General features: G+C 46.7%; 35 protein-coding genes, 1 tRNA gene and 1 pseudogene (1 of these 37 cut by a window edge). 17 read left to right on the forward strand and 20 right to left on the reverse strand.

Features of this window, described 5'->3' with window-relative positions; all coding sequences use genetic code 11:
- The first annotated feature begins 239 nt into the window (after window positions 1–239).
- Together QT973_RS15025 and QT973_RS15030 are read left to right on the forward strand one after the other, a co-directional pair.
- Entirely contained in the window at window positions 240–2,153 is a 1,914-nt protein-coding gene (locus QT973_RS15025; protein WP_333391620.1) for a heavy metal translocating P-type ATPase, read from the forward strand.
- Window positions 2,154–2,452: 299 nt separating this feature from the next.
- The gene (locus tag QT973_RS15030) at window positions 2,453–4,507 is read left to right on the forward strand and encodes an elongation factor G (protein ID WP_333232942.1); all 2,055 of its coding nucleotides are present in this window, start codon (window positions 2,453–2,455) and stop codon (window positions 4,505–4,507) included.
- A 276-nt stretch (window positions 4,508–4,783) separates the two neighbouring features.
- Here the strand turns inward: QT973_RS15030 and QT973_RS15035 are convergent, their stop codons facing one another.
- Window positions 4,784–5,878, reverse strand: coding sequence for a Get3/ArsA fold putative tail anchor-mediating ATPase NosAFP (locus QT973_RS15035; RefSeq protein ID WP_333054279.1), 1,095 nt, complete (start codon window positions 5,876–5,878; stop codon window positions 4,784–4,786).
- Between the two features lie 208 nt (window positions 5,879–6,086).
- On the reverse strand, window positions 6,087–6,287 hold the full coding sequence (petP, locus tag QT973_RS15040) for a cytochrome b6f subunit PetP (RefSeq protein ID WP_333054278.1): 201 nt from the start codon (window positions 6,285–6,287) through the stop codon (window positions 6,087–6,089).
- A gap of 99 nt (window positions 6,288–6,386) precedes the next feature.
- On the opposite strand from petP, the gene QT973_RS15045 reads away from it, so the two are divergent.
- The 3 genes from QT973_RS15045 (at window position 6,387) to QT973_RS15055 (ending at window position 10,389) form a co-directional block, all read left to right on the forward strand.
- Entirely contained in the window at window positions 6,387–6,707 is a 321-nt protein-coding gene (locus QT973_RS15045) for a hypothetical protein (protein ID WP_333054277.1), read from the forward strand.
- A gap of 248 nt (window positions 6,708–6,955) precedes the next feature.
- Window positions 6,956–8,062, forward strand: coding sequence for a FecR domain-containing protein (locus tag QT973_RS15050; RefSeq protein WP_333054276.1), 1,107 nt, complete (start codon window positions 6,956–6,958; stop codon window positions 8,060–8,062).
- 512 nt (window positions 8,063–8,574) lie between these two features.
- A complete protein-coding gene (locus QT973_RS15055) occupies window positions 8,575–10,389 on the forward strand; it encodes an adenylate/guanylate cyclase domain-containing protein (protein ID WP_333391622.1) in 1,815 nt (604 codons plus the stop codon).
- A 220-nt stretch (window positions 10,390–10,609) separates the two neighbouring features.
- On the opposite strand, the gene glsA is transcribed toward QT973_RS15055, so the two are convergent.
- Entirely contained in the window at window positions 10,610–11,536 is a 927-nt protein-coding gene (gene glsA / locus QT973_RS15060) for a glutaminase A (RefSeq protein WP_333054274.1), read from the reverse strand.
- A 172-nt stretch (window positions 11,537–11,708) separates the two neighbouring features.
- Window positions 11,709–13,025 carry a transposase gene (locus tag QT973_RS15065; RefSeq protein ID WP_333054273.1) on the reverse strand — a complete coding sequence of 439 codons (1,317 nt, stop codon included), beginning with the start codon at window positions 13,023–13,025 and terminating at the stop codon, window positions 11,709–11,711.
- Window positions 13,026–13,524: 499 nt separating this feature from the next.
- On the opposite strand from QT973_RS15065, the gene QT973_RS15070 reads away from it, so the two are divergent.
- Window positions 13,525–13,869, forward strand: a complete 345-nt coding sequence (locus QT973_RS15070; protein WP_333054272.1) for a hypothetical protein — start codon at window positions 13,525–13,527, stop codon at window positions 13,867–13,869.
- Here the strand turns inward: QT973_RS15070 and QT973_RS15075 are convergent.
- Complete coding sequence (locus QT973_RS15075) at window positions 13,866–14,858, reverse strand: YdcF family protein (protein ID WP_333054271.1); 993 nt, start codon at window positions 14,856–14,858, stop codon at window positions 13,866–13,868. The genes QT973_RS15070 and QT973_RS15075 overlap by 4 nt on opposite strands.
- A 354-nt stretch (window positions 14,859–15,212) precedes the next feature.
- Window positions 15,213–16,700 (reverse strand): polyphosphate:AMP phosphotransferase, encoded by a 1,488-nt coding sequence (gene pap / locus QT973_RS15080; RefSeq protein ID WP_333054270.1) that lies wholly within the window; start codon window positions 16,698–16,700, stop codon window positions 15,213–15,215.
- A gap of 749 nt (window positions 16,701–17,449) precedes the next feature.
- Between pap and QT973_RS15085 the strand changes: the two genes are divergently transcribed.
- Together QT973_RS15085 and QT973_RS15090 are read left to right on the forward strand one after the other, a co-directional pair.
- Window positions 17,450–18,409, forward strand: a complete 960-nt coding sequence (locus tag QT973_RS15085) for a GNAT family N-acetyltransferase (protein WP_333054269.1) — start codon at window positions 17,450–17,452, stop codon at window positions 18,407–18,409.
- 186 nt (window positions 18,410–18,595) lie between these two features.
- Window positions 18,596–19,756 (forward strand): flagellar assembly protein H, encoded by a 1,161-nt coding sequence (locus QT973_RS15090; protein ID WP_333391623.1) that lies wholly within the window; start codon window positions 18,596–18,598, stop codon window positions 19,754–19,756.
- 71 nt (window positions 19,757–19,827) lie between these two features.
- On the opposite strand, the gene QT973_RS15095 is transcribed toward QT973_RS15090, so the two are convergent.
- The 9 genes from QT973_RS15095 to QT973_RS15135 form a co-directional block, all read right to left on the reverse strand.
- On the reverse strand, window positions 19,828–20,313 hold the full coding sequence (locus QT973_RS15095) for a hypothetical protein (RefSeq protein ID WP_333391625.1): 486 nt from the start codon (window positions 20,311–20,313) through the stop codon (window positions 19,828–19,830).
- 2 nt (window positions 20,314–20,315) lie between these two features.
- Window positions 20,316–25,370, reverse strand: coding sequence for a putative Ig domain-containing protein (locus QT973_RS15100; RefSeq protein ID WP_333391627.1), 5,055 nt, complete (start codon window positions 25,368–25,370; stop codon window positions 20,316–20,318).
- Window positions 25,371–25,600: 230 nt separating this feature from the next.
- Entirely contained in the window at window positions 25,601–25,819 is a 219-nt protein-coding gene (locus QT973_RS15105; RefSeq protein WP_333260752.1) for a sulfotransferase, read from the reverse strand.
- Window positions 25,820–26,396: 577 nt separating this feature from the next.
- Window positions 26,397–27,296: an ABC transporter ATP-binding protein gene (locus QT973_RS15110; protein WP_333391629.1), complete on the reverse strand. Its 900-nt coding sequence runs from the start codon at window positions 27,294–27,296 to the stop codon at window positions 26,397–26,399.
- Window positions 27,297–27,424: 128 nt separating this feature from the next.
- Window positions 27,425–28,198, reverse strand: coding sequence for an ABC transporter permease (locus tag QT973_RS15115; RefSeq protein ID WP_333055667.1), 774 nt, complete (start codon window positions 28,196–28,198; stop codon window positions 27,425–27,427).
- A gap of 583 nt (window positions 28,199–28,781) precedes the next feature.
- Window positions 28,782–29,825: a hypothetical protein gene (locus tag QT973_RS15120; protein WP_333207893.1), complete on the reverse strand. Its 1,044-nt coding sequence runs from the start codon at window positions 29,823–29,825 to the stop codon at window positions 28,782–28,784.
- Window positions 29,826–30,513: 688 nt separating this feature from the next.
- A complete protein-coding gene (locus QT973_RS15125; protein ID WP_333055665.1) occupies window positions 30,514–31,215 on the reverse strand; it encodes a hypothetical protein in 702 nt (233 codons plus the stop codon).
- A 309-nt stretch (window positions 31,216–31,524) separates the two neighbouring features.
- Entirely contained in the window at window positions 31,525–32,550 is a 1,026-nt protein-coding gene (locus QT973_RS15130) for an ABC transporter permease (protein WP_333391631.1), read from the reverse strand.
- A 223-nt stretch (window positions 32,551–32,773) separates the two neighbouring features.
- Window positions 32,774–33,118: a hypothetical protein gene (locus tag QT973_RS15135; protein WP_333055663.1), complete on the reverse strand. Its 345-nt coding sequence runs from the start codon at window positions 33,116–33,118 to the stop codon at window positions 32,774–32,776.
- Window positions 33,119–33,871: 753 nt separating this feature from the next.
- Here QT973_RS15135 and QT973_RS15140 point away from each other — a divergent pair.
- The gene (locus QT973_RS15140; protein WP_333207886.1) at window positions 33,872–37,285 is read left to right on the forward strand and encodes a PAS domain S-box protein; all 3,414 of its coding nucleotides are present in this window, start codon (window positions 33,872–33,874) and stop codon (window positions 37,283–37,285) included.
- Between the two features lie 160 nt (window positions 37,286–37,445).
- Here the strand turns inward: QT973_RS15140 and QT973_RS15145 are convergent, their stop codons facing one another.
- Window positions 37,446–38,723, reverse strand: coding sequence for a tetratricopeptide repeat protein (locus QT973_RS15145; protein WP_333055661.1), 1,278 nt, complete (start codon window positions 38,721–38,723; stop codon window positions 37,446–37,448).
- Window positions 38,724–38,805: 82 nt separating this feature from the next.
- Between QT973_RS15145 and QT973_RS15150 the strand changes: the two are divergent.
- A pseudogene (locus QT973_RS15150) lies at window positions 38,806–38,991 on the forward strand (ATP-binding protein); the annotation flags it as partial.
- 592 nt (window positions 38,992–39,583) lie between these two features.
- On the opposite strand, the gene QT973_RS15155 reads toward QT973_RS15150, so the two are convergent.
- The 3 genes from QT973_RS15155 to QT973_RS15165 form a co-directional block, all read right to left on the reverse strand.
- Complete coding sequence (locus QT973_RS15155; RefSeq protein WP_333055659.1) at window positions 39,584–40,651, reverse strand: ABC transporter permease; 1,068 nt, start codon at window positions 40,649–40,651, stop codon at window positions 39,584–39,586.
- A 162-nt stretch (window positions 40,652–40,813) separates the two neighbouring features.
- A complete protein-coding gene (locus tag QT973_RS15160) occupies window positions 40,814–41,947 on the reverse strand; it encodes an AI-2E family transporter (protein WP_333055658.1) in 1,134 nt (377 codons plus the stop codon).
- A 115-nt stretch (window positions 41,948–42,062) separates the two neighbouring features.
- Window positions 42,063–42,194 (reverse strand): hypothetical protein, encoded by a 132-nt coding sequence (locus QT973_RS15165; RefSeq protein ID WP_333260757.1) that lies wholly within the window; start codon window positions 42,192–42,194, stop codon window positions 42,063–42,065.
- Between the two features lie 172 nt (window positions 42,195–42,366).
- Here QT973_RS15165 and QT973_RS15170 point away from each other — a divergent pair, with 172 nt between their 5' ends.
- Window positions 42,367–44,154 carry an efflux RND transporter periplasmic adaptor subunit gene (locus QT973_RS15170; RefSeq protein ID WP_333231633.1) on the forward strand — a complete coding sequence of 596 codons (1,788 nt, stop codon included), beginning with the start codon at window positions 42,367–42,369 and terminating at the stop codon, window positions 44,152–44,154.
- 230 nt (window positions 44,155–44,384) lie between these two features.
- Here QT973_RS15170 and QT973_RS15175 read toward each other — a convergent pair whose 3' ends face one another.
- The gene (locus QT973_RS15175; protein ID WP_333391633.1) at window positions 44,385–48,131 is read right to left on the reverse strand and encodes a chemotaxis protein CheB; all 3,747 of its coding nucleotides are present in this window, start codon (window positions 48,129–48,131) and stop codon (window positions 44,385–44,387) included.
- Between the two features lie 1,066 nt (window positions 48,132–49,197).
- On the opposite strand from QT973_RS15175, the gene QT973_RS15180 reads away from it, so the two are divergent.
- From QT973_RS15180 to dpdE, 6 genes are all read left to right on the forward strand, one after another.
- Entirely contained in the window at window positions 49,198–49,416 is a 219-nt protein-coding gene (locus QT973_RS15180; protein ID WP_333231637.1) for a hypothetical protein, read from the forward strand.
- Between the two features lie 1,029 nt (window positions 49,417–50,445).
- Window positions 50,446–53,967: a calcium-binding protein gene (locus QT973_RS15185; protein ID WP_333055653.1), complete on the forward strand. Its 3,522-nt coding sequence runs from the start codon at window positions 50,446–50,448 to the stop codon at window positions 53,965–53,967.
- A gap of 382 nt (window positions 53,968–54,349) precedes the next feature.
- A tRNA-Gly gene (locus tag QT973_RS15190) sits at window positions 54,350–54,421 on the forward strand.
- A 54-nt stretch (window positions 54,422–54,475) separates the two neighbouring features.
- On the forward strand, window positions 54,476–55,423 hold the full coding sequence (trhO, locus tag QT973_RS15195; protein WP_333391635.1) for an oxygen-dependent tRNA uridine(34) hydroxylase TrhO: 948 nt from the start codon (window positions 54,476–54,478) through the stop codon (window positions 55,421–55,423).
- Between the two features lie 227 nt (window positions 55,424–55,650).
- A complete protein-coding gene (locus QT973_RS15200) occupies window positions 55,651–56,307 on the forward strand; it encodes a glutathione S-transferase (RefSeq protein WP_333055651.1) in 657 nt (218 codons plus the stop codon).
- A 394-nt stretch (window positions 56,308–56,701) separates the two neighbouring features.
- Window positions 56,702–57,671, forward strand: the beginning of a protein-coding gene (dpdE, locus tag QT973_RS15205) for a protein DpdE (RefSeq protein ID WP_333391636.1). It continues 2,435 nt past the right edge of the window; the window shows 970 of its 3,405 coding nt (coding positions 1–970); its start codon is at window positions 56,702–56,704; its stop codon lies beyond the right edge, outside the window.

Raw genomic sequence — 57,671 nt, forward strand, 5'->3', positions numbered from 1 at the left:
TCAATTCTCAGCCATCTTCAGTCCTCTTCCAGAGGACTTGCGCTGTGAGACAGGGATTTCAATCCCTGTCGAACTGTCGAACTGTCGAACTGTCGGACTGTCGGAATGTCGGACTGTCGGACTCTGGTACTCAACGAGAGGCGAGTTGATCCTGGATTTATTTTGGTTTCACTCTTGACATTGACACTAATGTCAAGGTTTAAGCTACAGGAGTCATTCTACCAAATCAAGCTTTACAAATGACTTCTAATTCTTTGTCAATTTCTCGCATCTCCCAGTTAGCAGAAGAACATCCCGACGCTTTAACAGCCGCCCTGTGCGGAATTTTAGTAATCTTGGGTTCCCTAGCCCTGCAACTCGGCTGGCTGGGTGTAGCCGTGTTAATCTTACCCGCAGCTTATGTTATCGGCGGCTATTCCAGTACCCGCGAAGGCTTAACTACCCTTTTTCAAGAACGCGAATTAGATGTAGATTTGTTAATGATTGTCGCTGCTTTGGGCGCGGCAGGTTTGGGGCTGTGGCGGCAAGAATATCATTTAATTGTTGACGGTGCGGTGTTGATTTTAATCTTTGCAATTAGCGGCGCCCTTGAAGGTTATGCTATGCAGCGGACTGAACGCAGCATCCGCAGTTTGATGAGTTTGACTGCGGATACTGCTAGAGTGGTAATGTACGGCGGGGAACGGTTCGTTGCGATCGACAAATTGGAAATTGGCGATCGCATTTTAGTCAAGCCCGGAGAAATCATCCCCACAGATGCGATAATTATTGAAGGCCACAGTGCGATCGACCAAGCCTCAATTACCGGCGAATCGATGCCCGTGGAAAAAACCAGCGGCGATGAAGTCTATGCAGGTACAATCAACGGTGTCGGCGCGCTGAAACTCGAAGTGCATAAAACTCCAGAAAGCAGCTTGATTCAGCGAGTGATTCGGCTGGTTCAAGAAGCGCAAACAGCAGCGCCACCTTCTCAAATGTTTGTGGAAAAATTCGAGCGCGGTTATGCTAAATTAATTGTCGGTTTAGGCTTGCTGCTGGCAACTTTGCCGCCCTTTGTTTTGGGCTGGAATTGGGAAGAGACAATCTATCGGGCGCTGATTTTCCTAGTAGTCGCGTCCCCCTGCGCGCTGATGGCTTCGATTATGCCCGCGCTGCTTTCAGGAATTGCTAACGGGGCGAGACAGGGAATTTTGTTTAAAAGTGGCGCGCAATTAGAGATGATTGGTAAAGTCAGGGCGATCGCCTTTGACAAAACCGGAACACTCACCACGGGAAAACCCGAAGTTATCCAAATTGTACCAGCAGCCGGATATACTGAAACAGAAGTTCTGCAATTAGCAGCAGCCCTAGAAGCTCATTCCGAACACGCGATCGCCCATGCAATTGTCAGCGCCGCCCAGCAGCAACAGTTACAATTGTCAACCGCTACCGACGTACAAGCAAAAATCGGTCAAGGAATTATCGGCAAAGTCAACAATCAAATCATAGCCATTGGTAAAGCCGAATTTCTCGAAGCAACCTCCGAATTGACTCAAATCAGCCTGCAGTTACAAGCCGAAGGTAAAACAGTTGTTTGGGTGGCAAAAGGCGAGCAACTTTTAGGAATCATTGCAGTAGCAGATACCATCCGCCCCGAAGCAGCAGCAACAGTAAAACACTTGCAAAAATTAGGCGTAGAACATATAATTATGCTAAGCGGCGACAACGAGCAAACAGCTCAACACATCGCCCGCCAATTAGGCATCAAAGAAGTGTACGCCGAACTTTTGCCAGAAGACAAAGTGCAGGCAATAAAACAACTGCAAACCCAGTATCAAACTGTAGCAATGGTAGGAGACGGCATCAACGACGCCCCCGCCCTCGCTCAAGCTTCCGTGGGCATTGCGATGGGAATTTCCGGCAGCGACGTTGCTTTAGAAACTGCTGATATCGTATTAATGGCAGATAAATTAGAGCAACTAGCTAAAGCAATTAGTTTAGGCCGCCGCGCTCAAAAAATTGTCAAACAAAACATAGTTTTTGCACTCAGTTGCATTATACTGTTACTGGCTGCCAATTTTCTCGGAAACATCACCATGCCTTTAGGCGTAATCGGTCATGAAGGGTCTACAGTAATAGTCACATTAAGCGGTTTGCGACTGCTCAGAAATTAGACCAATCGAGACAGAGGAAGAGTGATATCAAACCCGCTCTTCATCGGAATTATTAGTCTCTCTCTTCTCTTCCTCTGCGTTCTCTGCGTTCTCTGCGGTTAAAAAATCCAAATATTAAGAAAAACTACAATTTGTGTTTGCGTCACTCAAAACACGCTACCGTCAAAAGTATAGAATCATACCAAAATCTAAAGTTGCTCGAAACTGCAATAAAAATTAACCTAGAAAAAGTCTAGAAAATGGTATAGAACTGATTGCACCAAGAGCAATAGAAAACAAGTTTTCTGTTGGAGGCTATTATGAACCACAAAGTCCTTGGGGCCACGCGAAACGTTGCAATTGTTGGCCCTTATTTAAGCGGTAAAACCGCACTGCTGGAAAGTTTGCTATCGGTGACAGGGACAATTACCCGCAAAGGAAATGTCAAAGATGGCAACACAATAGGTGATAGTTCGCCGGAAGCGCGCGATCGCAAAATGAGCGTAGAAGTAAACGCCGCCACCGCTGAATATCAAGGCGTCCGCTTCACATTTCTCGACTGTCCGGGCTCGGTAGAATTTGTCCAAGAAACTTACAATGCACTCATCGGTGTGGATGCGGCAATAATTGTTTGCGAACCCGTTGCCGATCGCACTTTAACCCTCGCACCCCTGTTTAAATTTCTCGACGATTGGGAAATTCCCCACCTAGTTTTCATCAACAAGATCGATCGAGCTTACACAGACGAAACTACTTGTGGCACCAACTTCACCGAGGTGATCGACGCGCTCAAATCCGTTTCCAGTAGACCGATCGTACCTCACCAATATCCGATCGGCAAAAACGAACAAATCATCGGTTTTATCGACTTAGTAACCGAACAAGCTTACCACTACCATCCGGGCGCCGCCGCAGATCCCGTCCCGCTTCCAGAACACCTCAAAGCACAAGAAAGCGCAGCGCGGCAGCAAATGCTCGAAGAATTGGCGAATTTTGACGACCATTTACTCGAAGAATTGCTCGAAGAAATCAATCCCGACGCCGAAGAAATTACCCGCGATTTAAAGATGGAATTAGGCGCAGATTTAATTGTGCCAGTATTCATCGGCATCGCCGAACAAGATTTCGGCGTGCGGCCTCTGCTGGAAGCTTTGCTGAGGGAAGCGCCGACACCGGAAACAACAGCCGATCGCCGCGGCATTATACAAAGTGAAAACAAAGTTCTCGCTCAAATCCTCAAAACCTATTACACGCCGCAGGGAGGCAAACTATCGTTAGTGAGAATGTGGCGGGGGACGCTGACAGATGGAGCAAATTTGAACGGCGTTCGAGTTAACGGTTTGTACCGCTTGACCGGCCAGCAAACGCAAAGTTTGCAGTCTGTCAGCGCCGGGGAAATTGTGGCTGTGGGAAGGCTAGAAGGCTTGAAAACAGGCGATACGCTGGGTTCGGAGGAATTATTGCCAAAAGCCGAAATTATCTCCCCTGTCTACGCACTGGCGATCGTCCCAGAAAAGCGCAACGATGAAGTTAAGCTGAGCTCCGCTTTAGCTAAATTACTAGAAGAAGACCCATCTTTAGTCTGGGAACAGCACGGCGACACTCACGAAATTATACTTTGGGGTCAAGGCGAAATCCACCTGAAAGTAGCCCTAGACAGGTTGCGCCGTAAGTATAACTTGCCGATGGTAACTCACTTACCGCAAGTGCCGTACAAAGAAACCATCCGCAAACCAGCATCTTCCATCCACGGGCGCTACAAACACCAAAGCGGCGGGCACGGACAATTCGGCGACGTGTACCTCGACATTCAACCGCAGCCTCGCGGAGAAGGTTTCACCTTTAGCGACAAAATAGTCGGCGGAGTCGTCCCAAAACAGTACATTCCCGGCGTTGAAGTCGGAGTGCGCGAGTATTTGGATCGCGGCCCGCTGGGTTTCCCCGTGGTAGACGTAGCGGTGACGCTGACGAACGGTTCCTACCATACCGTTGACAGTTCCGAACAAGCTTTCAAGCAAGCAGCGCGTTTGGCGATGCAGGAGGGAATGGCCAAGTGCGAACCGGCCTTGCTGGAGCCGATTGCCAAAGTTGAAATTTGCGCTCCGAACGAGTGTACATCAAAGGTGTTGCAGTTGGTCAGCGGACACCGGGGCCAAATTCTCGGCTACGAAGGTAAAAAAGACTGGAAGGGATGGGATGCAGTTTCTGCTTATTTGCCGATCGCCGAAATGCAGAATTTGATCGTAGAATTGCGATCGCAGACAATGGGAGTAGGATTTTTTAATTGGGAGTTCGATCGACTGCAAGAAGTGCCGGAACCTTTAGCTAAGCGGGTTTTGCAAACGACTGGCGGCAATGGAAACGGTAAAAGTTAAGCTGTAGGGGCGGGTTTCACCAACCATATCGGGAAGAATTGAAAGGATAAATAAACCCGCCCCCGCCCCACGGTCAATCTGAATGTACATTTCGATTTATCGTGGGGAGAGGGCGGGTTTTCGAGATTGTTTGTTTGGGGCGATTATGGTTGGTGGAACCCGCCCCTACCACATCGCAAATTATACGATCGCGAATCAACGAGACATGATATTAGAAAACTCGATAATTCATCCGTGTATCCGTGTCAAAATCCGTGTCGTGCCTTCTTCCTTACCCTAAAAAGAAATAATCAAGTAACCATTCAGGAACTTAGCACCAGTAACAGACTTTCCAGTTAGCGCCGGAGGCAGCAAAATATTGCGCCGCTGATCGCCCGCTTCGATCGTCACTTCCGGCCCCGATTGAATCAATTTAATTTCTTTCTTGTCAAACCCAGGCAAAAACAAACTAACTTGACGCTGTGCAATGTTGATGTTAATCGGTTTAGGAGCTTTTGCGGCCTCCGAAAAATCTGGCAAAGCATCAATTAGCGACTGCCAATTATTGTCACTGTGCGCCGGAACCGAAACAGCCGTCAAAGGATCAAACTCGGCAGTAATAGCTTCTGTAACCGGTGCTTGATTAACAATGACACCGCCCACAGTCAAACTAACTTGTTGAGAACTTCCCCAAAGATAGCGGGCAGTTGCGATCGCGCTTGCATCCCCAGTCGTCACCAAAAAAGCCGCCGTGCGGTTCGGATCTGCCAGCGCTTCCTTACCCTTATCCAAAAGATTATCGACTTGCTTAGTAGATTGAAAAGCATTGTCTCCCGACATATCCACCGTCAACACGGTACTCACAACCGGTTGAATAAAAGGTGAAAGCGCTTTACCCAAATCCGAATCTACCAAAGCTTGACGGAACCTGCGGATGTACCAACTCAGAATTTCCGGCATTCCCAGCATCCGTAGCGTATCCATGCCACCATTGCCGTCATAAACAATTACATCGTATTGTTTGCTGTCGTCGTATTCCCGAAGTTCGTTCAACGCCAGCGCGCTGTCCATTCCCGGTAAAACTCCTAATTCTTGACCGTAAATCTGCTTGAAAAACGGAGTGCGGACATATTGAGCTTCTAGTTGTTTAATTTCGTCCCACCTGCGTTCTAGCAGTGGCGCGCTTTGCACCTGAACTGCTTTGAGGTTGGGGGCGATTTCCTGGGGGTTGAGAGTCAGGGGAGTCCCTAGCAGAATACCCAATGCAGGGCCCGGATCTTGGCCGAGCAGCAGAACTCGCTTGCCTTGAGCCGCGTATTTTTTAGCTGTTGCGATCGCGATCGTACTGCGGCCAGTGCCGCCTTTGCCCAAAAATGTCAAAATCAAAGCCATTTTCTGTTCTCACTGCCAAAGCTTACTCTTTAACATTTAAGCGCAACCTTCAGCCAGAGTGGGGGAGGGGGAGAGTGAAGGAAGAGGAGAGTCGGCGAGTGGGAGAGTGGGAGAGGGGGAGAGTAGGAGACGAAAGGAAACACAGTTAAATTCAATCCGTGTATCCGTGTCCGAATCCGTGTCGTGCCCCCTCTTCCTTCTACATCTGTTAAACGGGTTCTAGCTCATCTTCAAAAAACCAAGTCGCAAAACCGTCAAACTTGACAACCACACCTACTCCGCTACCGTCAACCATTCTGAATCCGTCAACAGTGCCTACTGGATTCTCCTTTATCTTGCCCACCATATTTGCAGGTATCCGATCTCTGAGACGGCGCACCTTCACTCTCTGACCTACTTCTATTGCCACTGAAATTGTTCTCCTGCTCTATATAACCTATATACAACCGTTTATTTTACAGTTTGGCGTCTACTTCTCAACAGCAACGCCAGCAGGCGATCGCTCCCGATGATTTTCCATCGAAATTTCCACCAACTTTCCCTAAAAGACGGTATTCTAGTCGGAGTTGGTCGATCGTCTACCCTGATTCGCTTGGGTTTGCTTCATAATGTTCCACAGCGGCAAGCTCCACTGTCAGAGGCTGTTCACCACTTAGATAATTATTTTTTATCGCTTCGCAAAAACCATCTTTTTATTAATTGCCACAACTACAGAATTTATCCCCAATTAGTCATCCTTCCGGCAGAAGCCAAAAGGCATTCACAAGCAGTAATTAATTTTATCTTTGCTATATATAAATCTCCCCTCTCTCACGTTGAAAACGGCTAAAGTAGATGCTGCCAAGCACTTTGACTAGGGTTTGCTAATTTTCCCTAAGCTCATATTTTAGTAAAGTGCCATGTTGTAACAGTTTACTAAAATATGAACATAAAAAAAGTTTTAATGCTAAACTTTCAGGCTGATAAAGTTTATTTTTACTGCTGTGTTACGGCATAAAAAATGGAACGATTTCCGGATGTATGCCGTCTGATAGAGGAAAGGAAGTCGAGGAACTTCAATATGACAAAATTGAAATTATGAATAAAATGTTTACGTGTGGGCGATCGACCAAAATTCCGCTCCTAAGTTTGTCCTTGGCTGTGCTGGCGAGTCTGTCGCCCTTTCGCGGGACGATCGCCAGTCCGCCCTCTCCATCCCCCAAACAGCCCTCGAACCCTACTAAAATTGTCTCAGTCGATCGACCGCCAGCATTGCCAACCGCCTCAAAATCTCCAACAAATCCGGCAACCGTGGCGGCGAATCCATCCCCAGCAGACACGATAAACGCCCAGGGAACAGCGGCCGCGCGATCGCTCGAAATAGAAGAAATCCGCGGTACAGTAAGCTTTAAAGGCCGGCCAGCGGTCGTGGGCGATCGGCTACTCGCCCCCGGAGACGAAATCATCACCGGCCCCAATTCCACAGCCCGTTTAGGCATCGACAACAACATCGGCACCGTGGAAGTTGCCGAAAAAACCACACTCAGAATATCCGATTTGTCAAGCCGTGCAGGCGGCGAAAAAAGCACAGCCATTTTTGTCAGCAGGGGGCGAGTCAGGTTGTCGATCGGCAAAACTGCTGCTGCAACTCCCGCAGCCACCACCTCAACAATTATCCCGCCGAACCAAATAGCCGCCCTCAATACCTTCAGCGGACTCGGCAAATCCAGTCAAATTGCCCAACAAACCCGTTCTGCCAGAACCGCCCCAATCAGGGTTGAAACCCCAGAAGGCGTTGCCGGAGTCCGCGGCACATCCTTTGGCGTCAGCGTCGGCGGTGGCAAAACCGCAGTCGAAACTATTGAAGGTGCCGTCGTAGTATCCGGCAGCGCCGACTCGGAAGTAATTGTCAACAGTGGCAACTCCACGACAATTTTCCCTCAAACCTCCCCCGTGGCGCCCTCAGCCAGCCCTCGCCTAGCTAAACTCAAAGTCCGCAGTTTATTGAGAGTCAGCGGCAATATCTATCGCCTCAGCGGTCAAATTAACCCGATCGACACAGTTTATGTCAACAACGAAGAAATTAAGATCGATCGAAAAGGCAACTTCAAGATCCAAGGAATTTTACCTCCAAGCCGCCGCCTCGAAATCGTAGTGCGAGGCCCGTCAGTCACAGAAAGGCATTACAGCTTCGCAGTTCGCTAAACAACCTATCGTCGCGAGTAATCTACGCGGGCCGTCTCTGAGGACTTGAATTATATCTAAGATGTTGCACCATTCTCAATAAGCCCTAGGGGCGGGTTCGCCAACAGCCTTAAAGCTTGCAAATAGGTTCTATAAACCCGCCCGACCCCACGAAAAAGCCTGTTCTTGACAATGGTGCAAGATGTGAGTTAGATCCTAAGTCGTATCAGGGTTGATTATTTTGTGTAGGTGCGAAGCATTTTGCCATGAATCTCGGTAGTCAAAATAAAGATATTTTGCCCCCACCCTTCGCCCTTACGTTATTGTAAAACTTCATGACAATTCCCGCATCCAGGATACCCGCCACGTGATTCATCCGTCCAAAAATAAAAAACCTGTATCCGATAAAGGAGCCCCCGAATTTATCTCGCGCAAGTCAATCTAAAATCTAAAATCTAAAATCTAAAATCGATTGACTCCCACTCCTCTCGAAATTGTGACTCGAATGTCAATGATTGCGTCAAATTAATTGCATGAAGTTCAAAAAATGGATCGATCATCTCAAACAAAATAAACTGCTCGGCCTGCAGCAACATATAACCACAAATCCTCCCTGGATCACAGGGGGATTAGTAGGTATACTGTCTGTAGCCATGCTGCAAGTGGGAATGTGGAAACCCCTTGAATATTTGGGGTACAAAACCCTATTTCAAATTCGAGAATCGGGAATTTTGCCAAATCCCGGATGGGATCAGAGAATTGCGGTAATTGCGATCGAACGGCATTCCTTGCAAGAATACGGTCAATTTCCTTGGCCTCGCAACCGCTACGCCCAACTGCTAGAAGCACTGAAAAAATCTCCCCCCACAGCCGTTGGTTTTGACATTCTTTTCCTCGATCCAAGTCCGAAAGATGATATTTTAGCCGCTGCAATCGCCACCAACGGCAAAGTTGTACTCGCTAAAACCACCAAAGAAGAACCCGTAGCATCTTTAAAAGCAGCCGCCGCAGGTGTCGGCCACATCGGCCAGGAACCCGATAGCGACGGTATTAGCCGCGAGTCAAAAATCTTTCTCAACGGGATTCCTAATTTCGGTTTAGCAATGACTCACAGGTACAATGCTGCTAATCCCCAAGATCCAGTATTGCTCCCACAGTCCAAAAATAAGCAGCCAAAAAAAGTCTGGGTTAACTGGCCAGGGAAAACAGAAAATCTACCTACCTATGCTTTTGTTGATGTCGTAGAAGGTAGAATTCCAGCAGATTCTCTGACTAATAAGTTAGTTTTAGTGGGCATAGTTGCTACCGGTTTCGATCCGATATCTTCACCTCTCAACAAGACTACGGCTGGGGTTTATTTATATGCAGCGTTGATTGACAATTTGCTCAATCAACGCTTGCTCCAGCGGCTGCCGGTACTCGTAGAAATTTTGTTATTGTTGGGTATTGGCCCGCTTACCGCTTTGGTTCTGGGCAACCGAGGTGTTAAAGAGAGAATTGCGATCGCTCTCGGTTTGCCTATAATTTGGATTGGGGCTGCCGCTTTGTTATTTGGCTTCTTTTTTTGGTGGGTTCCGATTGCCGCACCTATCGGCACTCTCATTTTATCTAGCACTGCTTTGCAACTTCGGGAACAGTACGAAAAGCAGCAGTTGATGAGGTTATTTGAAAAGCACGTCGATCCAGAGACTGCTCAGCTTATTTGGCAACGCAAAGCTGAGATATTTGAACAGGGAGAACTCGAACCTCAAGAACTTACAGCAACGGTGCTGTTTATGGATATTCGTAGTTTTACTTCAATTTCAGAAAAAATGCCACCGCGGGATTTGCTCACCTGGCTGAACAATTATTTGGAAGCGATGACTAACTGTATTATGGATCACGGTGGCGTTGTAGATAAATACATCGGTGATGCAATTATGGCAGTTTTTGGAGTGCCTTTTTGCCATAGCGAATATGCAGAAATTCAACAAGATGCTTTGAATGCAGTTGCGGCTTGTATTGCGATGCACGAACGGCTGCACCAACTGAATCAGCAGCTTAGAAGTGAACGCAAACCTTTAATTAAGTTTGGCATCGGTTTGCATACCGGACAGTTAGTTGCTGGTAGCGTGGGCGGTTCCCGGCGTTTGAATTATTCTGTGATCGGCGATGCTGTCAACATTGCTGCTAGATTGGAGGCGATGAATAAGGAAATTGTTTCTGACAGTCCTTTTAATTTGTTGGTGACGGCGAGGACTTTTGCTTATGTGCGCGATCGCTACGAAGGCAAAAAAGTAGGATCGATTCAATTGCGCGGCAAAAAAGAAGAGACTGTGGTTTATGCTATTTTGGGCGAAAAACATTAGTCAGTTGTCAGTTGTCAGTTGTCAGTTGTCAGTTGGGAAAATTACCTTTTTCCCAATTCCCCATTAGACATTCCCAATTCCCAATTCCCCGTTCCTAATGACTGCGGACTAAGCTGTCGCGCATTTAATTGGGATAGTTATGTTAGTAAAAATCTTGTGGGGTGGGCATCTTGCCTGCCCTAAAAGTGAAAATTAAATGTAGTATAGCTTACTGACCAATCTAATCAAATACGCTTAGCCGCAAAGTTTTAGCTATTTTTTCTAACAGAAATAAGCCACCGATAGAATTTCCGTCTTTATCCAGGGGCGGACTGTAAAAGCCGATCGCCCCCTGGCCCGGAATTACCGACACCAAAGCCCCGCTAACTCCCGACTTGGCCGGCAACCCCACCCGCAGCGCAAAACGGCCCGATGCTTCATACAAACCGCAAGTTGCCATCAGCGCTTTGACACTACGGCAGTTTTCCCCCATTGCTCGATCGCCGCTATTTACCAAAACCATCCCCAGCTTAGCTAAATCCTCCACAGTTCCCGACAAACAGCAGATGCGATTGTAGGTTTCTAAAGCAATTTCGGGATTTTGAATGTAACCCGATTCTACCATTTTCAAGGCGAGATTCCAATTGTTTTGATTCGGATTTTTCTTCACTGAATCGAGCATTAACTCGTCAACAAATAACTGACTGTTTGCCTGTTGATTCAGCCAAGTTCGCAAGTTTTGACAGCGGGACACAGCATTTTGACCGGGAATCAAAGACGCTAGGGCGATCGCCCCGCTATTAATCATCGGGTTTCTCGGCTTCCCTTGGTCTATTTCGAGTTGAGTTAAAGAATTGAAAGGCAGTTCCGAAGGCTCACACCCAACGCAGTCAAAAACCGTTTTTTCGCCCAATTCGCACAGCAAATAAAGCAGCACAAAAGGCTTGACTACACTCATCAGCGGGAATGTGTGAGCAATGCTACCCCAGCTCACAATTTGCGCGTCAATTGCCCGAATTTGCACGGCAAACCCTTGTCTGTCGGCTTGCGCTATGAGAGGTATGTACGCAGGGATTTGACCCGATTTACTGCGATTAATTGCCTCTTTTGCCCAAACTGCCAGTTGTTCCGGTTCCAAGGAAGATAGTTGGCTGGTGGATATTTTCACTCTCGATTATTTCGATCATTTTAAATTTTAGATTGCCATTCCTGGCGCGATATTGAGCCAGAAACCCCGTTTATTAACCGAATTGCGTCACTTGGGGCCGCTCCGGGAAGAAACTGGGTTTCTTCGGGGATCTCAACCAAGCTCGAACTTCAGGCTAGTCAACTACCCAGCATCAAGCGGAGTACCGCCGGAGATGTGGGCTTGTATCTGAACTCCACCGCAATTCCGAGAACCTTTGCAGAATCTCAGCTTTAGTTTCACCGCCCGACACATTAGGGGATGCTGACAAGCTCCCCGTACTCGTCCAGTCCTGCCGAACGAGCAACGTTCTCATGGCAATATTTCGCGCACCCACCAAATCAGCATGAAGCTCATGCCCGCAACACTCGCAACGAAACAATAGTCCTTTTTTAGGTCTATTGCCGGCCGAAGTGTGTCCACATTTTGGACAGCTTTGCGAGGTATAATTAGCTGGAACTTTAGTAGCTAAAGAGCCGTTCAAATTAGCTTTGTAGTCAATATAGCCGTGCAGTTCGGCAAACGACCATTTAGCTTTGTTTCGATTAGCTTTTCGCTGTTTTTTGCTAACCTTTTTACCAGACTTGGACTTGGTTCTATCCCGAATTCCGGTTAGGTTTTCCAGTCCAATTAAAGTATTAGGCTTTGCAATATCCTTGCTGATTTGGTGGTTCACGTCAGCGATAAACCGTCTTTCTCTTCCCGACAAAGCAATTAGTCTGCGCTTTGCCGAACGAGTGTCTTTACGCTGAAGAGTTTGTCTAGCTTTATGATAGCGGTTGGCTTTATGTCTAGCTTCTGAACCTGAGTAGAAATTAGACTTGTTTTGTAAGTCTGTTTCTACGGCTAAGTAGCGCATCCCCACGTCAACGCCAGAAACTCTAGTTATTTTCAGTGGGTCGAGTTCAGGGGTTTCTACCTCAATACTTACCATCAAATAGTAAACCTTAGAGGAACGCTGATAGACAATTTTAGCTGCTCCAACTTTGGAACCATTCGCAATGAAATCCAGATGCTTGTTGTAGCCATCATACGAGACTACTATTCGACCAGTCAGGGTAATAATACTCACCTTCTGCTCGGATTTAAACGAGTAGTCACGCTGATAATTCAAGGTACAGGTTCGAGAGATATACTTAGGGGGTTGGTCTAGTCCTTTGTACCGTTTCTTGGTGTACCCTTTAGCGATAGCATCGTTAGATTGTTTTACCTTAGTCCAGAGAGTTTTATACGTTGCCGAAACTTGTCTCGGTACATTGCAAGCCATCTGAGCGCCAAGTCCAAATCGAACTCGCAATTCATTGTAGACAGCCTTTTGTAACTTAGCACCATTGCTGGTTTTGTTCGCATCAAAAGCAACTTGTGAAGTATGATTCAAGGCATCGCGATAAGCCAAGGTAGTCTGAGATACCAAAGCTTTTTGCTCGGCATTCAGGTTTAGTTTTAGCTTGGCGGTGATTATTTGAGGCATTACTTTCACGAACTATGACAAAATTCAATCTCGTGAACATACAAAAAGCAAGTGGTGTAGCAAAATAATTTGTTCGCTCATCGACCGCCCCTCGCCTTCCAACACCTAAAGTCGTTGGTTTAGTTCGGGGCGGTTCTCTTCACTCACGCAAATTCCTCCCGACGCTCACCTGGGTACAGGTAGAGCGCGGGACTCCTTTTGATTTAGTTGACGTTTCTGTCCGCCGGGAGCAAATAAATTTTTCATAAAAAACCTGTACTTTGCATAAAAATCTCCCTTTCACCCGGATATATAAGTAGCAGCTTCAAGGCAAGGCTGCTATCTAAAACAAACCAGCACTAGCTGGAAATGCCTTCAGATTCTTATGTTTAAGCCCCAGCAAGGGGCGGGGTGCATATTTAACTTAATTCTTTCAGAGTTCGCGAAATCCTGTCCGGAAAACCCCCGAACCTTTAAGAATGTACTATCCAACCGGATTCACCAAAACCAGGATAAAAAAATGGCAGACGAACCGAAAGCTGAAGCACCAAAGCCCGCTCCCATGATTTTTAAGGGTGTGTGCAAGGAGGGAGTTCTCAAAGGCAAAGAAATTGAAGGCAAACTAGATATCAAAGTCAACGTCGAATCTGTAACAACCCCAGAAGCACCGCCCAAAAAATCCGAGTGGGAGCCAGTTATCTTTTGGGTATTGTTTGCATTCATGGCAAACTTGATTGTCGGCGATCCCGCCGGAATGAGAAAAAAATACAGCTCCCCACAAAGGTCTCATTCTCATCAGATGTTAAACCAATCTGGGGAGCAGTCGCTGTTGCCTAAGAAAAACACCAGCAACTTGCCACTTTAGGCCCTGGGAGCCTGCCAGCCACGCAAATAGTAATAGAAAGACCCGAAATATTCATCGAATACTCGTGTCGTAGTTACCAAAGCTTCTGCACTAGGCAGAAAATCTCCCGCGTCTAAGCGGAGTCTGGATTTCCCTCCTGCCGTGGGTTGAAAAGTGTAGAAGTCGGTAGCCCTAGGAATCACCTGGATTCCCATATTCGCAAAAGCGAGGCTGGCACGGCGCATCTGAATCGCAGATGTTACCAGGATTACTTTGCGCGGGGCGCCACGGCTGTCGAGTATCTTTCTCACTTCTTCGGCGCTGGTGCGTATGTTGCTGCCGTTATCGTCGAGAACGATACTGCTGCGCGGCACGCCCATGTTGTTTGCCAGCAAAGTCTCGATATCCTTCGCTTCCCCAACATAACCCTCCAACTCTGGTCTGGGGCCAGCGGTAACGATGACCATCGGTGCCACTTTTTGGCGGTACAAAACGGCAGCATAGGGCAGGCGATTACCTGTATCTGTCAGTTGAATCGCTACTCGGTTGGGGATGTGAGGCTGAGTGGTTCCCTTGCCTAGGAGAACTATCGCCGCTGCAGTTTCATCGCAGCAAGCTGTGCGGACGGCAGCAGCGGCGTCCCGTTCTGCTTGGTCGGCGAACCAGTAAGCGACAACTGGCATACTCGAAAGGATCAAAACTAGCAGGGCTGCCAGGATCATTCTCGGCGCCGGGTTGCGGATGCCCCCGTTCGTGATCAGCGCCGACGCAATCACCAGCAGAGTGATGGAAAAACCCAACGGCTTAAAGAAGAAGGCTATGAGCCCGAAAATCGCTGCTCCAACTGGTGTGTCTGGCGCAAAAAAAGCCAGGAACAAAAGGCTGATCAGCAGCAAAACGCGCAGTCGGTCTAATAACGGATTGTCTTTACCTCCTGATTGATCCCACCACGATTTGATCAGTGAGAACAGGAGGAATAGAAATAGAATGCGAGCTAACAGTTCTGGCATCTTGCAATATTCTGTGTCTTCATAAATTAGTACGGAAGTGTGGAAACGAGCGCGAATTTAGCTGCGGGAGGAAATACGGGCATCGGTGGGTTTTTAACTTTCGCGAATAACGCAGTCCGATCGCATTTATCCTGATGCTCGATTCCGGTCAGCTATCAACTATTGGTTGCAGGGTGTAAGCCCGCTACTTCCAGTCACAGATTGCTGACAGTTAATTGGTAATTGATAACTGGTAATGGTTGATTGGTAATTGGTAATGGATCGAACACGCCCCAGGTGGAATTGACAATTCAAGCCTGCTTTGTTCTGCCTACTTTTTTCCCCATTACCTGTTACCGATTCACCAATCCCAATTTATCGGCGCTTCAGTTGATTCCGAATTGCCTGCGTTACCGTTTGAATTACTTTAACACGAGCATAATACTTGTTATTGGCCGCAATTAGCGTCCAGGGAGCAGCCGGCGTGCTGGTGCGCTGAATCATTTGATTCACCGCTACTTCATAATAATTCCACTTTTCCCGATTCCGCCAATCTTCTTCGGTGAGTTTGTATTGTTTAAATGGATTGTTTTGCCGCTCTGTAAACCGCTTTAGTTGCTCGTCAGGACTGATGTGCAGCCAGAATTTAACTAAGACACAACCGAAACTGGTGAGTTGCTCCTCAAATTCGTTGATTTCCTGATAAGCTCTGCGCCATTCGGGTTCGGTGGCAAATCCTTCGACTCGCTCGACCAGCACTCTACCATACCAACTACGATCGCAAATGCCGATCTTACCAGCCGTTGGCAGCCGCTGCCAGAACCGCCAGAGGTAGTGATGCGCTTTTTCTTCGTCTGTCGGCACCCCAAAGGCATTAGCGATGTAACTGCGGGGGTCTAGGATGTCCGTCAAGCGTTTGATGGCTCCTCCTTTGCCGGCGGCGTCCCAACCTTCAAACAACACTAATACGGGGATTTCCTCTTCGTAGATGCTTTGTTGCAGTTTGCCAAAACGGGTTTGTTCCTCGCGCAGTTGCTGTTTGTATTCGTCGGGCGACAGCGATTGAGTTAAATCTACTTGGGCCAGCAAGTCGGGTTCGGTGGGTTGCAAGCTTTCTTGAGGTGGCAATTTCACGGGTGCAGATTGCATCGGCAGTCTGTCCAATGCTTCTGTAATTGTCGCTGCCATTTGCGTTAAAACTTTGACTCTCGCCCACCGTTGACAATCGCCTTCTACTAGCGTCCAAGGTGAGGGGCCCGTGCCGGTTTGGGCTACCATTTCTTCGGCAAAAGTTGTGTATTCTTCGTATTTTTTGGCTTGTTTCCAATCTTCGGGTCGCACTCGCCAAGCTTGTAATGCGTCATCTTCTAGTTTTTTGAGCCGATGCTTGAGTTCTTTTTTGCTCAGGTGAATCCAAAATTTGGCAATTGCGGCGCCGTCATCAACCATCTGCCGCTCGAAGGCGTTGATTTGCCTGATGGCTGTCGGTACTTCTGCGTCGGAGACTCGATCGAACAACCGGTCTTCTAAAACATGAGTGTACCAACTGTGGTAGAAAAAACCAATTTTGCCGCGGGCAGGAAGTTTCTGCCAAAACCGCCATAGGAAAGGATAGCCCCTTTCTGCATCTGACGGCGGCCAAATCGGGTGGACGGCAAACCCGCGCGGGTCCATGTACCCCACCATTTTTTTGACCAGCGCGCCTTTACCGGCGGCGGCCCAACCTTCGAGGACGATGATTGCGGGCAATTTTTTTTCTCTGCAGGCCAGTTGGAGCGATCGCAACTGCTGCATTAAAATTTCTATCTTGGCATCATAGGTTTCTTTATCCAGGGAAATATCTAAATCGAGGTTGTCGAGCATATTTACCTCCTATTAATCTGTAAAAAACAGTTTAACGTTAGTTTAACGTTTGGATAAAATTAAATCCTCAATTCAGGGGAAAACGTTATAAAAATTACAGTTACGGCTGGTTAAAAGCCGATCGCTCCTGCAATCAAATGCCAGCCTCGTTAATACTAGCAAGATTCCCTCGATTTCCAACTTGCAAAAAAAAACAGCTCAGGTTATAGTTGAAATAGGGAACTTTTAAATAAGTTCAACTTCTCCCCTCCCCCGATCGGGCGACGTAACAGGAGGAGCCCAAAATCCCTGAAAAAGGATTTATTGTAAAACAGAGCAAAAGTAAAAATCAACGACCCAGTGGGGGTGACAACTTCTTTACTTAGCTGTAGAAACTTTATTCAAACAATAGTAGTTACTTAAGCACCAAGCTTGGTAACGAAAGAGAGCGCGACTCATCGACATCCGACCATAAACTCACATACAAAACTAGCCCAAAAAGGCAAACCAATTTTTATGATTGCGCTATAAGATAAAACCTGAAAGCCTGGGTGATATAAACAGGTTTCTGAGTTTTATCGACACCATTCTCAAATACTAAAAACAGTTGAGTTGCGGGTTCGCGAACCCGCCCCACAAGAACATTTATTTCTTGTGGAACAGGCCGGAGTGCCTGTTACTGACATTTGTCCAAAATGTCGGAATTACTGTACTTGTTTGCCAATACCAACTAAGAGGAACAGTCCGAAATTACGGATTGCAAGTTTTTTATGAATATCCTGACAACACGCTCCTACAAGGACGAAACTGACTGGTGCGCGATCGCAAATTTGATCGATGCTTGCGAAGCAGTGGATAGACTCGGCGAAGAAGTCTCTGCAACTGAACTCAAGCTAATACTTGATGCCCCCAAACTCGACCAAGCCCGTGACGTGCAGTTGTGGGAAGATGGTAATTACAAACTGATCGGTTTGTCACTCCTAGATATGCCCGATTCCCCGAATGAAATAGACGCTTCTCTCTGGTTTTACGTGCATCCAAATGTCCGTAGCGAAGGTTTAGAAAAAGACATAATTAAGTGGGGAGAAAAGCGGCTGGGCGAAGTAGGAAAAGAACGCAATTTGCCGGCAAAATTGCGTACCTACAGCCGGGAGGACAAAACCGATGAGATGCGGCTATTAGAGAAACAGGGCTTTGAGGTCGATCGCTATTTTTGGACAATGGCCCGATCCCTCGCCGAACCCATACCCACACCCGAATTTCCCGCAGATTTTGCACTGACACACGTATCAGGAGAACAAGACATCCAACCTTGGGTAGAGATGTTCAACCAATCATTTATCGATCACTGGAATCACCACGATTTAAGTGCGGAAACCGTGCGTTATTGGATGCAAGACGCCAATTATCAGCCGGAATTAGACTTGATTGCTGTTTCGGGCGAGCGCAAATTTGCAGCTTTCTGCGACTGTCAAATCAAACCCCAAAAAAACCCCCGCAGCGGCACAAAAGACGGTTGGATTGAATTGTTGGGTACGCGGCGCGAGTTTCGGAAAATGGGTTTAGGAAAAGCGATGCTGTTAGCTGGTTTGCATAAGTTGAAAGCAGCGGGTGCAAACACAGCTAAACTCAGCGTTGATGCTGACAGTTTGACGGGGGCGACAAAGCTTTACAAATCAGTCGGTTTCCGCCCGATGGAAACTTGGATAGAGTGGGCTAAGACAGTGTAAATTCGTTAGGGTGGTCAGAAACCGGGTTTTTGCGAAAATACTGCGTTAGAGCCTGTAGATTCGGTAAAAAACCCGGTTTCTTGGGTTTTGATGCGATCGCCCTTTTGGATCGAACGGGCGATCGTACTTTTATTATGTCGCGCACATTATGCTAGGATTAACAGATCAAAAATCATCCTAATTTCTATGACGCGATTCATTCACGATCGCTTTGCTAAAGAATACCTAGAAGAACTGCTTTCACCCATCGGAACAGTTAAGGTCGGTCGCGATGTGACTTCGGAAGTCCGAGAAATCGATGTTTATTTCACTCCAGGTACCGCAATTCCCGAATACTCATCAAGCCTGGGATTGTTGGGAAAAATGGCTGACACAACTGCAATTTTTGAACCGTTTCGCAATCCGGTAACTGTCAGCGAAGTCTTGAGCTGCATGAGTAAGTTATGGGATTTGCGAGGTGAATTGGAGCGGCAGGCGAGAAGAGAAAATACTCGCTATGATGAGGATCTGTTGCCCCGAATGTGGATTTTGACACCCACAGCATCGAAAGCGCTGGTGGAGGGTTTTGGTGGGATACCAAACCCTGAGAATTGGATCGAGGGAATCTATTTTTTCCCGGAGCACTGGCGAGCAGCAATTGTGGCGATTCACCAGTTGCCAGAAATCCCAGAAACCCTGTGGTTGAGGATTTTGGGGAAAGGGAAAGTACAGCAAAGGGCGATCGGGCAATTGAGTGCTTTAGCAACGGACGATCCGTTACGGATTATTGCGCTAGAATTATTGTATCGTCTACAGTCACATTTAGTAGTCGAAACCCAACAGGAACCTGAGCCAGAAGAGCGGGAGTTAATTATGGCGATTGCACCACTTTTTCAACAACAAATACAAGCAGCACAGCAACAAGCTAGAGAAGAAGGACTAGAACGAGGACTAGAACGAGGACTAGAACGAGGACTAGAACGAGGACTAGAACAAGGACTAGAACGAGGCAGACAAGAACAGCAACGCTTAATCTTAGAAAATTTTCTGCGAGTTAGATTTGGAGAATTAAGCCAGAGAATGACAGTATTTTTATCTCCAATATCCAAGTTGCCTGCTGCGGAATTTACAGTGTTGTTGCTGGCAATATCGATGCTAACAATTGATGAAGAAGGGCGGGAACAAGCTGTAAGATTATTGGCCGAAAATGTCTTGAGAATGTACCAAAATGAATTGGGTGATATTCTGCCTACAGCCCTTACCAATTTACTAGCATTGCCTGTGGCAGAATTGACATTGTTGGTAGAACAACTGCCGCAGTTATCGGCTGATGGATTGAGGGAAAGGTTAGGGAAAATTCCTGAATAAACCTGTTTGAGTAGCTATAGAGTGCGATCGCCCTTTTGGATCGAATGGGCGATCGTACTTTTCTTGATTTCCTAAATCAACCGGAAATTAGCCGATGTAATCGCATTGGCACTCACTCCAATCATCACACCTAACTCCTCTCCTGTCAAGACATTTTTGATGAGAGTTCCCTGAGTATTTTGAGTGATTGCTAACTGACCAAAACTCAAACCTCCGCTTAATCCAATCAAGTCTTGACCGATGGTAAAATCAGCGATGATATCAAATCCTTGACCCGCTTTTAAGGCAAAGATATCGTTGCCGCTACCGCCAATCAAACTATCATTGCCCATGCCTCCATCAAGCAAATCGGAGCCTTTGCCCCCAGTGAGAGTATCGTTATCTAGGCCTCCGTAAATAGTATCATTTCCTTCGCATCCTCCCAGGATATCTGCTTCTTGGTTGCCGCTGATGAAATCATTACCTACACCGCCGCAGCTCGGCTCAGAAACTAACAGCCAAACAGGGAGGCGAAAGCCTCCCTGTGATGAATTAGCGTATAGTGTCTTCGCCAGCAATCTTACAAGAAAGAGCTACTATTAAGAGCCGTTGGATTCAGATTATAAAGCACTCCCAAGTAGTTATTACCCGATTTAATCAGCGTTGATGCTACAGCATTTGTACCATCTAAGATGACATTAACTGACTCAAAAGTTAGTTGACTGAAAGTGGCACCAATCAACTTGATTTTATCGTCCGAAGTGAAGTCAGTAATCACATCAGCTTGAGAAGGGTTAGTAGCAGTATGTTGTAATACAAAGGTATCCTTTCCTGCACCACCGGTTAGTACATCGAAACCTCGATCGCCCCACAATGCATCATCCCCATTTCCACCAATCAAGACATCATTGTCCTTACCACCGCGTAAGAGATCATTCCCCTCGCCACCAGTGAGAGTATCATTGCCATTATTTGCACTCAAGAAGTCATTCCCATTACCACCAGACAATTGATCAGATTTTTTCCCCCCAAACAAGTTATCGTTACCATTACCGCCATCAATGGTATCAGCGCCTTCGTTACCATAGATGGTGTCATTATCGCCACTTCCCGTCAAGTTATCATTACCTGATAACCCGAATATAGGTTGACCAAAGGCTGATTGTGGGATACTGGTGTCATCATTATCAGTCAGTAGATATTGGTTATCTACCACTTGATTTTGTGGGAAATTAGTTGGTTCGCCGCGATCAATATTATTGAATGGTGGTGTGTTAATTACGATCGCCGTGGGTGTCGGTGTTGGTGTTACTGATGGTGTTGGTGTTGGTGTTACTGATGGTGTTGGTGTTGGTGTTACTGATGGTGTTGGTGTTGGTGTTACTGATGGTATTACCGTTGGTGCTGGTATTACCCTTGGTGTTCCCGATGAAGTCGGTGTTGCCGATGAAGTCGGTGTTGCCGATGAAGTCGGTGTTGCCGATGAAGTCGGTGTTGCCGATGAAGTCGGTGTTACCGATGAAGTCGGTGTTACCGTTGGTGCGGGTGTATTGACATTAACTTGGAAGACATCACTGATTGAGGCTTTCCCATCAGAAGCACTGACTTTTACCTTCAAATTCCCCAGATCCGCCGTTGCAGGTGTGCCACCAAAGATGCCTGTTGCGGGGTCAAATGTTAACCAAGTCGGTAAAGCGGTTCCGTCTTCCTTTGTTGCTGTGTAAGTTAACGGATCTTTTTCAGCATCGGTAAATGTACCCGCTGGTACTGTATAATTGAATGCTGTGTTCACCGTAACTGATCGATCGGTAATTGCACTAGCTACGACAGGAGCAGTATTCGGTTTATCGGATACCGATAACAGGAAGGTATTGCTGATAGCAGCTTTCCCATCAGAAGCACTGACTTTTACCTTCAAATTCCCCAGATCCGCCGTTGCAGGTGTGCCACCAAAGATGCCTGTTGCGGCATTAAATGTTAACCAAGCCGGTAAAGCGGTTCCGTCTTCCTTTGTTGCGGTGTAAGTTAAAGGATCTTTTTCAGCATCGGTAAATGTACCCGTTGGTACTGTGTAATTGAATGCTGTGTTCACCGTAACTGATTGATCGGTAATTGCACTAGCTACGACAGGAGCAGTATTCGGTTTATCAGCAATCGTCAAGAGGAAGGTATTGCTAGTAGCAGCTTTCCCATCAGAAGCACTGACTTTTACCTTCAAATTCCCCAGATCCGCCGTTGCAGGTGTGCCACCAAAGATGCCTGTTGCGGCATTAAATGTTAACCAAGTCGGTAAAGCGGTTCCGTCTTCCTTTGTTGCTGTGTAAGTTAAAGTATCTTTTTCAGCATCGGTAAATGTACCCGCTGGTACTGTATAACTAAATGCTGTGTTCACCGTAACTGATCGATCGGTAATTGCACTAGCTACGACAGGAGCAGTATTCGGTTTATCGGTAATCGTCAAGATGAAGGTATTGCTAGTAGCAGCTTTCCCATCAGAAGCACTGACTTTTACCTTCAAATTCCCCAGATCCGCCGTTGCAGGTGTGCCACCAAAGATGCCTGTTGCGGCATTAAATGTTAACCAAGCCGGTAAAGCGGTTCCATCTTCTTTCGTTGCTGTGTAAGTTAAAGGATCTTTTTCAGCATCGGTAAATGTACCCGTTGGTACTGTATAACTAAATGCTGTGTTCACCGTAACTGATCGATCGGTAATTGCACTAGCTACGACAGGAGCAGTATTCGGTTTATCGGATACCGATAACAGGAAGGTATTGCTGATAGCAGCTTTCCCATCAGAAGCACTGACTTTTACCTTCAAATTCCCCAGATCCGCCGTTGCAGGTGTGCCACCAAAGATGCCTGTTGCGGGGTCAAATGTTAACCAAGTCGGTAAAGCGGTTCCGTCTTCCTTTGTTGCTGTGTAAGTTAAAGTATCTTTTTCAGCATCGGTAAATGTACCCGTTGGTACTGTGTAATTGAATGCTGTGTTCACCGTAACTGATTGATCGGTAATTGCACTAGCTACGACAGGAGCAGTATTCGGTTTATCGGTAATCGTCAAGATGAAGGTATTGCTAGTAGCAGCTTTCCCATCAGAAGCACTGACTTTTACCTTCAAATTCCCCAGATCCGCCGTTGCAGGTGTGCCACCAAAGATGCCTGTTGCGGCATTAAATGTTAACCAAGCCGGTAAAGCGGTTCCATCTTCTTTCGTTGCTGTGTAAGTTAAAGGATCTTTTTCAGCATCGGTAAATGTACCCGTTGGTACTGTATAACTAAATGCTGTGTTCACCGTAACTGATCGATCGGTAATTGCACTAGCTACAACTGGAGCGGTATTTTTAGTGAAGGTAACTTGGTTATCTGTACTGGTACTGGCTGCTATGTTAGGATTCCCAGCTATATCCGTAACCGCATTGGCATTAATACTAGCAATCGCAGTACCCGCTTGGGTCATACCACTAATTGCCACATTGTAAGTTGTACCACCTCCTGTCACCTCGGTGGTAGTGGCTCCGGCGGTACCACTGAGAGTAACTTTCGTCTTATCAAACCCCGTCACCGGTTCACTAAATTCAACGGTGTAGTTAATCAGGGTATTTGCCGTCGGGTCGGCTTGACTACCTCCTTGGTTAATCGTGACAGTGGGGGCGATACCATCAATAACTAAGGCTTTACTCCCTCCCAGGGATAGGGCTGAACCCAAGGTGGGGAGGGTTAATATAGCATTAAGTCCCCCAATATCTTGAATCGTACCGCCGTTGAGGGTGAGGGCATTTACGGTCAGAGATTCTAGGTCAAGGGACTCGTCTCCCGCTTGGACAATATAGTTAAAAGTGAGGGTTTTACCGCCGGTACCACTGCTGTAGGTAGCATATTGGTCGGTAGTTCCGGTTTCCAGTTGCAGTTGAGGTTTGCCCACGACAGTAACAGGGACATCAAATTCCGCGGTAATGCTAATGGTTTGGCCAATACCATAGAGACCATCTAGGGTAGTGGAGGTGACACGGGTGATGGTTGGAGAGCGATCGCGCAGGAAAATGTCACGAGAGCTGTTAGTGTCCCCTGTCACCAGGTTGGAGGCATCAGACTCAAACACCACATAACGCCCATCGGCTGAGATACTGGGATTAAAGGAGTTGCTATTTCCCTCAGCAGCAGCGGAGTCAAGGGAGAGGCGGGTGGTGATGTTCGTCTGTGTATCTCGCAGGAAAATGTCAGCCCTGCTGTTAGTGTCCCCTGTCACCAGGTTGGAGGCAAAAGAGTAAAACACCACATAACGCCCATCGGGTGAGATACTGGGCTGATCGGAGCCGCCATTTCCCTCAGCAGCAGCGGAGTCAAGGGAGAGGCGGGTGGTGATGTTCGTCTGTGTATCTCGCAGGAAAATGTCATTCGTAAAGTTAGTGTCCCCTGCCACCAGGTTGGAGGCAAAAGACTGAAACACCACATAACGCCCATCGGGTGAGATACTGGGATTAGTGGAGTCGCTATTTCCCTGAGCAGCAGCGGAGTCAAGGGAGAGGCGGGTGGTGATGTTCGTCTGTGTATCTCGCAGGAAAATGTCAGTATAAAAGTTAGTGTCCCCTGCCACCAGGTTGGAGGCATTAGACTCAAACACCACATAACGCCCATTGGCTGACATACTGGGATTAAAGGAGGTGTTATTTCCCTGAGCAGCAGCGGAGTCAAGGGAGAGGCGGGTGGTGATGTTCGTCTGTGTATCTCGCAGGAAAATGTCAGCCCTGTTGTTAGTGTCCCCTGTCACCAGGTTGGAGGCATCAGAGGAAAACACCACATAACGCCCATCGGCTGAGATACTGGGATTACCGGAGCCGTTATTTCCCTCAGCAGCAGCGGAGTCAAGGGAGAGGCGGGTGGTGATGTTCGTCTGTGTATCTCGCAGGAAAATGTCACCATTATTGTTAGTGTCCCCTGTCACCAGGTTGGAGGCAAAAGACCGAAACACCACATAACGCCCATCGGGTGAGATACTGGGATTACTGGAGTCGCTATTTCCCTGAGCAGCAGCGGAGTCAAGGGAGAGGCGGGTGGTGGTATTCGTCTGTGTATCTCGCAGGAAAATGTCAGCCCCGTTGTTAGTGTCCCCTGTCACCAGGTTGGAGGCAAAAGACTGAAACACCACATAACGCCCATCGGCTGAGATTCTGGGATTATTGGAGAAGTTATTTCCCTCAGCAGCAGCGGAGTCAAGGGAGAGGCGGGTGGTAATACCAAGGGTGTGGGCGTAGGAAGCCAGAACCTTTGCTGTGAAAGGGAGGTGTGGTGCTTCTGGGGAGGGGGGAATTTGGTGAGAGAGTTCCCAGGTGCCACCTTTTGCCGCATTCCCGGTGGGGTTGGGGTTGGCCGCGATGTTTGCGCCTGTGAGTTGGTGTAATTTTTCGATAAATTCTGCCCCCGCGTCTCCCGCCGCAACGGAACACCCATAGAGGAGAATCTGGCTTGCTGTTAGTCCCCATTGTTGCAGTTGGTTCGCGTATAGGCTCAGAGTATCGAGACTCAGTTGGGTATTACCGAGATAGAGGATACCCGGAGCCCCGTGTGAAAGGATATGTATCGCTTCAATATCTTTTTGATCTGCCAAGGCGTTAGTAATTTGGTCGATCGCGCTCAAATTTTCATTTTAAATGAAAATTTGAGCGCGATCGATGCCTTGAATCAGGCTTTGATAATCCTGTACAGAGGAGTCTACGAAAATAATTTGCTTGTTCATGTTTGGTACGTTCATAATTACTGAAATCCTTTATATTTATTGTTTACATCCAAGTCGGGCCGGGCTTGAAACCCCCGCCTCAAAGCTCAAGTCCTCTTGCATAGGACTGAAGAATTTATTAGTCTTATTGCTCAAATCAATCGAGCTGTAAAATTGTTAGCCCGTTCCCCTTTTTCACGGGAAATAAACGTGGAAAACTGATTGTCTTCGCTCATGGCTTCCAACATTCTCTCCACTAATCCCCCGACTGGGCTAGTCATAGCAGCGTGAAAGCGGGGATTTTGTCGTAGTAATGCAGCCAGTAAAGTAGAGCCTGAGCGGGGTAGTCCTGATATGAAGTGGGCTTTCACTGGCCTCGTGGGGGAATGGATTTCTATAACATTAGATGCAACCTAAATGTATCATACCACAGACATATCTTTTATAGCCTATCTTTATTTAACATTTCGCAACACAACATCCAGGTTTACGATATCTTTACAATCTAGACATCGTGGGTTGGCTTTCCCTATCTCTATCATTGCTTAGGGCCCCTGCCTCTGTCAGTCGGAAAAGTCGGATCATAAAGTCGGAAAAGTCGGATCTTTTCCATGTGGACATAATTTAGACCTCCCTCAGAGGCTGTGGGTATGAGGGTTTATTTGTTTTAGCGGAATTTTATTGGCTATTTTGCCAGACAGCATTAAGGTTGACGATATCTTTAGAATCTAGACATCGCCCTTGTTATACCAATTTAATGTGAAGTTGCACATATTTCGATCCCCCTAAATCCCCCTTAAGAAGGGGGACTTTGATCAGAATCTTGTCCCCCCCTTATTAAGGGGGGCTAGGGGGGATCGGATTCTACGGGGCCTCATAAAAAATTGGTATTAATTACTCTGGAACTTTAACCGCAGATGGTGGCGGATGTACGCGGATGGACGCAGATTAGGATACAGTTTGTTTAGTTACTTCTACATAAATATGTTCTAACCGCACCGGATACCGAGCGATTGAATCAATAGAAATCCCGTCGAACAGCAAAATAATTTCTTTTAATTCTAAACGTTCCGGCAGCCAAAAAGCCAAATCGCTACCGTAGCGGCGGGGGATGAAACTGTATTGTTTAGCGCGGGCGATGACTTCAGCTTCTTGGTCGGTTTTTACCACGATAATTTCTTGAGCCGGAATCAGTTTTTGCAACTCTTCCAAACTGCCCTCAGCTATAATACTGCCATTCTTTAAAATTCCAATTCTCTGACACAGCCGCTCAGCTTCATCCAACAAGTGAGTTGTCAGCAAAATTGTAATTCCTTCCGACTGCAAGCGCTGAATTAATTCCCAAATTTCATAGCGAGCCTCAATATCTAAACCCGTTGTCGGTTCATCTAAAATTACTAATTTAGGCTGGTGTACCAAAGCCACCGCAATATTCAAGCGGCGCTGCATTCCTCCGCTCAAAGTTTCCACAGGGCTTGTAGCTCTATCTGTCAAATTAACTGCTTTCAAACAGTGTCTTACTTGATAGCGCCGCTGTTTGCGCTCTAAGCCGTAAATTTGAGCAAAAAAATTGAGGTTTTCTTCGCAGCTAAGGCTTTTGTAAAGCAAATTTTCTTGGGGCGCTACACCGATTAAGGATTTTGTAGCTTCGGAAACAGGCTCGCCATTGATGGAAACTTTGCCGCTGTCGGCATTTAGCAAATTGCATAAAATATTGATAGTTGTAGTTTTGCCCGCCCCGTTTGGCCCGAGCAAACCGTAAATTTCTCCAGCTTGAATGTGCAGTGTTAAATCTTTAAGCACTGAGCGCTCGCCGTAAGACTTATTTAGCTTTTCTATTTGCAGCACTGCTTTAATTCTCCGTATTATTTTATATATTTACGATTTTTTCGGAATTATTTAACCGCAGAGAGCGCAGAGGGCGCAGAGGAAGAGAAGAGAGAGATGAATAATTACGACATAATAATGAGATAGTTTTAAAGTCTTCTTTCTACTCTCAGCATCCTGCGGTAAGAAAGCCATCCACCTGCAATCATGGCAATAGAAAATATGAATAAATACCAAAAGTGTTCTGCAATATCAGCCAAATCTTTGCCGTCAGCCCACACGCCCATCAGCGCTTCGTTCATGTGATAAATTGGATTATACTGGGCGAGATCCAGCAGACTTTTGGGAAAGAGCGAAGTCGGTAAGAATGCGCCTCCTAAAATCAATAAAGGAACGCCGAAAGCGGCTACTAGGGAGTTGACATCTTCAGTGCGCCTCGCAAACTGGGTGCCGAGAATAAAGCCTACACCTACATAAGATACAATACTGAGCAGAATAATCGCACATCCTAACAGAATAGAGCCTTGAAATTGTGCTCCTAAAAAAGAGGCGATCGTATATACTAAAATTACCTGACCGATGCCGATGCAACTGTGAGCCAGGAAAATCCCTAAAAAGTAGGAAGTGCCGCTCAGCGGGGAAATAAACAAGCGTTTGAGGGTATGCTGTTCTCGCTCTGCTACTACTGTTGCTACGCTACCGCCGAGACAGCTAAAAAATAAAGCCGCTCCTACTAAGCTTGCAGGTGCAGCAGTTTCAAAGGCTTTTGCTGTGGTGAGATTAGCGCGTTCTTTTAAAATTAAAGCGTTAATTAGCAAGATAGAAACTGGAAATATACTCCACAAGACTAAGCTGCGCCGCCGCCTACCCAATTCAATTAAAATCCGCTGTGCTACTGCGAGGGTTTCGTACCAGTATTTCATTTTAAATTTGTTAGCATTGTCATGGTTTGTAATCAAAAATTAAAGTTAATAGTTTATGATACAGTCATTACATAAGCTTGTCAAATAACTGTTCAAAATGTACACCATTGAATTAACATCAGGCAAGGTCGGAGATGGCAATGCCCAAGGCGTGTCAACTTAAACTTTTCCTCCGCAAGTCCTCCCGCTCACCCGGCAGTCCGCCAGGGAATGAATTCCCTGTCTAATAGCTAAAGTCCTCTCAAAGAGGACTGAAGAACTCATTAGTCCTATGCAAGAGGACTTTAGTTTTGAGGCAGGGGTTTCAACAATAGCCGGACTATTTGTTGTACGTTAAGTTGACGCCAATGGGCAATGCCGTTTCCCTAGCCCCAAAATAATCGTCCTGGTGACGATGTAAGCATCGCCCGATTAATTGTAGGGAAACGGCACTGCCGTGTCCTGATTTCGGCTAAGGGGTAAAATCAACCGCATTAGATGATGAAATTACCCTTGCGAGTGGTCTGTTGATACAACCCATCGACAACATGGCTATTGAGGAGACGGCAGTGCCGTTTCCCTACCCCAAAATAATCAATAATTATTACTTAATCGTAAAGTTCTTACCTCTGTAGCATCCTTGAAAAGAAGTTAAACTGGTGCTGTTTCTCTGTTCCAATTTAGTCACGAGGGAAGAAGTATTGCTACTTTCAGCGGTAGCGCCCCACTTGTAGATAAAGTCGCCGAGATTGTTTCCGGTTTCTTCGTAGCTGTGCTCTTCAATTGGAATTCCCGAAACTCCTGAAACAGTTTGGTTGTGGTATCCGTTAAGGATGATTTTTTCGATAACTGCGCCCGGTTCTGCGGTAATGTTCCACTGCACGGGTTCGTAGGCTGAAAGTGCGAGAATTATGGGCTTGTTTCGGCGTTCTACTTTGACTTCGATCGCCCTTTTAGACAAATCTCGGTTCTTGTGATCCGCATTAGCTTCGTAAACGCCTATTAAATGAAGTTCTTTGTTTCCGCTTGAGGAACCGATATAAGCTGAAAAATCGTCGGAACCGCCAAGCCCGCAGTTGGCGCCAGAACTAATTGGGGAAACAAAAGCTGTTTTTTCGGCTAGTTTCTGCTGCACCGCCGGCACTACCCACAATCCGGTTCCGATGCCTAAAGCACCTATCAAAGCGGCGGCGATACCGAAAGGCAGGGCATTTGTCAGGTTGCGAACAACTGGTTTGGCTGTTAGTTGAGATAGGGTTTGCTGCCAAGTTTCACCAGTTTGTCGATCGGCATTCCCGCCATCGAGACAAGCCAATAAACCTAAACTTTCCGGCTGTTCGAGCAGACTTTGAACTGTTTTCCCTTCACCGACGTAGAGATTTCTAGTTTCGGTGTCTAAAAGCAGCCAGTAGCGATCGCCCTCGCTGAGGTTGTACTCTTGTAGGGCAGGATCGACTAAATCGTGCTGCAAAAACACCAGCCAAGCCATATTATTGCCAGTGCCGACTGTTTTGCCGTCGCTGGATATAAGTTGGTCGATGTCGGGCTCCCAGCGCCAAGCTACCCAGCGACTATCTCCTCGATAGCCGAGGGATTTTTCTAGTTGCGGATGAGCGGTTATTTCTAAGCGTTGAACTAAGTTTGACACTAGATTTCCTCCTCAAGTGCGTTAGCGAATCCCGCCCCTACGGGGGCTACGCCAACGCAGAGGATCGGGTCTAGAGCAATTTTGTTCCAATTTATTAAAACAAATATTTTGCTCATGAAGAGCCTCCGAATAATCGGGTTAATTTTGTCTTGCTAATGTTATCAGCCGGCACTTTCCCAACCACACAGGCTTAACAAAAATATGCCTGTTGAATGGTTTAGCTTGAGAACTTGGAGCTGGGGAGCACCCGCCTGGTAATAATTTTAACCTGTGCTGATAACTAATCCTGTTACGGATTAAAGCTAGCTATCTATCACTGCTTCTACCTGGTTGTCCAGTTTTAAAAGAGTGCTTAGCCGATAGCGTCTACCAGTTCTTAGCTTAACTTTTATTTGGCTACTCTGCTACAAAATATGCCGATCGCACCTAACATCAATATTATGCAGGCAAATAAATATTCCGGCTTTCTCGTGGCTGAAATATCCCTGAAAAAGAGAACGTTTCCGAGAAACCCGGTTTCTGTGATGAAAGTTCTGACCGAAAGCATTCAGGATACCCGCCACGTGATTCATCCGTCCAGAAATAAAAAACCTGTATCCGATGAAACTTGCCGAACGTATTTATCTCGCGCAAGTCAATCTAAAATCTAAAATCTAAAATCTAAAATCGATTGACACTTCGCCTATTACTAGCGGGGGCCATCAATCGCATCTCTAGTCGGCGCAACACCTCCAGGGCCAAAGGAACTCGGCGGCACTCTCGGAAGATTGAGATTGCGATTGGGAACTAAATCGCTGTTGCTGTCGCCAGCATTTCCACCCGTGGGAGACGCACTATTATTGGGGCTGGTACTCGGTGAACTTCCCGGATTGAGATTATTGGGATTGGTATTCGGCGAAGTTCCCAGATTGGGATTATTGGGAGTGGTACTCGGTGAACTTCCCGGATTGAGATTATTGGGATTGGTGGTTGGCGAAGTTCCCGGAGTCAGATTATTGGGAGTACCTGCGGGCGAAGTTCCCGGATTGACATTGTTGGGATTGTTGGGATTTGCCGTGCCAGTAGGAGTAGTTATCGGGGTGCCGACAGCATCTCTGGTGATGGCGTTGGGGTTCGGGGGAGGAGGCGGAGTGCTTGCATTGGGGTTATTTGCAGGAGCATTGCCCGCAACCGGATTCGTGTTTTGGGGAGCAGCGTTACTGCCACACAAACTGACTAAATCAAAAGTTGTGCCGCCTGGAGTTTCGATGAAGCAAACCGGCACATTTACTTGGGGGTTTGAGGCTCTGGGAAAATCGGCTGTTCCCGGCATGGGACGGCTAAAGGCAGCTTCAGCCATCAGTGGGGTCAAGGCAGCCGATAGAGCGGCGATTGTTCGCAATAATCTCATCAGCGTTTCCTCAAATGTATAATTTTATTTTCTCCAGTATTGCCCATAAATCGCCAAGTGTCGTCACTCTAAAAGCCGATCGATCTTTTTGACAACTGCTTCTTATGGGCCACCCCTGGCTGCAACATCTCGCGCCGACAGAAAGTACAGGTAGAAAAAGCCGATAAGCTAATCCGCCTTTAAATTGCCCGGTAAAATAAATTTTCACTCTTGTGGGGTGGGCATCCTGCCCGCCCTCAAAATACAATTTAAATGCACAACAGCTTAGTGCAACTGTCGCGCATCCGTTGCCCTTCTTCCTTGATATTTTTAGTAGCGAATTCGCGGGTCAACGTAAGCATTCAAAATATCAATTACAATGCTGGCAATTACAACTATTGCCGCAAAAAACACCACAATACCTTGAACAGTTGGATAATCCCGCAAGCTAATCGCTTCGTAAAGGCGATTTGCCAACCCCGGCCAAGAAAAAGTAACCTCTGTTAAAATAGCACCGCCCAACAGTGCAGCAAAAGTCAATCCTAAGACAGTAATCACCGGAATTAGTGCATTTTTCAGAGCGTGCGCCCATAAAATCTGGAATTCGGGAATGCCTCTAGCTCTAGCTGCTTCGACATAATCTGCTTGCAAAGTTTGCTTGAGATTCACTCTGACAATCCGCTCGAAAATGCCGCTCAAAAGAATCCCCAAGGTCAAACTCGGAAGTGCCAAATAATGCAAAGATGTGAGAAACTGACCAGGGTTAGCGCTCAGCAGACTGTCAATAGTGTATAGTCCTGTGTAGCCTTCGGGGGCGGGGAATGTGACAGGAAAGCGAGTTCCCAAGGGAAACCATCCCAACTGCACTGCGAAAATTAATTGCAAAACCATACCGGCCCAAAAAGCCGGCAGCGAGTAAGTGATAATGCCAAACAAACGGCCGACAGCATCGAAAATAGTGTTGGGGCGGGATGCTGCCAGGGAACCGATACTGATGCCGACAATTAAAGCTATGGCCATGCTACAAACTGCTAATTCGACTGTAGCGGGGAAATAATCTCCGATAATTTGCCACACGGTTTGTCCGCGAGTGGTGATGGATGTTCCCAAGTTCAGACTGAATAAGTCTTTCATGTAGTTGAGATATTGCTCCCACAGGGGTGCGTCGAGGCCGAGTTGGGTTCGCATTGCTTCTTTGGCGGCTGCGGGAGCTCGTGAGCCGAGAATGGCATCTATGGGGTCGCCTGGAGTGGCCCGCAAGAGCAAAAATACTGCTGTGGTGATTGTCCACAACATTAGGGGTGCCAGAAGCAAGCGGACAAAAATATAAGATTGCAGGGCTTTGGAACGAGACATAATATTTGGGAATTGCCAATTGGAAATTGGAAAGAGACAGTTGAGTGGATGTTACTTACATCTTGCACTATTCTCAAGAACAGGCAAGATGCCTGTTCCACAACAGATCAATTTTATTGTGGGCCGTTGCTCTGAGCAACGGCCTGAAAGGATGATTGAGAATGGTGCAATATCTCAGTTTTAGCGAAAAAGTCGATCGACTTTTTCGCAATTGGCGATTTTCCTATTCGCCCAGCAGTGATTCAAATGCAGCTTGCAAAGACTTGATATCGCCTACTCTGGCTACTAACAAGTTTTCGCTGCCGGCATCCTGCAGCCTGTGTCTCCAATACTGGATGCTATCAGAGTTGTTCATCCAGAAACTAATCACGGTGTCTACAACTCGATCGACATCCCAGCCTTGCTGAGGAGAAACTGTCTCTACGGATGCCACAAACGCATCGAGAGTGCACTTTCGGTTTGCCAAGTATTCTACACCTGACGGCTGCTGTTGTTGCAGCAATTCCTGCTGCTGGTTAAAAAATGTTAAAGTTGGAGATACGCCCAGGATTTCAAATGTATAGTTCATGTCATCCTCCAGAAGTATTATTTTGCCCAAATGTCGATCGTCCAAAAAAGCTAAAAACGCTTTACTTTGCTGGCGTTGATGAAATGCAGATGCTTCAATTATCCTCTTTGTAGTCGATCTGGATTTTGGCGGCTTATCTTATTAATAGCAAATTTTTTAACACCAGATTGTCACAGAATTTACATTTGTCCTGGGACTGTAGAAAAAATGAAAATAAAATTTTTATTAACCGGGCGTAAGGAAGAGAATTCCCACCCGCAAAAAGTGAGCTTATTTTAGATTAAAAAGTTTAGATTAAAAAATTGAATAATTGGCAATGACTGATGACAAGCAGGATGGGGAACACGGGCCTAAAGTTGCATTTTTTACGGCGTGTGACTTTTTTATCGGGAGTCTGCAGAGCGATCGCCACATTCAGACAAGTAGTGGCATGATTAATATTACAAGTTTTTAGAGTAGCGGTGGAAACCTCAGCCCCGTTTTGAGCAGTCGGTAACTGCACTTCACTATGTGTGTACAACGTTGTAACTTATATCGAGGGTGATTTTAACTGAGATATTGTACCATTCTCGCTTAACAAACCGAAAAGCCTGTTCCACAATAAAATTCCCTCTTTGAGAGAATAGGCCGAAAAGCCTGTTCATAAAAAGCTTATTGAGAATGGTGCAACATTTCAGTTTAAGCGACAAACGATACACAAACCCGGTAGGTGTCAGAATATTGATGTTATTGAAAAGTCTGAGCAGTTGTGTGATGAAAAGCTCGCCCAAGATGTCACTAAGCCTAGTCTTGTTGATACCGCTGGTGGTACAAATCTCCGTAGCAGTCGGCGTGACTGGATGGCTGTCGTTTCGCAACGGCCAGAAAGCCGTCAATGACCTTGCTACGAGGTTAAGCTTGGAAGTCGCAGCCAGAACCAAAGAAAATTTCCGCAGTTTTGGGGATGTATCTCATTTATTTCTACAAATGAATACTGCTGCGATCGCCTCTGGCAACTTAGACCCGGAAGACTTGCCCAACTTAGAGCGCTATTTGTGGAACCAGACCAAGCTGAGCGATCGAAATACAACCATCTACTACGGCGACGAACAGGGCAGATTCGTCTTGCTCAAGCGAGAAGCAGAACACTTAGTATACATCAGAGACGAATCAACCGCTCCAAACCGCGAAATTTATCGCCTCGATAGCCAAGGAAATCGCACTGAGCTAATCCAAATCGTCCCCTATGACCCCCGTACTAGACCGTGGTACAAAGCTGCCAAACAGTCAGGAAAAGCCACTTGGTCTCCCATCTACCCCTTCGCAGCCTCGCCAGTTCTGGGGATTACGCCGGTGATGCCTATTTACAATGAAACAGGAAACCTGCAGGGGGTATTGGCTATTGACTTGACTCTTTCTCAAATCAGCGATTTTCTCAAAAGCATCAAAATTAGCCCGTCAGGACAAGTTTTTGCGATCGAACGCAGCGGGAAAATAGTCGCCAGTTCCACAGACGAATTGCCTTTTGTCACCGGCCAAGACGGACAGGAACGGCTGTTGGCGACTAGGAGCAAAAATTTGCTAATTCGATCGGCTTCCACATACTTACAACAACGATTTGGTAGTTTTGAACAAATTGACAGCAAAGGACAGTTTACCTTCGATATAGACGGCAAACGTCAATTCATTACCGTTGCTCCCCTGCAAGACGGCCGCGGCCTCGATTGGCTGATTGTAGTCGCAATCCCGGAAGCAGACTTTATGGAGCAAATTAACGCCAACACTCGCACAACTATCTTATTGTGCTTTTTTGCCTTGGTACTGGCGATCGTTCTCGGAATATTTACCTCTCGCTGGGTTGTCAAACCGATTACCCGATTGTTGCAAGCTTCCAAAGCTTTAACAAAAATGTCTGAGTCATCCGACTTCACTTCCGCAGAATTAAATGGCGAAGTCGAAGTTCAAGGAATCAAAGAAATCGATCTCCTAGCTCAGTCTTTCAATCAAATGGCTAGACAATTGCGATCGTCTTTTGTTGCCCTAGAACAAACCAACTCTAGTTTAGAACAGCGAGTAGCAGAGCGGACGGCAGAACTCGAAGCCGCCGAAGCAGAATTGCGGGCTTTGTTTGCAGCCATGAGCGAATTAATTATAGTTCTCGACGCCAGCGGTCGCTATTTAAAAATCGCCCCCACAAATCTTTCTCTGCTCTACAAACCCATCGAAGAATTAGTAGGCAAAACACTCACAGAGGTGTTTCCGCAAGCTACAGCCAACAATTTTATCAACCACATCCGAACAGCTTTAGATACTCAACAAACTGTCAGTATCGAGTACAATTTAACCATTGACGACCGCGAAGTTTGTTTTGCCGCCAGCATTTCACCCCTTTCCGAAGAATCCGTCATTGTGGTAGCTCGCGACATTACCGAACAGAAGCGAGCCGAATCGGCGCGACGCCACAGGCAAAAACAATTGCTCAAACAAAATACGGTTTTGGTAGAATTGGCAAGAAATAAAGCGCTGTATCGAGGCGATTTGCAAGTAGCTTTTAGGCAAATTACCGAAGCAGCTACTCATACCCTAGATGCAGAACGAGCCGGAGCTTGGTTGTACGATGAAAGCCGCTCGAAACTGCACTGTCTCGACCAATTTAGCCGCAGCAACCCGCAGCATTCCCAAGGTGCCGAACTCGCAGCAGCAGACTATCCAGCTTATTTTAAAGCTTTGGAAGAACACCGGACGATCGCAGCCGATGACGCTCTCTCAGATGTGAGAACCAGAGAATTTGTGGAATCTTACTTTTCACAAGTGGGTACTACATCAACCTTAGATGCGCCCGTGCGGCTGGGAGGACAAACAGTCGGAGTCATCTGTATCGAACAAGTGGGAACTCCTCGCAACTGGACAGTAGAAGAACAAAATTTTGCTGCTTCCCTCGCAGATTTGGTATCATTGGCGATCGAAGCCAGCGAGCGCGATCGTACACAAAGCGCTTTGCGTCAAGCAGAACAAAAATATCGTAGCATCTTTGAAAATGCCGTCGAAGGCATTTTTCAAAGAACCCCCGAAGGCCATTTCTTGAGCGTAAATCCAGCTTTAGCCCGCATCTATGGCTACGCCACTCCCGAAGAATTGACATCAAATCTCACCAACATCAAACAGCAAGCTTACGTCAATCCTCAGCAGGGCGACAAGTTTATGCGCGTGATGGAAGAATTCGGAGAAGTTTCGGGGTTTGAGTCACAAGTTTACCGCGTTGACGGCAAGGTAATTTGGATTTCCGAAAGCGCGCGTGCAGTGTGTGACGCCAACGGCCAGGTACTCTACTATGAAGGCAGCGTCGAGGATATTAGCGATCGAAAAGTCTTTGAATCCGCCTTGCAACTCGCCCTAGAAGCAGCCGAAGCCGCTTCCACCGCAAAAAGCGCATTTTTAGCAAACATGAGCCACGAACTGCGAACACCTCTGAATGCCATCATCGGCTACAGCGAAATGCTCCAAGAAGAAACCGCAGAATTGGGCTACGATGAACTCACCCCAGATTTAGACAAAATTCGCACTTCCGGCCGACACTTGCTATCGCTCATTAACGACATTCTCGACATTTCTAAAATCGAAGCCGGCCGCATGGATCTTTACTTAGAAACCTTCAACATCGCCGCCTTGATTGAAGAAGTAGCATCCACCGCCGCGCCGCTAATTGAAAAGAACGGCAACACTCTCAACTTGCACAAAATTACTAATATCGGCACGATGCACGGTGACATTACCAAAGTGCAGCAGATTTTATTAAATTTGCTGAGCAATGCCGCCAAATTCACTCAAAACGGTACAATTACCCTCACCGCCAGCCGAGAAAAAATCGCGGGCGACAGCAGCGAAGCAAAACAAGAAAACACTGCGGAACCTGCCACAATTTCTCAATCTTCAATTGCTAGTAAAGAATTTTTAGTTATTAATTGTACAGATACAGGAATTGGGATGACTCCAGAGCAGTTGCAGCACATTTTCCAACCCTTTACCCAAGCAGACGCTTCCACCACGCGCAAGTACGGCGGCACCGGTTTGGGACTAGCCATCAGCCAACGTTTTTGTCTAATGATGGGCGGCAATATTTCCGTAAAAAGTCAGGAGGGTGTTGGTTCTACTTTTACGATCTGGTTGCCAGTTAATCTGCAAAATTAGGATGGATGGCACACGCAGCATTCAATTTCAGAAAAAAAGAATGCTGGCGCACCTTACAAAAGAAGTTTCCCTAAAAAAAGGGGAATACAAACCAAGTAGGGAAACTAAAAGTAAACATAACCTTGTGTTTAGGTTTGATTTTTTACTTTTATCTTACTCATTACGGCTGTGTACTTGGGTTAGATTCTCCATTCACCACCCCCGTAGTATCTATCTGATCGGCGAAATCTTGTTTTCCAGTTTCAATAAACCATTTATACTGCTCAAGCGTTTCGGGACGAGCACTCTCCAAACACATTTTTCTCCAGCGGGATGCCTCTTTTGTATCTTTTTTTTCTTCCAGAACATCTTCTAGCAAGCAATAAGCCATCCCTCCACCGAGCTGTTTTCCTTCAATTGCTTGGTCAATAGCAACTGCTTGTCTGATTTCTTTTTCAGCCGCTTGATACTGTTTTTGTTTGAGCAGTATCCAGCCCAAGTTTAGATGTAGTTCATAATTGAGTTGAGCATCTTCTTTCCTCACCCGTTGTACTCCCATCCGCAGTAAAGTTTCAGCGGTAACTCTATCGTTTTTACTAATATAAACGCGACCTAAATTATTAAAGGCGCGAGCCTCCCCTAGATTTAACACTTTTTCATATTCCTTCCTCGCTAAATCTATAGCTCCTAAAGATTCGTAGATTTGTCCCAAGGCAATTGGAATCTCCCAATTATTGGGGTTTATTTTGGCCGCTTGCTCGTATTTGCCTTTGGCTTTTTCCAGTAAACCTCTTTCGTAGAGTTTTTTTCCTTCTCGATAGTTCCAGTCACCAATCCGAGGTAAAGAGTTATAGACTCCCACAGAAGCCAACAATAACATTGCGGTAATTCCCAAGGTTGCTTGACTGTGAAACTGGGGAGAAATATTGAGTTTTTGGAGCAGATTTTTAATCTTTTCTTGTCCTGTGTCCTGCAAGGTGTGGATTACCGTCAGAAGTAACCCTCCTTGTCCCAGCAGGCCAAAGGTCTCAGCGAAGCTGATTCCTCCCGTGGAAAAGAGTTGAACGAAGGTTGTCATATAGGCCCCTACCGCCGTCAATCCCGCGATTGTCAGCCCGTTGAACAACCAATCTAAGCGATTTGAGGGGGAAACTTCCTCCTCGGAAGTCGGTTCGAGGAACCACCACCAAGCTTCTGGGGAGGGGTGAAATGTAGCTCGCCATTCTGCTAATTTTGCTCCTCGGGCGATCGCATTGGCTTGTTGTTTCAGGAAGTTGTCTAATTCGAGTAGTTTAGCCAAACTTTCCACAGAAAGCTGGGTTTTCTCGCTGAGTGCTTCTTTGATGGCATCGCGAGTAACTAAAATATGGAGAATGGCTATTTCTGAGGGTTCAGACTTGGCCAATTTTAGGTGAGCGAGAGCATCCGTATATTGAGCTAAGGCAAATTCTAATTTCACGATCGGACTTGAATAATTAGTAGATTCCTGAAAAAAGTTTACCGCAAATTGCAGGTATATACTTTAAGAAAATTGTACCCCACAGTTGCAGCACATTTTCCAACCCTTTACCCAACCAGACGCTTCTACCACGCGCAAGTACGGTGGCACCAGTTTGGGACTAGCAATCAGCCAGCGTTTTTGCCTAATGATGGGTGGCAATATTTCCGTAAAAAGTCAGGAGGGTGTGGGTTCTACTTTTACCATCCGCTTACCTGTTAATCATTAACTAATATGGGTATTTTTGAGCTATACTTCTATTACCAAATCTCGTAGGGGCGGGTTCACCAACAATCTTTGGTTCACATCCAAAATATTCATAAACCCGCCCCCACCAAACCAATTAACCCTGATTGCAGAACAATTTTTTGAGTATCTGCGATGGGTGGGGGCGGGTTTTTTAGTTCTGGGAATTGATGATATAAATTTGGGTGAACCCGCCCCCACCAAACCAATTAACCCTGATTGCGGAACAATTTTTTGAGTATCTGCGATGGGTGAAGGCGGGTTTTTTAGTTCTGGCAATTGATGATATAAATTTGGGTGAACCCGCCCCCACCAAACCAATTAACCCTGATTGCAGAACAATTTTTTGAGTATCTGCGATGGGTGGGGGCGGGTTTTTTAGTTCTGGGAATTGATGATATAAATTTGGGTGAACCCGCCCCCACCAAACCAATTAAGTTTGATTGCAGAACAATTTTTTGAGTATCTGCGATGGGTGAAGGCGGGTTTTTTAGTTCTGGCAATTGATGATATAAATTTGGGTGAACCGCTCCGACAAATCTTTGAATTTCCAATTACCAATTACCCAGTCCCCATTACCTTTGAATGCTTCTCGGATCGAGAGCATCCCGCAACCCATCCCCCAATAAATTAAACGCCAAAACAGTCAAAATAATCAGTATCGCCGGAGGCCAAACCAACCAAGGCTGCAATACTAAAATTGAAGCATTAGTAGAGAGGGATAGTAAATTTCCCCAAGAAGGATCTGGCTGTTGAATTCCCAAGCCAATTAAACTCAAAACCGACTCCGCCACAATAAAACCCGGAACCGCCAAAGTAGCAGAAATAATTACATAAGTAGCAGTTTGTGGCAACACGTGGCGAACAATAATATAAATTGGATTGGCGCCCATTGCCCGCGCCGCTTGCACAAATTCTCGTTGTTTAATTGACAGTACCTGACCGCGAATTACCCGCGCCAAACCCGCCCAATTGATAAATGAAGTAATCAGCACAATCAATATAAATCGCTGAGCACTTGTCAATCCCGGCGGCAACACTGCTGCTAGCGCTACTAATAAATAAAGACCAGGAATAGTCATTAATACTTCGGCAAAGCGCATTAAGATACTGTCAATCCAACTGCCGAAATAACCCGATATTCCTCCGATTAACAATCCCAATGGAAAAGAAATTGCTATGCCAACTAAACCGATGCTGAGGCTAATTCTGCTGCCGTGTACTAAGCGGCTGAATTGATCGCGCGCTTGTTCATCCGTGCCTAAAATGTTAATTTGACCTTCTCCTGTAGTGCCAAAAAGATGCCTATCTAATGGCAAAACTCCTAAAAAATTATAGGGAGAACCTTTGACAAACAAACCGACAGCCGATGGTTTTTGCCAGTCTACAATTACCTCGCGAGCGCCGGTATTCGCATCCACTGGGCCCTGAGTTGTCGGATAAACGTGGGGCCCGATAAATCGCCCGTCTTGGGTGGTTAAATAAATCTGAGTCGGCGGCAATAATGAACCGTCTAATTGAGAGTCGTAGGGGTCGTAAGGTGCCACAAATTCGGCAAAAAGTGCGACTGTGTAAAAAATTAACAGTAGCACGGCTCCTAACCGAGCTAGAGGATTTTTTCTAAGATTTTGCCACCAGTTCATAAGTTTTTAGGTTTGAGATTTTAAGTTGGTTAGTAATCAAGACTAAAGTGCTTAAAGTTATTTGTAGAGACTTTAGTTTTTTATTGATGAACTCAGCAGCCAAAAATTAATTACTGAATAATAAAAAAATTCATAACTGAATTACTTACTACAAGAATTAGACTACTTTTGTTCATCTGCGACCAAGATTATTCTAGTTTCATCTTCGGGTATTTTCCCCAATTCCTCGCCGCTAAAAGGATTGTAGAAAAACGAGCCTGTTTGGGGTGGCAATTTGGGATTGAGTACAATTTCTACTATACTTTTTACAACCCCAGTGAGCGGAATTGCCAGGATAACTCCCAACAATCCTCCCACTCTACCTCCTAACAGCAAAGCTGTGAAAATAATTACCGGGCTCAATCCGGTGAGATTGCCCATGATTCGGGGAGCTACTAAATTATCCTTGATTTGCTGGAGACCGATCGCGACTACCAACACTTGCAGCGCCAGCCACCAATCAATAAAGGCTACAATTATACTAACAGTGCCAATTCCCAAAGTTGCTCCAATAAACGGAATTATTTCCGTCAATCCTATAAACACGGCAAACAACAGAAAAAACGGAACTTGCAGCCACCAAAAAGCCAGAGTCAACGAGATGGCCATCAATAGTCCCAGCAATAACTGTCCCGATACAAATCGCTGGAGGTTTCGCTGCAAAGTCTCTGTTAAAACATAGCGAATGTCTGGGGAAAAAATACTGGTCAAACCCTGCCAAACTCTTTGCCCGTCTAGGAGCATATAAAAGGAAATCACCACAATAAAAATCAAGTCCAAAAACCAGTTAACAGTACCGACAACTAAGCCTAAACTCGTACCTGCGAGCGCCTGCACTTGTTCCTGCACTTTCGCTGATAACTGCTGCTCCAATATTTGCACGTTAAACGGCAAATTGCGCTCGGCACTCCAGGCTTGAAATTCAGCTAGCTGCAGTCGCCCCGACTCCAGCAAATCCGGGAACCTCACCCCCAACTGTCTCGCTTGGCTGAACACGGGCGGCACAATAGTTAAACCGATTACTATTACTACCACACCTGCTGTTAAATAAACCAGCCCCGCCGCTACTCCCCGAGGCAAAAATACTTGCAGTCTTTTTACTGCATAATTTAATAAAAATGCAATGAGTCCCGCTGTTACTAAAATGCTGACCAGTTCCCCAACATAACTGACAGCAGTCAGGGTAAACCATCCCGTCACTAGCATTAGTAGCCAAGTAATTAGAAACTGTTGGACGGGAGAAAAGACGCTATTCATTGTGATTTTTGTCAATTAAACTGGTACAATTTCCTGACCCGATTTGTCGGGTTCTACGAGAAACACATTAGAGTATAGATTAGCAATAATCAGTTCAAGATTAGACTAAATGCTCTCAGTATTGATAAGCTGGTGACGGCAAAACCGCTTCGGGACAGACAATGCCAGCCCGATCGACCCCACGATCGGGAATCACGCTAATATTCAGTATGCCCCAGAGACCGATCAAATTAAATGTCGATCGCACAAACTTTGAGCAAATTTAATTAAAATCGCCATTGTAGGGTGAAAGTGCGCCAGACTCACCCAAAAGGAGGAAGCGTTAATCCAGAGGCCCTCCGCTAAAATAAAGTAAATATTATCGTAATCTTTCTTTACAATATCAAAAGCACAGGCTCATACTGGCGAGAGGAACTACCGTGACTAATCAAGTTTTTTCAGAAGCCGAAGAAAAGCAACCCCTTTCCCCCGTGGAGAGCGGGCGCGAAAGGAACTCAGCAGTGGATGTAGCTGAAAGTGAAGTCTCAGATAAATCTCCCTGGCAATTCTCCGGTGAGGATGATGAACGAGAAGTGGCGCTGGAAGTTCCAGAAATTGAGGCGGAACAAGTTTGGGAACCAGAAGTAACTGAATTTGGGCCCAGCAAAGAAATCAGGTGGCCTGCCTTGTTGGCGGGCGCAGGGATTGGCGTGGCTGCAACGTTGCTAGCAGTAAAATTGACTGGGGGCAATCAGAGTTCGCCGCCTGCAGCTCCAATTCCCTCGGCAACTCAGCAGGCGATTGCTCCGACGGTGACAGTCGCGCCTGTGGAATCTGCCCAGGTGGGTGAAACTCTGCAAGCGACGGGCACCGTGGCAGCCTATGACTTGCTACCGGTGCTACCACAAGCCAACGGTTTGCAAATTAAGCAGGTGTTGGTGAATGAAGGGGATGTGGTAGAAAAAGGTCAGACGATGGCGGTTTTGGACGATTCGGTGCTACGATCGCAAATTGCCGAAGCGCTGGCGGGAGTACAATCGGCCAATTCTACGGTAGAACAAGCCCAAGCTCAGGTACAGCAAGCCGAGTCAGCCCAACAAGAAGCCCAAGCAGGCGTGGCTCAAGCCCAAGCAGGCGTTGAAAAAGCCATCGCTGACGCAGCGCAAGCCAAAACAGGCGTGGGGCAGGCAAGGGCTGGTGTGGAACAAGCTAAAGCCGGTGTCACTCAAGCTAAAGCTGGCATTGCCTCCGCTCAGGCTAAATTAGATCAGGCTCAAAGAGAAGTAAATCGCACCCAAGATTTGGCGGCTCAGGGAGTAATTAGTCAGCAAGATTTGGAAAGACGCAAGACAGAGCGACAGACTGCTGTTCAAGATTTGAACAAAGCTAAAGCTGACTTGAATACAGCTTTGCAAGAACAGAATAAAGCAGCGGAAGAAGTGCAATCTTCTATTGCTAGAGTAGCTACTGCGGAAGCTAATATCAGTACGGCTAGAGCGGCCCTCGCCAGCGCTCGTGCTAAAGTGAATACGGCCGCAGCGAGTGTCAGTAGTGCCAGAGCAAATGTGGGAAATAACGCAGCAACTGTCCGCAGCAATGATGCACAAGTCAAACAGTTACAAACTCAACTAGAACAAACAATTGTTCGAGCGCCGGATAGTGGCACTGTGGCTGAAAGAATTGGTCGAGTTGGCGATGTTTCTTCGGGAAGTCAAAAACTATTTTCGATTATTCGCGACAACAAGCTGGAACTGCAATTGAAAGTACCGGAAAGTCAGGTTTCGCAAGTGCGGCCGGGAACAGCAGTGCAAATTACTTCGGATTCTGACAAGCGGATTAAGTTGTCAGGAACTGTGCGAGAAATTTCGCCGGTAGTTGACCCGCAAAATCGGCAAGCTACGGTGAAGATTGATTTGCCGACAAGCGAGTTTTTGCGATCGGGAATGTTTTTGCGCGCATCCATTTCGACGACAACGGCTCAAGGTTTGAAAGTGCCTGCTAAAGCTATTGTACCGCAATCTGACGGCAGTTCTATGGTTTACAAACTTGTGGGCGAAAACAAGGTGCAGGCTCAACCGGTGGAACTTGGGGAAATTTCCGGGGGTGCGGTGGGCGATTTGACTGCTGCTAAGGTGGTGGTTAAAAAAGGTTTGAAGGCGGGCGATCGGGTGGTTGTTACTGGGACTGGTTTTCTGAAGGATGGCGCTGAGGTTAAGGTTGGTAAATAGTTATGGGTTAGGGTTATTTAGAGTTAGGGTTATTTAGAGATTATTGCCTTTTTTGACCGCAGATGAAGGCAGATAAACGCTGATGAACCCCGATAACCACTGCCAATATTTCGATTACGCACGTCTACGGGGATTGCATAATATAAAGCACAGTCAACAGTCAACAATCACGGACGGTGTAACCGGAATTCATATCAATTATGTCTTTGGCAAATATTAGCGTCTAACTGTCAGGGCATATCTGCTCGTAGCGGCAACCTCACGGTAAACGTTGCCCCTTGTCCCTCACCCGGACTTGTGGCGGTAACAGTACCGCCGTGGAGTTCTACTAAATGACGGACGATCGACAATCCTAGCCCTAATCCTGAGTCTCTGCGAGAGCAGCTACTATCCGCCTGACGGAAGCGATCGAACACATAGGGGAGAAAATCAGGGTCAATGCCTTTACCAGTATCGGTAACTTGGATTTGAGCCATGACATCAATGTAGTCTAATGCGATGTCAATTCTGCCTTCGGCTGGGGTGAATTTAATCGCGTTTGAAAGTAGATTCCACACCACTTGTTGTAAGCGAGTTGGATCGCCCAAAATCTTTGGTTGTAAAGGACTTAGCCTGGATTCAAGTTGAATATTTTTGGCTTCTGCTGCGAAACGAATTACCGCGATCGCATTTTCAACCAGTGGATTGAGCTCAATTTCAGAAGCATTAAGCCGAAATTGGCCGGTGGTAATCCGGGAAACGTCTAAGATGTCATCGATGAGTTGGTTTTGTGCTTTGGCGGCGCGCTCGATCGTTTTTAGCGCCTCCTGGGTTTTAGCCTCGTCAAATTTTTTCAGGCGCAGCAACTGTGCCCAGCCAATCATGGCATTGAGCGGTGTCCGCAGTTCGTGAGAGAGGACGGACAAAAACTCATCTTTGACGCGGTTGGCCTCCTCAGCCGCCGCACGAGCCGATTGTTCTTGTATCCGAAGGCTGCGTTCAGTCTCTAACTGTTTTTGCTGCGTGATATCCTCGATCGCCAACAGGATCATCTGTGTATCGCCAAGCGGAGGCATTTTGCGGGCATTGAGCTGCATTATTTTATGCCCGATGTGTTCAAAGTCTTGCTCGACTTCAAAATCTTTAAACTGGGGATTACCTGCCAGAATTTCTTTGAGGAGCGATCGCAACTTGGGAATATTCCACTGTCCATTACCCAGATCGAACAATGAGCGATGCTCAGTTTGGCTCGGCATCACTTGAAACGTCTCGTAGAAAGAACGATTGGCAGTTATTGCCCGCAGGTCGAGATCTAGCACTAGCAACGGTTCCCGCACGGTTTCCACGATCGTTTCGGCGTAATTTTTCGCTTCCATCAAATGCTGGGCGCTCACTTTTAGCTCGTTGATATCCACCAACATCAGCACAGCCCCATCAATCTTGTGGTCGAGGGTCCGGTAGGGTCGAATATGCAGCTCGTACCAACGACCGTCTCGATCTTGAACCTCCTGAACTTTCAAATTGAGCGTGCGGATCACCCCTAAAATCCATTGCTCTAACTCCGGTACTATCAACTTGTGAGTGATGTCGCTCAAAGACCTCCCAACATCGGTAGAAATCAAGTTGAAGATGCCTTCAATTGCGGGAGTAAACCGGCGGATTCGCAGGTCGTTTCCCAGCATCAGGATCGGAATATTGATGCTGGTCAGGAGATTCTCTAAATCGTTGCTCACCTCAGTCGATTCCAAATTGCGCCGCTGCAATTCGTCATTAATCGTGTTGAGTTCTTCATTGGTTGCCTGAATCTCTTCTTTCGCCGTTTCGAGTTCCTCATTCATGCTTTGCAACTCTTCGTTGCTTGACAAAATCTCTTCGTTGGCGGCTCTCAAATCTTGATTAGCGGCTTGATGTTCTTGGACGATCGCTCCAAGATGTTCTTTTGTGGTTTTCAGTTCCTGTAGCAGCCTTGCAATCTCCTCACTTTCACCCTGTGAAGCATCAGAGTTGACTCTATCCTGGTCAGCAGCAGCAGGCATGGCACATATCGGGGACTCCTCTTGAAACAACACTAAAAAATAGTCTTTTGCTACAGCGCCGGCTTGGAATGGAATCACATTAATTCCGACCTGCCGGAGGCGAGCGCCGTCTTTAAGTTGGAAGCCAGTCCGTGCGATCGGCTGCTTCTGCTGTGAGGCTTGTTGAATTGCAGTTCGCAGTTCCACACGCAATCCTTCTTTTGCCATTCTCAGCAGGCTAAAGCTCGCCCTACCGGGGGCCGGTTCTAGGTAGGCATTGGTCTGTCCTCGAAATTGCAGAATCTCGCTGGCTGTGTTAATCACAACCCCGACAGGGGCATAGTGATTCAAAACAATGCGATCGGCCTCTTTCTCCATTTCGATTTCCTCCAATCTTTCCGTGTGCTGCGCTGGTGGGTTGGGGGGTGTCAGAGGGTAGTTGCTAGCATTTAAATCCATGCTGAGCCAATGCGTTACCTGTTTTTTAGTATAAATTTTATTCTTTTTATCGAATACCGCAAACAATATTGAAAACTCTCCAACCGTTTCCGAAGTGCCTAACAGCAAAAAGCCCGTGGGCGCAAGCCCATAGTGGAACATTGGCAGCAGTTTTTTCTGCAACAGGGGTGTCAGATAGATCAGCACGTTCCGACAGGTAATCAAATCCATCCGCGAAAAGGGCGGATCGGCGATCAGGTTTTGTCTAGCAAAGACGCAGAGTTCGCGCACGGGCTTAGCGATTTGGTATCCGCCCTCGACTGGGACAAAGAACCGATTTAGGCGTTCGGGTGAAATATCGGCGACTTGGGCATTGGTATAAAAGCCAGTGCGAGCGATCGCGATCGCATTTTCGCTGATGTCTGTGGCATATATCTGAATCGGCAGGTTAGTAGATCGAGCGGCTAAGAACTCTAGCAAGCAGATGGCCATCGAGTAAGCTTCTTCACCCGTTGAACAGCCGGCAATCCAAATTCGGATCGGTTTTTTCGACGATTTATCTTTGACGATTGCGGGAAAAACAGTGCTGCTTAAGGCCTCAAAGCTTTCTGGGTCGCGGAAAAAGCAGGTGACATGAATTAAGACATCGTGATACAGCGCCGTTACTTCTGCCGGGGTGTTTTGGAGATATTCGGCATAATGTTCGATCCGTTCCAGCTTGTAGAGCAACATCCGCCGATGTATCCGCCGTTTCAAGGTGGTTTGCTTGTAGTGAGTAAAGTCAACTCCTGCAGCCGCCCGCAGCAAACTGTAGATAATGGCGATCGCATCTTCGCTTGCGATCGCATCTTCACTTGCGATCGCATCTTCACTTGCGATCGCAAGTGAAGATGCGGTCATGTAGGGATGACGGCCGATATCTGCTATTTTATAGGCTATTTTTTGCGGTGGCAAGATAAAGTCAACCTGACCCGTAGCCACCGCAGTATTCGGCATACTGCTAACTTGTGCCGTATCTTCACATTGGGCAAAAGTAATACCGCCTGCGGCCTTAATCGCTTTTAACCCTTGGGCACCATCGCTATCGCCCCCGGACAAAATGACGCCGATGGATTTGTTCCCCCGTTCTTCGGCGAGGGAAAACATAAAAATATCGACGGACATAAATACCCCCTTTCGTCTGCCGCGAGGCGTTAGCTTCAGCACTGATCGCTCGATGGTCATGCTGAAATTCGGGGGGATAACGTAGACCTGATTCGGTGCTATGAGCATCCCATCTGTCACCTCATGCACGGGCATCAGGGTCGATCGAGCCAGAATCAAACTCAACCCACTTCCCTGATTCGGCAACATATGCTGAATTATTACAAACGCCATGCCGGTATCGATCGGCAAATGGCTCAGTAATTCCATAAAGGCTTCCAATCCACCTGCTGAGGCTCCTATTGCGACTACAGGAAATAAGTCGTTTTGATTGTTTTGCTGCTTGCGAGCTTTAATACCAGCTTTAGGTGGAGATTTCTTGGAATTCTTTTTTTCAGTCATTTTTTATACCCAATTTATGCTTTTTTAAGTAAGTATTATGGTAGATTTTTATTTTTATTATATATTATAAGAAATCATAAAAGTAAGAATTAGCTATCTACCTGCGGATATATTAAAGCGCACTCGGCGTGTGCGATCGAGCGATTTTCAAATTATTATTATTATTATTATTTAGAGCCATAATATCTCCATCAATGGGGACAATCGTGAGGGTTGAAATCCCTCAGAGATTGTATTAATTGTACTCTTGAAAGTTGAGCGGGAGTAAATTTACCACATTCTGCGATCGTAGCAATTCTCTGAATGTTTGCCAGAGAGTTTATTTCCCCTAAATCCGCCAACTCATCAATCAATTTTAAAGCAGAATCTTGTCCACCTTGATGAAGCAGTGGGGCTAGGGAGAATCTTCGGGGAAATGAAATAGTACAATTAAGTATAAAAAAATCTCCTACAAAGTCCAAATTAATCTCGTTTTTATACTAACTAATTCTCAAAAATCATGCAACAGTAGCGCTCCGGGCGCATCGCCCTAGAAAAGTTATCAAAAAAAGCGACTATCTCACAGATCCGCATCGGTGCATACAGTGTTTCAGGAAACAAACCAAAAACTCATAACTGTTGCAAGATTTTGGATAATTGGTATTAGGCAGGCTGTGGCAATTAATAGCGGGATAGCTTCGCTTCACGCAAATTCGCTAGCGCCCCGTCGATACTATCTCTGGATTATTTTTGTCACTACTTCCTCACTTCTTGCTGGGGCATTTTTAGCTTGTGAGTAATTTCCAGATTATAGTCGATTAGCGCTTGCCAATATTAATCAAATTCAGCAATTAATTTCTGAACTTCTTCTGGTGTTTTCTTCTGGTGTTGAAGTTGGAGGCTGTTAATTTGCAGACACACTCTAATAACTTAATTTTTTTAATTTTCCCAAAATCCGGCACTTTTTGCTAAAATCTTAAATAAAAGTAACAAAAATATATGGGAATTGGCTGAGGGAAATTAGGGAAATCCCAGCAGCGCTGCAAAATTGGGATTCTCAAGACAGGCTGCGGGCGGGTAAGGGCTTGTGAGAAAGGGCGATTCTGCGGTGGCGCTACGGATGTTGCTGAGAAAAGTGAAGGATGGGGAGTTTATGCTGCGATCGATCGTGGCGATGGGATTGCGGCAGAGTCAAACTGCGGAAGCTTGGGCGGCGCTGTTAAAAATGATGCAGTTCGATCGCGCGATCGGAATGTGCGATCCGAAGCCGCTAACTCTTTGTCAATGTTCGGAAGCGAGGCGATGACATTTTGCACCGCCACAGTATAATAGCTCGGTTGTGCGATCGCTGCCACTGTTTCATCAATAAATACGTGGTTTTTGATGTGTATAGTATCTAGCCAACGCTTTCATTCATAGCGCAATTTTTGTACAATTTCTGTAGCGAGGCTGAGTCGCTACTAAAGTTTTTTTTACGCCTTAATTTTAAGAGGTTAAAAGTGCGGGACAAACTTGATACAGCGGATTCCAGGTTTATAAAGTACACCCCAGAAACCGGGTTTCTTCTGGATTTCTCGCCAGAAACCGGTTTTATTCAAGAAACCCGGTTTCTCTGTACTTCACTTACCTGGAAAGTGCTGTATACTTAAGATCGCGAATTAAATAACTTACAATTTTAATTGTTATTGTGGGATGGGCCTAAGAGCCCGTCCTTTTTGGACTGGCTCTTAGGCCCATCCCACTTTCAAGAGTGGAAGTTATTTAATTCTCATTCGTTACCTCTATGCCTTGGCGCTCTTTGATTTCAAGAGTGAATTTCTCGCATATATATCACCCGTGTTCTGTCACTATTATCTTTAACAATTCTTCGTATTTACTTTTAAGCTTCGAGCGCCGCTCCCCTCAAGAGAGTCATGGCAGCTATCTGGGCCGTCTCTCAATACCGAGGCAAAAAGTCACCTATGAGCGATCGACTGACTTTAAATCGTTTTGCTAAGTCTCTTTGTGTGCCTTCTTTGTTTGGCCACGCACTTAGTATCTTCTGTAGTAAGTCAATAGAATATGCAGCTATCTCTAAATAATTTGCTTTTTTTACATCTTTCAAGTTTACCCTCTTTGTGGCGGGTTTTATCTCAAAGTGCTGTAAGTCTCGTTATTTTGTGGTGAACAGAGGCTATAAATCATAGCATCTTTTGTCGCCAATGAAACAAATTGTGCAAAAAAAAGTTTTTTGGAAAATTCGCATAATTTTTGGGAAAAAGCACTGATAGATAATTAGGGTGTAGTAGCTAAGTAAAATTAGCCCTCGCCTGTTTACCGTAAGCAGGAAAAAAACGTGGCAGTATTGACTGGTACATTGACAAATGACAATCTTATCGGCGGGCCTGAGAATGACAACATCTCAGGGCTTGAGGGCAATGACACTTTAGTTGGCTTAGAGGGCAACGACACCTTGCTAGGCGGTGCAGGAAACGACAACCTCAGTGGAGGTGGGGGCAATGACTCCCTCCTTGGCGGTGACGGGGATAACACCCTGGATGGGGGTATCGGCAATGACTTTCTGAGTGGAGGTTTCGGCAAAATTAGTCTGGCTGGTGGCGATGGAGATGACTCGCTGCAAGGCGGCGGTGGCTCTAGCATTTTAGATAGCGGTGCGGGCAATGACCGCCTCTTTGGTAGCTTCAATAGCCTCCTCTTAGGAGGAGACGGCAATGACTATCTCAGTAGCGATCGTGATAGCACCTTAGAAGGGGGTGCTGGCGATGATACGCTTGCCGGATTTGGCAGTGGGAGGGTGGCGCGAGGTGGTGCAGGCAACGATCGCTATCTCCTGCGGGATTTTAGCCAGAATCAACTGCAAATTCAGGATACAGGTGGCATCGATCGCTTAGACTTTGTTGATGATTTTGGCATCGATATCAGTACCAGTCCTACCCAGTCCCTGTCGTTGTCATTGTCATCGGGAAATATAGGCTTGACTCGACAAGGCACTAATTTACAGATTGACATCAACAAAGATGGGATCGTCAGGACTACTGATGACATTGTAATTTCCGACTTCTTCGGTGCATCGGCGACTGTCGAAGGTGTTGGCTTCATCGAAACTGTGGGCAACCTCACTGGTGCGGCAATTCTCGCTGCTAATCTCACTGAGGCTACGGCTGCACCCGGAACCAATGCAATCACTGGTACTCCCGGCGATGATAACCTCACAGGCACTGTCGGCAATGACAACATTACAGTGCTTGACGGTAATGACACCATCGCTGGCTTAGATGGCAACGATACCTTGTTTGGTGGTGCAGGAAACGACAGCCTCAGTGGAGGTGGGGGCAATGACAGCCTGCTTGGTGATGACGGCAATGACACCTTGGATGGGGGTGTCGGCAATGACTTTTTGAATGGAGGTTTCAGTGGCAAGGATAGTTTGACTGGTGGCGATGGAGATGACACGCTCCAAGGCAGCAATGACGCCTCTTCAACTTTGGATGGTGGTGCGGGTAATGACAGTCTCTTTGCTAACTTCCCAAGCCTCCTATTAGGGGGAGACGGCAATGACTATCTCAGTGGTACTGGTGGTAGCACCTTAGAAGGAGGTGCTGGCGATGATACGCTCTCTGGATTTGGCAATGTGTTGCGAGGCGGTATAGGTAACGATCGCTATCTCATGCCGGATAACGGGAAGATTCCACTTCAAATTCAGGATACAGGTGGCATCGATCGCCTAGATTTTGTTGACTTCAACGGTAATATCAGTACCAGCCCTGCCCTATCCCTGTCGTTGTCATCGGGAAATACAGGCTTGACCCGACAAGGCACTAATTTAGTGATTGACATCAATCAAGACGGGATAGTCAGGGCTGGAGAGGAGGTGGTGATTTTAGACTTCTTCGGTGCATCGGCGACTGTCGAAGGTGCTGGCTTCATCGAAACTGTGGGCAACCTCTCTGGTACTGCGATTCTCGCGGCTAATCTGACTGAGGCTACGATAGCACCCGGAACCAGTGGCATAACGGGAACAGCAGGCAACGATAACCTCACCGGCACTGCGGCTAATGACAACATCTCAGGGCTTGAGGGCAATGACACCATCAGTGGCTTAGATGGCAACGACAGCTTGCTCGGCGGCGGAGGAAACAACAGCCTCAGTGGCGGTGGCGGAAATGACAGCCTTCTTGGCGGCAATGTCGATGACACCCTGGATGGAGGTATCGGCAACGACTTTCTGGATGGAGGTTTCGCTGGCAAAGACAGTCTGGCTGGTGGCGATGGAGATGACACGCTGGTAAACGGCTTCAATTTGGATGGCGGTGCGGGTAATGACAGCCTCCTTGGCAGCTTCCAGAGCCTCATCTTAGGAGGAGATGGCAATGACTATCTCAGTGGTAGTAATGGTAGCACCTTGGAAGGGGGTGCTGGCGATGATACGCTCTATACCAACTCTGGCAATGGCAGTGTGATGCGAGGCGGTGCAGGTAACGATCTTTATCAAATCCGACAGGATCAGGGAACAAATCAAATTTCGATTCAGGATACAGGCGGTATCGATCGCCTAGACTTTGTTGATTTTAACGGTAATGTCAGTACCAGCCCTACCCTGTCACTGTCGCTGTCATCGGGAAATACAGGCTTGGCCCGCCAAGGCACGAGTTTAGCGATCGACATCAATAAAGACGGTGTAGTCAGGGCTACGGATGACATTGTAATTTCCGACTTCTTCGGTGCATCGGCGACTGTCGAAGGTGTTGGCTTCATCGAAACTGTCGGCAATCTCGCTGGTAGCGAGATTCTCACAGCTAATTTACCAGAGGCGACTGCGGAACCCACGGCGCCAACACCTACGGCGCCAACACCCACGGCGCCAACACCCACAGCGCCAACACCCACGGCGCCAACACCCGCCGCGCCGACACCCGCCGCGCCAACACCGGTTGCACTCCCACCGCTGCCACCCACACCGACACCCACACCGGTTACGACGCCCACACCGGCTACCACACCCACACCCGTTTTCACTCCCGCGCCAGCTCAGACGATCGCACTTCCGATCGCACTCACATTCACCAACCGGCCCGCACCAAGCGAATTGCCACAGATTCTCGGCACCAGCGGCAACGACGCGATCGTTGGCAGCGAAGCTAACAATATCTTGTATGGCAACCAGGGCAACGACACCGTGGGAGGCAATGGCGGCGACGACATCCTATTTGGCGGCAAAGGTGATGACGGTGTATTCGGCGATGCTGGCAACGACCTCTTGTTTGGCAACCTCGGCAACGACACCCTTGTCGGCGGCGACGGTGCAGATACCGCATTAGGTGGCAAAGCTGACGATTTGATATTTGGCGGCGCTGGTAACGATGTCCTCGCAGGCGAACTCGGCAACAATACTTTACTCGGCGACGAGGGTAGCGATACTCTGTACGGCGGTGAAAATAATGATGTGTTGTTTGGCGGTAGCGGCAACGATTTCCTCTACAGCACAAAAGGTAACGACATCTTCGTTGGTGTTGACTACACTGCTGCTAATCCTGGGCTGGGCGAAGTCGATACGCTGATTGGCGCTGAAGGCAATGATACTTTCTTGCTGGGAGATGCCACCAAGTTCTATTACAACGATGGCAACGATACCGGCACTGGCGCAGGCGACTACGCTTTGATTGTCGGTTTCAACCCCATCGAAGATATCCTCCAACTTCAAGGTGCTCCTAGCACTTATCAGTTAGGTGAGTCTCCCGCAGGATTGCCTGCTGGAACCGCTATCTTTAAGAAGACTTCGGGATCGGATGAATTGATTGCGATCGTCCAATCAGTTTCTTTCCTGGCTATTGACAGCAACTCTTTGCGCTTCGTCTAAGGGCAAAGTTCGATTCCCCTCGATCGATCGGCGGTTGAAACCGCTTCTTGTCAAACGAAGTCCCTCTCGCTTGAGACTAATAAATTTAAGTTAGATTAAGTCCTGCCTTTGGTGCAGGACTTTTTTTGTGCGGTGGATGGGCGATCGGCGATCGCAAAATGGACACAGGACTTACGCATGGGGCTCAGAAACCGGGTTTTTTACGAAAATACTTTGTTGAAACCGCTAGATTTGGTAAAAAACCCGGTTTCTTTGGTCGGAGTGCCTAAGTCCTGTTACACTCAAAATCGCCTGATCCAAATCAGAAAATAGGTGTATAATGTTTTATAGTCGTTTTTGAGCGTAATTGCTACAAAGTAAAAACAGCTAAAAAACCCTAAGCGCGGGCGTAATTCAGTGGTAGAATGTCAGCTTCCCATGCTGAACGTCGTGGGTTCGAGTCCCACCGTCCGCTTTGACTGAATTTTCATATAATTATGGAAATTAATTAGTGCTATAAATTCAATCTATGGCTTATTTCTTAACCGCTGCTTTATATAAGTTCGTTGAACTACCGGATTTTGCTGACCTGAAAGCACCGCTAATCGATTGTTGCAACAACAACAACGTTAAAGGCACTATCTTGCTGGCCCAAGAAGGCATTAATGGCACGATTGCCGGCTCGTCTGAGGGCGTACACGCAGTGCTGGCATTCTTGCGTAGTGACCCGCGTTTTGCGGATCTGGTACACAAGGAATCTTTCTCGGAAAAAGCACCTTTTTATCGCCTGAAAATACGCTTGAAGCGCGAAATAGTCACGATGGGGGTACCGGACATTAATCCCCGCCTCATGGCTGGCAAATATGTTAAGCCTGATGAGTGGAATAAGCTGCTTGACGATCCCGATGTTGTCGTGGTTGATGTGCGTAACGATTTCGAGGTATCTATGGGTACTTTTGAAGGCGCTATTAATCCAAAAACAAAAAGCTTTTCCGAGTTACCTGAATGGGTGCGGCGGGAAACAGCTTTACGCAATAAACCCAAGGTGGCAATGTTTTGTACGGGTGGTATTCGCTGCGAGAAATCGACTGCTTTTTTGCGTAGTCAAGGTTTTGAGGAAGTCTATCATCTCGAAGGCGGAATTTTAAAATATTTGGAAACGGTGCCGGAAGCAGAAAGTCGTTGGGAAGGTGAATGTTTTGTCTTTGATGAACGGGTTTCTGTTGGTCAGGACTTAAAGCCGGGTAACTATGAACTTTGTCGCGGTTGTCGTCACCCGATTAGTCAGGAAGATAAGGCTTCTGAATTATTTGTACTTGGTGTGAGTTGTCCTCATTGTCATGACTCAAAAACAGAAACCAAAAAACAAGCTTTATATGAACGTCAACGTCAGATTGAGCTTGCTAAGCGTCGCAACCAAGTACATATAGGCGCGCGCTACGATGGGAAGGAAAAAGTAGATGAAGCCTGCGACTAATATAGCAATCCTAAATGAGTCGTAAATTTTTTACCCCACCCCAGCCCTCCCCTTACCAAGGGGAGGGAGTTAGAAATTCACAAATGATTTAGGATTGCTATAGTATTAAAACTAAAGTCCAAGAAACCCGGTTTCTACGAAAAATCTTGTTTGACGACGAGAAATATCGAAAGAAACCGGGTTTCTGACCCGACAAACCCGATCGCGCGATCGACTAAACATATAACATGTCAGCAACATACCCGATTTTGTATTCCTTTCGCCGCTGTCCCTATGCTATGCGCGCGCGCTTGGCCTTGATGGTTAGCAATCGGGTGTGTGAGTTGCGGGAAGTTGTTTTGCGAGACAAACCACCAGAGATGTTGGAGGTATCTGCCAAAGGTACTGTACCAATATTGATTGATATTGACGGGCGTGTACTCGATCAAAGTATCGATATCATGTTGTGGGCATTGAGACAACACGATCCTGAAAAATGGTTGATGCCACAGCAAGGTTCTGTTACAGAAATGCTGGAACTAATTGCTCTATTTGATGATAGGTTTAAATATCATCTTGACCGTTATAAGTACCCGGATCGTTATCCCGGTGTTGATGCCCAAGTACATCGTTATGAAGGTTCTTTATATCTGGGCCGACTAAATGCACAGTTAAGCGCGACTAAATATTTATTTGGTAACAATGTAGCATTGGCTGATATGGCGATCGCACCTTTTGTGCGTCAATTTGCTCATACTGATCAAACTTGGTTCAACCAACAGCCTTGGCCTGGGCTACAAGCTTGGTTAGCAGGGTTCACAGAGTCGGAAATTTATAGCAGTGTTATGCAGAAATATCCGAAATGGGAATCAGGTAATCTAGGCGTTATTTTTCCTTCCTCGTAATTAGTTATTCAGGACTTAGGCACTAAAGGGCGTTGAATCAAGGGTTTGAGATTGTTTCACTACGTTTTCTGCGAACAGAAAATCGTAGTAGGTGCGTCAGTCCTATTATACTTATTCGCTGTCAGCATATTTATTCAATGCCCAAAATGTTAGTTACCATGCTAAACTTATTGTTTTCCGAATGCCAGATTGACCGAAAGCATCGAGGATACCCGCCACGTGATTCATTCCTTCGGAGACTCAAGACGGAGAAATCAAAAACGTGTATCCGATGAAACTTGCCGAACGTATTTATCCGTGGTGTCAATGCTTCAAATCTAAAATCTAAAATCTAAAATCTAAAATCGATTGACTGTCATTTGACTAGAAAAGTGACGGCGGCAAAAATCGCATTTTGCTAAAATTTTTAACGGAAAAGGATTTACTGTATTCTAGTAAGTATTGTCAGGCTGAAATTATGATTGATGTTGGTTCATTAGTTCGATCGCCCAGAAACGATTTGGGAGTCGGAAAAGTTGTCGAGGTATCGCGTATCGAGGCGGTAGTTGAATATTTTTGCTCAGTTAAAAATCGCATCCGCAAAACCGTGCCCTTAAGTCTACTGCAAGAAGCTAGACTTCAGCGCCAAACCCGCTGCTACCTCTGGAGTACAACTCAGGAAAGATGGATTATCGGGCGAGTTTACGACTGGGATGAAGATAAATTAGAGTACGAAATTGACCTCCCCGACAGCCAAAGTTTGCAAGCTGTTGAAACCGAACTTTACGTTCGCTGCAATATCCCGATCGCCGATCCGATCGACATTTTAGCAGTCAAAGGCCAAGAAACGCCGTATTTTCACGATCGCCGATTGGCATTTGTTCAATCTGCGATCGAACAGCGGGCCGTCAGCCGGGGCATGACAGGTTTAATTTCTGCTAACATAGACCTCTATCCGCACCAAGTTGAAGTCGTCCGGCGCGTCCTAGAAGACCCAATCGTGCGCTATTTATTGGCAGACGAACCAGGACTCGGAAAAACAGTAGAAGCCGGGACAATTCTCCGCCAATTTCTGCTAGATGAACCCAACGGACGCGCTGTGGTACTCGTTCCGAAATACTTGCTCGAACAGTGGCGGCAGGAGTTGGAAAATAAATTCTATTTGTCTCATTTTGCTGACAGAGTGCAGCTTGCTGCTGTTAGCGACATCAATCAAATTAGCCGCAATGCTAATCTAGATTTTCTGATTGTGGATGAAGCGCATGATGTGGCGGCAATGGCACATTCGAGCGATCGTACTCAGCAGCAGTCCTTTGAACTCTGTCAGAAACTAGCTCAGAAAAGCAAAAATGTATTGTTATTATCTGCAACGCCAGTTATCGGCC

It is taken from the genome of Microcoleus sp. Z1_A1 (assembly GCF_036700305.1).
GTDB lineage: Bacteria > Cyanobacteriota > Cyanobacteriia > Cyanobacteriales > Microcoleaceae > Microcoleus.

Excerpts from the sequence above, each read along its gene's own strand:
- QT973_RS15025 (WP_333391620.1), top strand. The coding sequence starts at position 240 with ATGACTTCTAATTCTTTGTCAATTTCTCGCATCTCCCAGTTAGCAGAA.
- QT973_RS15030 (WP_333232942.1), top strand. The coding sequence starts at position 2,453 with ATGAACCACAAAGTCCTTGGGGCCACGCGAAACGTTGCAATTGTTGGC.
- QT973_RS15035 (WP_333054279.1), bottom strand. The coding sequence starts at position 5,878 with ATGGCTTTGATTTTGACATTTTTGGGCAAAGGCGGCACTGGCCGCAGT.
- QT973_RS15045 (WP_333054277.1), top strand. The coding sequence starts at position 6,387 with ATGATTTTCCATCGAAATTTCCACCAACTTTCCCTAAAAGACGGTATT.
- QT973_RS15050 (WP_333054276.1), top strand. The coding sequence starts at position 6,956 with ATGAATAAAATGTTTACGTGTGGGCGATCGACCAAAATTCCGCTCCTA.
- QT973_RS15055 (WP_333391622.1), top strand. The coding sequence starts at position 8,575 with ATGAAGTTCAAAAAATGGATCGATCATCTCAAACAAAATAAACTGCTC.
- QT973_RS15065 (WP_333054273.1), bottom strand. The coding sequence starts at position 13,025 with ATGCCTCAAATAATCACCGCCAAGCTAAAACTAAACCTGAATGCCGAG.
- QT973_RS15070 (WP_333054272.1), top strand. The coding sequence starts at position 13,525 with ATGGCAGACGAACCGAAAGCTGAAGCACCAAAGCCCGCTCCCATGATT.
- QT973_RS15075 (WP_333054271.1), bottom strand. The coding sequence starts at position 14,858 with ATGCCAGAACTGTTAGCTCGCATTCTATTTCTATTCCTCCTGTTCTCA.
- pap (WP_333054270.1), bottom strand. The coding sequence starts at position 16,700 with ATGCTCGACAACCTCGATTTAGATATTTCCCTGGATAAAGAAACCTAT.
- QT973_RS15085 (WP_333054269.1), top strand. The coding sequence starts at position 17,450 with ATGAATATCCTGACAACACGCTCCTACAAGGACGAAACTGACTGGTGC.
- QT973_RS15090 (WP_333391623.1), top strand. The coding sequence starts at position 18,596 with ATGACGCGATTCATTCACGATCGCTTTGCTAAAGAATACCTAGAAGAA.
- QT973_RS15115 (WP_333055667.1), bottom strand. The coding sequence starts at position 28,198 with ATGAAATACTGGTACGAAACCCTCGCAGTAGCACAGCGGATTTTAATT.
- QT973_RS15125 (WP_333055665.1), bottom strand. The coding sequence starts at position 31,215 with ATGAGATTATTGCGAACAATCGCCGCTCTATCGGCTGCCTTGACCCCA.
- QT973_RS15130 (WP_333391631.1), bottom strand. The coding sequence starts at position 32,550 with ATGTCTCGTTCCAAAGCCCTGCAATCTTATATTTTTGTCCGCTTGCTT.
- QT973_RS15135 (WP_333055663.1), bottom strand. The coding sequence starts at position 33,118 with ATGAACTATACATTTGAAATCCTGGGCGTATCTCCAACTTTAACATTT.
- QT973_RS15140 (WP_333207886.1), top strand. The coding sequence starts at position 33,872 with ATGAAAAGCTCGCCCAAGATGTCACTAAGCCTAGTCTTGTTGATACCG.
- QT973_RS15155 (WP_333055659.1), bottom strand. The coding sequence starts at position 40,651 with ATGAACTGGTGGCAAAATCTTAGAAAAAATCCTCTAGCTCGGTTAGGA.
- QT973_RS15160 (WP_333055658.1), bottom strand. The coding sequence starts at position 41,947 with ATGAATAGCGTCTTTTCTCCCGTCCAACAGTTTCTAATTACTTGGCTA.
- QT973_RS15175 (WP_333391633.1), bottom strand. The coding sequence starts at position 48,131 with ATGACTGAAAAAAAGAATTCCAAGAAATCTCCACCTAAAGCTGGTATT.
- trhO (WP_333391635.1), top strand. The coding sequence starts at position 54,476 with ATGGCTTATTTCTTAACCGCTGCTTTATATAAGTTCGTTGAACTACCG.
- QT973_RS15200 (WP_333055651.1), top strand. The coding sequence starts at position 55,651 with ATGTCAGCAACATACCCGATTTTGTATTCCTTTCGCCGCTGTCCCTAT.